Annotated in this window: 51 protein-coding genes, 4 tRNA genes and 1 riboswitch (2 of these 56 cut by a window edge); of the genes, 29 read left to right on the top strand and 26 right to left on the bottom strand. The window is 66.5% G+C overall.

Features of this window, described 5'->3' with window-relative positions:
* The 4 genes from ACIQC0_RS05480 to ACIQC0_RS05495 form a co-directional block, all read left to right on the top strand.
* Positions 1 to 507, top strand: partial view of a DUF222 domain-containing protein gene (locus ACIQC0_RS05480; protein ID WP_400533183.1) — the 3' portion only. The gene continues 1401 nt to the left of window position 1, outside the view; 507 of the gene's 1908 nt are visible here — the last part of the coding sequence; the start codon falls outside the window, past its left edge; it ends in the stop codon at positions 505 to 507.
* 95 nt (positions 508 to 602) lie between these two features.
* A complete protein-coding gene (locus ACIQC0_RS05485; protein WP_400533185.1) occupies positions 603 to 1631 on the top strand; it encodes a zinc-binding alcohol dehydrogenase in 1029 nt (342 codons plus the stop codon).
* Between the two features lie 8 nt (positions 1632 to 1639).
* Positions 1640 to 2035, top strand: a complete 396-nt coding sequence (locus ACIQC0_RS05490; protein WP_400533187.1) for a 6-pyruvoyl trahydropterin synthase family protein — start codon at positions 1640 to 1642, stop codon at positions 2033 to 2035.
* Between the two features lie 13 nt (positions 2036 to 2048).
* Positions 2049 to 3158 carry a glycosyltransferase family 4 protein gene (locus ACIQC0_RS05495; RefSeq protein WP_400533189.1) on the top strand — a complete coding sequence of 370 codons (1110 nt, stop codon included), beginning with the start codon at positions 2049 to 2051 and terminating at the stop codon, positions 3156 to 3158.
* Positions 3159 to 3200: 42 nt separating this feature from the next.
* On the opposite strand, the gene ACIQC0_RS05500 is transcribed toward ACIQC0_RS05495, so the two are convergent.
* On the bottom strand, positions 3201 to 3701 hold the full coding sequence (locus ACIQC0_RS05500; protein ID WP_377216695.1) for a nucleoside deaminase: 501 nt from the start codon (positions 3699 to 3701) through the stop codon (positions 3201 to 3203).
* Positions 3702 to 3783: 82 nt separating this feature from the next.
* Between ACIQC0_RS05500 and ACIQC0_RS05505 the strand changes: the two genes are divergently transcribed.
* Positions 3784 to 4602 carry a phosphatase PAP2 family protein gene (locus ACIQC0_RS05505; RefSeq protein ID WP_400533293.1) on the top strand — a complete coding sequence of 273 codons (819 nt, stop codon included), beginning with the start codon at positions 3784 to 3786 and terminating at the stop codon, positions 4600 to 4602.
* A 12-nt stretch (positions 4603 to 4614) separates the two neighbouring features.
* A complete protein-coding gene (gene upp, locus ACIQC0_RS05510; RefSeq protein ID WP_377216696.1) occupies positions 4615 to 5250 on the top strand; it encodes a uracil phosphoribosyltransferase in 636 nt (211 codons plus the stop codon).
* Between the two features lie 23 nt (positions 5251 to 5273).
* Here upp and ACIQC0_RS05515 read toward each other — a convergent pair whose 3' ends face one another.
* From ACIQC0_RS05515 to ACIQC0_RS05525, 3 genes are all read right to left on the bottom strand, one after another.
* Positions 5274 to 6047: a hypothetical protein gene (locus tag ACIQC0_RS05515; protein ID WP_400533192.1), complete on the bottom strand. Its 774-nt coding sequence runs from the start codon at positions 6045 to 6047 to the stop codon at positions 5274 to 5276.
* Between the two features lie 5 nt (positions 6048 to 6052).
* A riboswitch (cyclic di-AMP (ydaO/yuaA leader) is annotated at positions 6053 to 6231 on the bottom strand.
* 110 nt (positions 6232 to 6341) lie between these two features.
* Positions 6342 to 7841 carry an ATP-binding protein gene (locus ACIQC0_RS05520; RefSeq protein ID WP_400533194.1) on the bottom strand — a complete coding sequence of 500 codons (1500 nt, stop codon included), beginning with the start codon at positions 7839 to 7841 and terminating at the stop codon, positions 6342 to 6344.
* Positions 7842 to 8582 (bottom strand): response regulator transcription factor, encoded by a 741-nt coding sequence (locus ACIQC0_RS05525; protein WP_400533196.1) that lies wholly within the window; start codon positions 8580 to 8582, stop codon positions 7842 to 7844.
* Positions 8583 to 9196: 614 nt separating this feature from the next.
* On the opposite strand from ACIQC0_RS05525, the gene ACIQC0_RS05530 reads away from it, so the two are divergent.
* Together ACIQC0_RS05530 and ACIQC0_RS05535 are read left to right on the top strand one after the other, a co-directional pair.
* Complete coding sequence (locus ACIQC0_RS05530) at positions 9197 to 10060, top strand: winged helix-turn-helix domain-containing protein (RefSeq protein WP_400533198.1); 864 nt, start codon at positions 9197 to 9199, stop codon at positions 10058 to 10060.
* A gap of 49 nt (positions 10061 to 10109) precedes the next feature.
* On the top strand, positions 10110 to 10637 hold the full coding sequence (locus ACIQC0_RS05535; RefSeq protein ID WP_400533200.1) for a SixA phosphatase family protein: 528 nt from the start codon (positions 10110 to 10112) through the stop codon (positions 10635 to 10637).
* 66 nt (positions 10638 to 10703) lie between these two features.
* On the opposite strand, the gene ACIQC0_RS05540 is transcribed toward ACIQC0_RS05535, so the two are convergent.
* The 3 genes from ACIQC0_RS05540 to ACIQC0_RS05550 form a co-directional block, all read right to left on the bottom strand.
* Positions 10704 to 11390, bottom strand: coding sequence for a hypothetical protein (locus tag ACIQC0_RS05540; RefSeq protein ID WP_400533202.1), 687 nt, complete (start codon positions 11388 to 11390; stop codon positions 10704 to 10706).
* A 77-nt stretch (positions 11391 to 11467) separates the two neighbouring features.
* The gene (locus ACIQC0_RS05545) at positions 11468 to 12934 is read right to left on the bottom strand and encodes a dihydrolipoyl dehydrogenase family protein (protein ID WP_400533204.1); all 1467 of its coding nucleotides are present in this window, start codon (positions 12932 to 12934) and stop codon (positions 11468 to 11470) included.
* 115 nt (positions 12935 to 13049) lie between these two features.
* Positions 13050 to 13123: transfer RNA gene (locus ACIQC0_RS05550), tRNA-Arg, on the bottom strand.
* 277 nt (positions 13124 to 13400) lie between these two features.
* Between ACIQC0_RS05550 and ACIQC0_RS05555 the strand changes: the two genes are divergently transcribed.
* Entirely contained in the window at positions 13401 to 15227 is a 1827-nt protein-coding gene (locus ACIQC0_RS05555; RefSeq protein ID WP_400533295.1) for a phosphoenolpyruvate carboxykinase (GTP), read from the top strand.
* 146 nt (positions 15228 to 15373) lie between these two features.
* Here ACIQC0_RS05555 and ACIQC0_RS05560 read toward each other — a convergent pair whose 3' ends face one another.
* From ACIQC0_RS05560 to ACIQC0_RS05575, 4 genes are all read right to left on the bottom strand, one after another.
* Complete coding sequence (locus tag ACIQC0_RS05560) at positions 15374 to 16534, bottom strand: globin domain-containing protein (RefSeq protein ID WP_400533206.1); 1161 nt, start codon at positions 16532 to 16534, stop codon at positions 15374 to 15376.
* 134 nt (positions 16535 to 16668) lie between these two features.
* Complete coding sequence (locus ACIQC0_RS05565) at positions 16669 to 17124, bottom strand: RrF2 family transcriptional regulator (protein WP_377216705.1); 456 nt, start codon at positions 17122 to 17124, stop codon at positions 16669 to 16671.
* Positions 17125 to 17137: 13 nt separating this feature from the next.
* Positions 17138 to 17629: a hypothetical protein gene (locus ACIQC0_RS05570; protein WP_400533208.1), complete on the bottom strand. Its 492-nt coding sequence runs from the start codon at positions 17627 to 17629 to the stop codon at positions 17138 to 17140.
* Between the two features lie 2 nt (positions 17630 to 17631).
* Positions 17632 to 19050 (bottom strand): phosphomannomutase/phosphoglucomutase, encoded by a 1419-nt coding sequence (locus ACIQC0_RS05575; protein WP_400533210.1) that lies wholly within the window; start codon positions 19048 to 19050, stop codon positions 17632 to 17634.
* 131 nt (positions 19051 to 19181) lie between these two features.
* On the opposite strand from ACIQC0_RS05575, the gene ACIQC0_RS05580 reads away from it, so the two are divergent.
* On the top strand, positions 19182 to 21383 hold the full coding sequence (locus ACIQC0_RS05580) for a RecQ family ATP-dependent DNA helicase (protein ID WP_400533212.1): 2202 nt from the start codon (positions 19182 to 19184) through the stop codon (positions 21381 to 21383).
* On the opposite strand, the gene ACIQC0_RS05585 is transcribed toward ACIQC0_RS05580, so the two are convergent.
* The 3 genes from ACIQC0_RS05585 to ACIQC0_RS05595 all read right to left on the bottom strand — a co-directional run bounded on the left by ACIQC0_RS05585 (position 21307) and on the right by ACIQC0_RS05595 (position 25509).
* Positions 21307 to 22974 carry an MFS transporter gene (locus ACIQC0_RS05585; protein WP_400533214.1) on the bottom strand — a complete coding sequence of 556 codons (1668 nt, stop codon included), beginning with the start codon at positions 22972 to 22974 and terminating at the stop codon, positions 21307 to 21309. The two genes, ACIQC0_RS05580 and ACIQC0_RS05585, sit on opposite strands and share 77 nt — an antisense overlap.
* A 152-nt stretch (positions 22975 to 23126) precedes the next feature.
* Positions 23127 to 23215: transfer RNA gene (locus ACIQC0_RS05590), tRNA-Ser, on the bottom strand.
* 68 nt (positions 23216 to 23283) lie between these two features.
* Positions 23284 to 25509 (bottom strand): prolyl oligopeptidase family protein, encoded by a 2226-nt coding sequence (locus tag ACIQC0_RS05595; protein WP_400533216.1) that lies wholly within the window; start codon positions 25507 to 25509, stop codon positions 23284 to 23286.
* Between the two features lie 84 nt (positions 25510 to 25593).
* Between ACIQC0_RS05595 and ACIQC0_RS05600 the strand changes: the two genes are divergently transcribed.
* The gene (locus ACIQC0_RS05600) at positions 25594 to 27567 is read left to right on the top strand and encodes an FAD/NAD(P)-binding protein (RefSeq protein WP_400533218.1); all 1974 of its coding nucleotides are present in this window, start codon (positions 25594 to 25596) and stop codon (positions 27565 to 27567) included.
* 178 nt (positions 27568 to 27745) lie between these two features.
* Positions 27746 to 29581 carry an LVIVD repeat-containing protein gene (locus ACIQC0_RS05605; RefSeq protein ID WP_400533220.1) on the top strand — a complete coding sequence of 612 codons (1836 nt, stop codon included), beginning with the start codon at positions 27746 to 27748 and terminating at the stop codon, positions 29579 to 29581.
* Between the two features lie 61 nt (positions 29582 to 29642).
* Here ACIQC0_RS05605 and ACIQC0_RS05610 read toward each other — a convergent pair whose 3' ends face one another.
* The 3 genes from ACIQC0_RS05610 to ACIQC0_RS05620 form a co-directional block, all read right to left on the bottom strand.
* Positions 29643 to 32198, bottom strand: coding sequence for an ExeM/NucH family extracellular endonuclease (locus ACIQC0_RS05610; protein ID WP_400533222.1), 2556 nt, complete (start codon positions 32196 to 32198; stop codon positions 29643 to 29645).
* 84 nt (positions 32199 to 32282) lie between these two features.
* Positions 32283 to 33002, bottom strand: coding sequence for a VOC family protein (locus ACIQC0_RS05615; protein ID WP_377216714.1), 720 nt, complete (start codon positions 33000 to 33002; stop codon positions 32283 to 32285).
* An 81-nt stretch (positions 33003 to 33083) separates the two neighbouring features.
* Positions 33084 to 33171: transfer RNA gene (locus ACIQC0_RS05620), tRNA-Ser, on the bottom strand.
* A 110-nt stretch (positions 33172 to 33281) separates the two neighbouring features.
* Between ACIQC0_RS05620 and ACIQC0_RS05625 the strand changes: the two genes are divergently transcribed.
* From ACIQC0_RS05625 to ACIQC0_RS05655, 7 genes are all read left to right on the top strand, one after another.
* Positions 33282 to 34265, top strand: a complete 984-nt coding sequence (locus ACIQC0_RS05625; protein ID WP_377216715.1) for an NAD(P)H-quinone oxidoreductase — start codon at positions 33282 to 33284, stop codon at positions 34263 to 34265.
* Between the two features lie 25 nt (positions 34266 to 34290).
* On the top strand, positions 34291 to 34830 hold the full coding sequence (locus ACIQC0_RS05630; protein WP_377216716.1) for a PadR family transcriptional regulator: 540 nt from the start codon (positions 34291 to 34293) through the stop codon (positions 34828 to 34830).
* 144 nt (positions 34831 to 34974) lie between these two features.
* Positions 34975 to 37269 carry a carbon starvation CstA family protein gene (locus ACIQC0_RS05635; protein ID WP_377216717.1) on the top strand — a complete coding sequence of 765 codons (2295 nt, stop codon included), beginning with the start codon at positions 34975 to 34977 and terminating at the stop codon, positions 37267 to 37269.
* Positions 37269 to 37463, top strand: coding sequence for a YbdD/YjiX family protein (locus tag ACIQC0_RS05640; protein WP_377216718.1), 195 nt, complete (start codon positions 37269 to 37271; stop codon positions 37461 to 37463). Before ACIQC0_RS05635 ends, ACIQC0_RS05640 begins: the two co-directional genes overlap by 1 nt.
* 101 nt (positions 37464 to 37564) lie before the next feature.
* On the top strand, positions 37565 to 38248 hold the full coding sequence (locus ACIQC0_RS05645) for a bacterial proteasome activator family protein (RefSeq protein WP_400533225.1): 684 nt from the start codon (positions 37565 to 37567) through the stop codon (positions 38246 to 38248).
* 8 nt (positions 38249 to 38256) lie between these two features.
* Positions 38257 to 38736 carry a hypothetical protein gene (locus tag ACIQC0_RS05650; protein WP_377216720.1) on the top strand — a complete coding sequence of 160 codons (480 nt, stop codon included), beginning with the start codon at positions 38257 to 38259 and terminating at the stop codon, positions 38734 to 38736.
* 63 nt (positions 38737 to 38799) lie between these two features.
* Positions 38800 to 39645 (top strand): aldo/keto reductase, encoded by an 846-nt coding sequence (locus ACIQC0_RS05655; RefSeq protein WP_377216721.1) that lies wholly within the window; start codon positions 38800 to 38802, stop codon positions 39643 to 39645.
* A 42-nt stretch (positions 39646 to 39687) separates the two neighbouring features.
* On the opposite strand, the gene ACIQC0_RS05660 is transcribed toward ACIQC0_RS05655, so the two are convergent.
* From ACIQC0_RS05660 to tmk, 6 genes are all read right to left on the bottom strand, one after another.
* Complete coding sequence (locus ACIQC0_RS05660) at positions 39688 to 39873, bottom strand: hypothetical protein (protein WP_400533228.1); 186 nt, start codon at positions 39871 to 39873, stop codon at positions 39688 to 39690.
* A gap of 38 nt (positions 39874 to 39911) precedes the next feature.
* Positions 39912 to 40982, bottom strand: coding sequence for a hypothetical protein (locus ACIQC0_RS05665; RefSeq protein WP_400533230.1), 1071 nt, complete (start codon positions 40980 to 40982; stop codon positions 39912 to 39914).
* Between the two features lie 282 nt (positions 40983 to 41264).
* A tRNA-Thr gene (locus tag ACIQC0_RS05670) sits at positions 41265 to 41337 on the bottom strand.
* A gap of 103 nt (positions 41338 to 41440) precedes the next feature.
* The gene (locus tag ACIQC0_RS05675; protein ID WP_400533232.1) at positions 41441 to 43036 is read right to left on the bottom strand and encodes an alpha/beta hydrolase; all 1596 of its coding nucleotides are present in this window, start codon (positions 43034 to 43036) and stop codon (positions 41441 to 41443) included.
* Between the two features lie 17 nt (positions 43037 to 43053).
* Positions 43054 to 44196 carry a DNA polymerase III subunit delta' gene (locus ACIQC0_RS05680; RefSeq protein WP_400533234.1) on the bottom strand — a complete coding sequence of 381 codons (1143 nt, stop codon included), beginning with the start codon at positions 44194 to 44196 and terminating at the stop codon, positions 43054 to 43056.
* A complete protein-coding gene (tmk, locus tag ACIQC0_RS05685; RefSeq protein WP_400533236.1) occupies positions 44193 to 44849 on the bottom strand; it encodes a dTMP kinase in 657 nt (218 codons plus the stop codon). Before tmk ends, ACIQC0_RS05680 begins: the two co-directional genes overlap by 4 nt.
* Before the next feature lie 105 nt (positions 44850 to 44954).
* Between tmk and ACIQC0_RS05690 the strand changes: the two genes are divergently transcribed.
* Both ACIQC0_RS05690 and ACIQC0_RS05695 read left to right on the top strand, forming a co-directional pair.
* On the top strand, positions 44955 to 46145 hold the full coding sequence (locus ACIQC0_RS05690) for a trans-sulfuration enzyme family protein (RefSeq protein ID WP_400533238.1): 1191 nt from the start codon (positions 44955 to 44957) through the stop codon (positions 46143 to 46145).
* A gap of 24 nt (positions 46146 to 46169) precedes the next feature.
* Positions 46170 to 46508 (top strand): DUF2516 family protein, encoded by a 339-nt coding sequence (locus ACIQC0_RS05695; RefSeq protein WP_377216749.1) that lies wholly within the window; start codon positions 46170 to 46172, stop codon positions 46506 to 46508.
* Positions 46509 to 46629: 121 nt separating this feature from the next.
* On the opposite strand, the gene ACIQC0_RS05700 is transcribed toward ACIQC0_RS05695, so the two are convergent.
* On the bottom strand, positions 46630 to 47445 hold the full coding sequence (locus ACIQC0_RS05700) for a class I SAM-dependent methyltransferase (RefSeq protein WP_400533240.1): 816 nt from the start codon (positions 47443 to 47445) through the stop codon (positions 46630 to 46632).
* A gap of 82 nt (positions 47446 to 47527) precedes the next feature.
* Between ACIQC0_RS05700 and ACIQC0_RS05705 the strand changes: the two genes are divergently transcribed.
* Positions 47528 to 48274 (top strand): phosphoglyceromutase, encoded by a 747-nt coding sequence (locus ACIQC0_RS05705; RefSeq protein WP_400533242.1) that lies wholly within the window; start codon positions 47528 to 47530, stop codon positions 48272 to 48274.
* A 99-nt stretch (positions 48275 to 48373) separates the two neighbouring features.
* Here the strand turns inward: ACIQC0_RS05705 and phoU are convergent, their stop codons facing one another.
* On the bottom strand, positions 48374 to 49036 hold the full coding sequence (phoU, locus tag ACIQC0_RS05710; RefSeq protein ID WP_377216730.1) for a phosphate signaling complex protein PhoU: 663 nt from the start codon (positions 49034 to 49036) through the stop codon (positions 48374 to 48376).
* Positions 49037 to 49242: 206 nt separating this feature from the next.
* Between phoU and ACIQC0_RS05715 the strand changes: the two genes are divergently transcribed.
* Positions 49243 to 50490, top strand: a complete 1248-nt coding sequence (locus ACIQC0_RS05715) for a sensor histidine kinase (RefSeq protein WP_400533297.1) — start codon at positions 49243 to 49245, stop codon at positions 50488 to 50490.
* The gene (locus ACIQC0_RS05720; protein ID WP_377216731.1) at positions 50487 to 51167 is read left to right on the top strand and encodes a response regulator; all 681 of its coding nucleotides are present in this window, start codon (positions 50487 to 50489) and stop codon (positions 51165 to 51167) included. Before ACIQC0_RS05715 ends, ACIQC0_RS05720 begins: the two co-directional genes overlap by 4 nt.
* 73 nt (positions 51168 to 51240) lie before the next feature.
* Here ACIQC0_RS05720 and ACIQC0_RS05725 read toward each other — a convergent pair whose 3' ends face one another.
* Positions 51241 to 51795 carry a hypothetical protein gene (locus ACIQC0_RS05725; protein WP_400533244.1) on the bottom strand — a complete coding sequence of 185 codons (555 nt, stop codon included), beginning with the start codon at positions 51793 to 51795 and terminating at the stop codon, positions 51241 to 51243.
* A 257-nt stretch (positions 51796 to 52052) separates the two neighbouring features.
* Here ACIQC0_RS05725 and ACIQC0_RS05730 point away from each other — a divergent pair, with 257 nt between their 5' ends.
* The 5 genes from ACIQC0_RS05730 to rlmB all read left to right on the top strand — a co-directional run.
* Positions 52053 to 52535 (top strand): CarD family transcriptional regulator, encoded by a 483-nt coding sequence (locus ACIQC0_RS05730; protein ID WP_011690592.1) that lies wholly within the window; start codon positions 52053 to 52055, stop codon positions 52533 to 52535.
* A gap of 99 nt (positions 52536 to 52634) precedes the next feature.
* Entirely contained in the window at positions 52635 to 53417 is a 783-nt protein-coding gene (gene ispD, locus ACIQC0_RS05735; protein ID WP_400533246.1) for a 2-C-methyl-D-erythritol 4-phosphate cytidylyltransferase, read from the top strand.
* 2 nt (positions 53418 to 53419) lie between these two features.
* Entirely contained in the window at positions 53420 to 53926 is a 507-nt protein-coding gene (gene ispF / locus ACIQC0_RS05740) for a 2-C-methyl-D-erythritol 2,4-cyclodiphosphate synthase (RefSeq protein ID WP_377216734.1), read from the top strand.
* Positions 53927 to 53968: 42 nt separating this feature from the next.
* Positions 53969 to 55417, top strand: a complete 1449-nt coding sequence (gene cysS / locus ACIQC0_RS05745) for a cysteine--tRNA ligase (protein WP_400533248.1) — start codon at positions 53969 to 53971, stop codon at positions 55415 to 55417.
* A 99-nt stretch (positions 55418 to 55516) separates the two neighbouring features.
* Positions 55517 to 56065, top strand: the 5' portion of a protein-coding gene (gene rlmB / locus ACIQC0_RS05750; protein WP_400533250.1) for a 23S rRNA (guanosine(2251)-2'-O)-methyltransferase RlmB. The gene runs 441 nt beyond the window's last position; only the first 549 of its 990 coding nucleotides appear in the window; the start codon lies at positions 55517 to 55519; its stop codon lies beyond the right edge, outside the window.

Raw genomic sequence — 56065 nt, forward strand, 5'->3', positions numbered from 1 at the left:
TCCCTCGACAACGACGCCGACCACCTCACTGCCTGGCAGCACGGCGGCACCACGGGCATCGCCAACCTGGCCCAGCCCTGCCCGAAACACCACCGGCTGAAACACGCCAGCACCTGGACCCCCACCCCGGCGACCAGAACCACACCACCGGGCTGGACCTCACCGACCGGACGCCACTACAACAACGAACCCCACCCCTGGCACCGACCACACCTACCCACCAACCTGCCCACCACCGCGGTGCCCATCAACGCCGCACCAATCAACGTCGCACCCACCAGCACCGCGCCTGGCCCCACCATGCCCAGACACATCACTGAATACGCGCCGGAAGAAGCACCGCATGCCCCAACCGGCCTGCACTTCATTGACACCCGAGACCTCCATCCGGCACACCCCGCCTGGGACACCTACCCCTACCCCTACACACTCCCCGAAGACCCCATGCCCGACGTCTGGGAATCATTCCTTGAAACCATCAACACCACCGGACTGCTGCCCACCTAAAACGTGCCACCAAGCCAAGGCATGCTGCCAACCCGGGGCAGTCCCAGGTGTCGGGCTTTGCCGGATGCCGCGTGGCGGATAGATTCGTCAGCAAGATGACTAATTCGAATCCCGCCATCGACGCAACCGCCTACTGGACCACAGCCAAGGAGCACGGCGAACTGCGCTCCGAGAAAATCGCGCGGCCCGGCCAGGGCGAGGCCCTGATCCGTGCCCTGTACTCGGGCATCAGCAAGGGCACCGAAATGGTGGTTCACCACGGAGCCGTTCCACCGCGGGTCGCCACCAGAATGCGCGCACCGCACCAGGAAGGAGAGTTCCCGGGACCGGTGAAGTTCGGCTACCTCTCGGTCGGCATCGTTGAGGACGGCCCCGAGGAGTGGAAGGGCCAGCGCGTCTTCTGCCTCAACCCGCACCAGGACCTGTACGTCGTGCCGGTGGAATCGCTCACGAAGATCCCGGACAACGTTCCCGCACGACGCGCAGTCCTTACCGGCACTGTTGAAACAGCCATCAACGCCCTCTGGGAGGCGGGTCCCCGGCTCGGGGACAGGGTGGCTGTGGTCGGCGCGGGCCTGGTGGGCGGCATGGTTTCCACGCTCCTCCGTTCGTTCCCGCTGGAACGCCTGCAGCTTGTGGACCTCGACCCCTCGAAGCAGCAGCTCGCCAGCGCCCTGGACGTGGATTTCGTCGGCCCTGATGAAGCAGTTGCCGACTGCGACATCGTGTTCCACTGCTCGGCTTCCCAGAAGGGCCTCGAGCGCAGCCTGCAGCTGGCCGGTGACGAGGGCGATGTCATCGAAATGTCCTGGTACGCCAACCGCGAAGTCACGGTACCGCTGGGGGAGGACTTCCACGCCCGGCGCCTGTCCATCCGGGCCAGCCAGGTGGGCGTGGTCGCCCGCGCACGCCGCCACCGCCGCACCAACGCGGACCGACTGAACCTGGCCGTTTCGCTCCTTGCCGACCCAGTTTTTGACGCGTTCCTGACCGGGTCCTCACCCTTCGAGGACCTCCCCGCCGTCGTCAAGGAACTCGCGTGCGGCAGCCGCGACGCCCTCTGCCACGTGATCGAATACCCGGCCGCGACGCAACTTTCCACCGACTCCAGCAACAGAACCTGAGGTAACGAATGTTCAGCCTGACCGTCCGACGCCACTTCATGATCGCCCACAGCCTGCCCCGCGAGGTTTTTGGCCCTGCCCAGGGGCTGCATGGGGCGACCTTCGTAGCGGAGGTGACCTTCCGCCGTCGTGCGTTGAATTCGGATGCGATCGTCCTGGACATCGGCGCCGCCGGAACCATAATCGAGGAGGTCCTCGCGGACCTGAACTACCGCAACCTGGATGAACACCCGGACTTCGCGGGCAAGCTCAGCACCACCGAGGCCCTCGCCGAGTATGTCGCCCAGCGCGTCGCGCGGGAGGTCGGAAAGTCCGACGACGGCGCCCAGCTCGCCGGGATCGACGTCACCCTCCGCGAAAATCCGGATGCCTGGGCCACCTTTTCGCTGGACCTCGCCAGCTGACCCGTCGACAACTATGAACGCGCCGCCTATCCGGCTGCTGGTCCCGGGCAACATCCGGCACCATTCCGGCGGGAACGTCTATAACGCCCGGCTGACGGAGGGGTTCCGCACGCTCGGCAGCGAGGTCGAGATAGTTCCCGTCGAAGGGTCGTGGCCGGCCGCGTCCGCCCTCGAACGACGCCGGTTCGGCAGTCTCTTGGCCGCCCGGAGCCCCGAGTACGGTCCCGGCGAAGCCGTGGTCATCGTGGACGGGCTGGTTGCGGTGGGCGCACCGGACGAAGTGGAGTCCGCTGCCAAGACGGGCCAGCCGCCTTGGATATTGGTCCACATGCCGGTTCCCGACGCCGGTCCCGTGGGGCCGGAGACGCCCGGCAGCCCATCCCTGGACAGCGAAGCGCGGGCATTGAAAGCGGCAGCCGGGGTGATCTGCACCAGCACTACAGCGGCCCGGACCCTTCAGGAAAGGCACGGTATCCACAGCATCCACGTAGCCCTGCCCGGAACGGAGCCGGCGCCGCTGGCCCCTGGGTCGGATCCTCCCCACCTCGTCATGGTTGCGGCACTCCTGCCGAACAAGGACCAGTTGCTGATGGTGCAGGCGCTGGCCAAGCTGCAGGACCTGGACTGGACGGCAGCGTTAGTAGGCTCGGATCAGGCGGATGCTGGCTATGCCGGGCAGGTCAGGGACGCAGCGGAACGACTGGGACTGACTGACCGAATAAGGCTTACGGGAGAACTGACCGGCGCACCATTGGCGGAGGAGTGGTCACGCGCCAGCCTGAGCCTTCTGGTGTCACGGGAAGAAGCCTTTGGCATGTCGGTCACGGAGTCTTTGGCCCGAGGCATTCCGGTGGTGGTGCGGGCCGGAACCGGTGCCGTGGAAGCACTTGGCCACAGAATTCCACGGCCCGGCGGCTCCGAACATCCGGTCCTTCCGGGCGCCGCGGTTCCCCTCACCCCGGGCGGGCCGGAAAGTCCGGGCGAGCTGGCCGCCGTCGTACGCCGCTGGCTGGAAGACCCGAAGCGGCGGGCTGAGTGGCGCGGGGCAGCGCTCGACGCCCGCACGCGCTTGCCGGACTGGCAGCACACGGCGCGCACGGTCCTCGAAGCGGTGAGGGGCTGAAACCCAAGTTCCGGGGGCGGAAAACCAGCCCGGTCCGGGACCCTACACCCGGTGGGCCGCAAAGAACTCCCGCAGAATCGCGGCGCATTCGGCCTCGCGGACGCCCGGGTAGACCTCCACCCAATGATTGAGACGGCGCTCGCGGAGAACGTCGAACACCGAACCTGCCGCCCCGGCCTTCTCGTCCCACGCGCCGAACACCACCCGGGGGATCCGCGACAACACGATGGCGCCCGCACACATGGCACAAGGCTCCAGGGTGACCACGAGCGTGCAATCAGCCAGCCGCCAGCCGTCGTCGGCACCGCCGCTCAGCCTTGCCCGTTCCCGGAGGCGGGCCGCGGCCTCGCGGATCGCCACCACCTCTGCATGTGCGGTGGGGTCGCCCAGTTCTTCCCGCTGGTTGCGGCCGGAACCGAGCACGCCGCCGTCGGGACCTATGACCACGGCGCCGATCGGCACGTCGGCCGTGGCAAGGGCGCGGCGGGCCTCCGCCAGGGCGAGGCCCATCCATTCGTGGTGTGATTTTCCTGCGGAGACCATGGCTCAATGATAGTTTCGAAGGATACCCAGAGCCCGTGACGACCATCCGCCGGGAGGCACAGTGAGCACTGTCAAAGACCGCATGGACAAATGGATAAAACCTTATGCCGCCCTCTGGCTGACAATGCTCATCGGCGGCAGCCTGGTGGTGGCACTCGCGCTCCTGGGAGCAGAGGTCTATTCGAACGTGGTGGACGACGAAGGTCTCACCAACCTCGACATTCCGGCGCTGGAGTACTCACAGACCCTCCGGAACCCGGAGCTGGACGCCGTCGTCACCGGCTTCACCAATATCGGCGGTGGCGTCGGGATGCCCATCCTGGCCAGCATTCTCACCGCCTGGCTGACCTTCCTCAGCAGGACGTGGCGGCCAATCATCCTGGTGGGCGGTGCTGCCGCCGTCTCCATCTACGCCACCACCGTCGGCAAGCGGCTGGTTGGGCGGACCCGGCCGGACCACTCGGAAGCCGTCCCGCCGTTTGAGCACTCGCCGTCATTCCCAAGCGGCCACACGCTTAACACCACGGTGGTCATTGGCGTGCTGCTCTACGTCCTGTGCCTGCAGTTCCATCAACTCTGGGTGCGCGTCACGGCCATCACCGCGGGCGTGATTTTCATCATCGCCATGGGTCTGAGCAGGGTGTTCCTGGGCCATCACTGGCTCACTGACGTCACCGCCGGGTGGCTGCTCGGTGGTGCGTGGGTGGGCCTGGTGATCCTGGCCCACAGGCTGTTTCACCTGACCCGGCGCAAGGAACACGTCGGTCCCGCTCCCACGTTCGACCACCCCGTGGTGCGGGACGTCGTGGCAGAGAAAATCCACGACCACGGCCGGGACCGCCACGGGGACCACAGCGAGCCTGCTGCCGGCCGCAGCCCGGGAGACCATCACGCCGGGTGATAGTTTTGACCCATGCGCACTCTCGTTGTTGACCACCCTTTGGTCGCCCACAAGCTCACCGTCCTGAGGGACAAGAACACCCCCTCGCCGGTCTTCCGGCAGTTGACGGAAGAGCTGGTCACGCTGCTGGCATACGAGGCCACCCGCGAGGTCCGCACCGAAGAGGTCACCATCGAGACCCCCGTCAGCACCACCGTGGGCACCGCATTCACCAAGCCCACGCCCCTGGTGGTTCCGATCCTTCGCGCCGGCCTCGGCATGCTCGAGGGTATGACCAAACTGGTCCCCACGGCAGAGGTGGGCTTCCTGGGCATGGCCCGTGACGAGGAAACCCTGGACATCATTACCTACGCGGAACGCCTGCCGGAGGACCTGACGGACCGCCAGATCTTCGTGCTGGACCCGATGCTGGCCACCGGCGGAACCCTCCGCGAGGCGATCAAGTTCCTGTTCAAGCGAGGCGCCTCGGACGTCACCTGCATCTGCCTGCTGGCCGCCCCGGAGGGCCTGGCGAAGCTGGAGGAGGAGCTTTCCGGCGCCAACGTGACTATCGTGCTGGCCTCCATCGACGAGAAGCTCAACGAGAAGTCTTACATCGTTCCCGGCTTGGGCGACGCCGGCGACCGCCTGTACGGCATCGCAGGTTAGCTTGGTTCAGTAGCTGGCCGGGTTTAGTACCAGTTGTTGGCGTAGTGGAAGTTCAGCGCCCCGCACGGTGACTGGTAGCGCTCCTGGATGTAGTCCAGGCCCCAGTTGATCTGAGTGCGGTAGTTGGTGACGTAGTCGGCTCCGGCGCTTGCCATCTTCTCGGCAGGCAGCGACTGGACGATTCCGTACGCGCCGCTGCTGGGGTTGGTCGCCGTGGTCTTCCAATCGGATTCCTTGGTCCACAGCGTCTTCAGGCACTGCATCTGGTCCGGCGCCCAGCCGTAGCTCGCCAGCTGGCTTGCGGCGTAAGCCTGCGCGCCTGCGGGGTCATTCACCGCAGCCGGCTTCGCAGCCTTGGCCTTTGCCGCAGCGGCCTTCTCGGCCGCGGCTTTCTCAGCGGCAGCCTTCGCAGCAGCGGCCTTGGCGGCGGCGGCTTTCTCTGCAGCAGTCTTCGCGGCGGCGGCTTTCTCTGCTGCAGTCTTGGCAGCGGCAGCCTGTTCAGCAGCCGTTTCCGCCGCGGCGGCCTGCAGTTCGCTCTTCTCGAGCCCCAGCTGCGCTTGCTGCTCATTGGGGGAGAGCTGCGTGGCGGTGGCCTCGGTGGACGAAGTGCGCGTCATCGATTCGGTGGCCTGGCCTGCTGCACCAACGCCCACCAGCAGTGCGCAGGACGCGGCCAGCACGGCAGCCCTCTTACCCAGTGCAGGGAAGGTGCCGCGCCGGGAGCGCTTGGCGGCGCGCGCGTCCGCGCGGCTGGATGCGCCGGATTTTGGGCGCGGTTCTACCTGGAATTCAGACATGATGGATCGCCTCTCACACCTGCGGAGTTAGCTGTCGGGTTCGGATGAGGGCATCCGGCCGCACGGAACATTCACGTGCTGGCTTAACCCCAAGGGCCTGAAATCGCCCGGGACGGTGGGTCCCCCGCCTCTGCCATCGGTCTATCGGAGTCCGGGAAGCGGCAGAGCTCGGCGTCATCCGGACATGCGCCACGAACGGAAGCGCACTCACTCGACGGTACAGGAGATCTACGGCAAAGTCACATTTCGGTAACAGAGATCACGACGGCGGCGCGTCGCCATTGTCTAACCACCTCACCGGGGCGTAGTGGGCAGCTTTACCGCGAACCTCGTCCAGCCGGCCCGTGACTCAACGCTGACGGTCCCGCCATGAGCTTCCACAATGGACTGCACTATCGACAGGCCAAGACCGCTGGTCCCCTCGGTTCCGGCCGCACCGGGCTGGTCGCTGGCGCCCTTGCGCGCCGCGTCTGCGCGGGCGAACCTGGCGAAGGCCTGGTCCACGAACTCCGGTGGAATGCCGCCGCCGTCGTCCGTTACCGTGATCTCCGCCGTATCCGCGGATGCCAGCCGGGCGCCCGCCACCACTGTGGTGCCGGCCGGTGTGTGCTTGCGTGCATTGGAGAGCAGGTTCATCAGGACCTGTCGGAGCTGCGCGGCGTCGCCGTTTACCACCACCGGCTCCCCGGGCAGTTCCAGCCGCCAGTTGTGCCCCGGCGCCATCACCTTTTCGTCGCTGACGCCCTCGACCACCAGCTGGGTCAGGTCCACGTCCGCCAGCTTCAGCGGCTGCCCCTCATCCAGCCGGGCAAGCAGCAGCAGGTCCTCCACGAGGGCGGTCATGCGCTCGGACTGGCTTTGCACGCGGGCCAGCGACCGTTCTCCGTCCGGGGTGAAATGCTCGGTCAGGCGGAGCAGCTCGGTGTACCCGCGGACCGCGGTGAGGGGAGTGCGCAGTTCGTGCGAGGCGTCCGCCACGAACTGCCGTACTTTCGTTTCGCTCCGCTGCCGCGCCTGTAGCGCGTTGGCCACGTTGTCCAGCATGAGGTTCAGCGCGTGGCCTACGCTGCCCACTTCAGTTCCGGGATCGGCGTTCGACGGCGGCACCCGCACCGCCAGGGCGACCTCGCCGGCGTCCAGCGGAAGGCGCGAAACCTTGGTGGCCACCGCGGAGAGCTGCTCCAGCGGCTTCATGGTGCGGCGAATCAGAACGGTGCCGGCGAAGCCGACCAGCACCAGCCCCCCGAGCGATACCAGGAGGAAGGTCCACACCAGGGAGGCCAGTGTGCTTTCCTTGGCATTGAGCGGCAGGCCGGTCACCAGAACGTCGCCGAAGGAGGTCTGGGCCGCGACCAGACGATAGTTGCCGCTGGACAGCTTCCGGTCCACCGGTGCGGAGCCCGCCGTCAGCGCCAGGAGTGCCTCCTTGTCCGCCGCCGAGAGGGGTGATCGTGTGGTGTCCGGTGCCAGGAAGCCAGCGCTGTGGACCTGGCCGTCCACGATGCGCGCGTTCAACGTGCCCACGCTCTGTCCCCGGGCATCCAGCGGGTCCCGCCCGATGGCGCCGTCCATGTGCGGCCGGCCCGGATCGTTGGCCCGATCCGCCGCCTGGGTCAGCTGGCCGTCAAGCTGGTGGGTCAGGAAGGTATCCATCGAGGCGTAGCTGACCACGCCCACTGCCCCGCAAATCGCGATGAGCAGGCCCATGGCCAAGGCGGTCAGCCGCGTGCGGAGGTGCCAGTTGGCGGGCTTCCGCCAACTCCGTGGGTCGGGGGTGCGCGGCGAGGATGCCATCTAGTCCGCCGGCCTGATGACGTACCCGGCACCCCGGACGGTGTGGATCATGGGCGGGTGGGCGGCATCGATCCTCTTGCGCAGGTAGGAGATGTACAGTTCCACGATGTTGGCTTGGCCGCCGAAGTCGTAGTTCCACACCCGGTCCAGGATCTGGGCCTTGCTGATCACGCGTTTAGGGTTCTCCATGAGGTAACGGAGCAGCTCAAATTGGGTTGCGGTGAGCTGGACCTCGTCGCCGGCGCGGGTTACTTGGCGGGTGTCGATATTCAGGACGAGGTCTCCGACCACGAGCTCGGCGGTGTCCATGGCGGCCACGCCGGAGCGCTGCACCAGGCGGTGCAGGCGCAGCAGTACCTCTTCCATGCTGAACGGCTTGGTGACGTAGTCATCACCGCCGGCCGCAAGCCCCACGATGCGGTCCTGGACTGCGTCCTTGGCAGTAAGGAACAGCGCCGGCACTTCAGGAGCGAAGGCCCGGACCCTGCCCAGGAGCTCAACACCGTCGAACCCCGGGAGCATCACATCCAGCACCAGGACGTCGGGACGGAAGTCCTTGGCGAGCTTCACGGCCTGGGGGCCGTCGGCGGCAACGGCCACCGACCAGCCAGCCATGCGCAGGCCCATGCTCATCAGCTCGGCGAGGCTGGGTTCGTCATCAACCACCAGGGCTCGGATGGGGGAGCCGTCCGGATGGGAGAGCTGCGGCAGGTTGTTGGTCATGGAGTGCAGGGTGGCCATGCAACAACTCTCCGACCGCTCGTTATTGCCGGGCTTGACGCTTCCTGTGAGCCGGCTGTGAATCTCAGCGTAATGGTGCATTCGGAACGCCGGGGGCCGTCCGCATGGTGTCCGATGGGAGTCCAAATTCGGGTCCGGCTGGACAGCGAACCCTCATAGACGGGGCAATTTCATGCCCGCGCTGGATGATGAATTAAAGCGGCCCGGATGGTCAATTTTTCAAATAAAGCACTGCGTGGGTGTCGGTTACCGTCGGGTCATGGCATTTTGAGCGCGGCTACTGCCGAGTACCGGAATCGTGATCTGCGGCACACTAGCCCATTTCGTCTCATAATGCGGACGGTTTCGTCCATTGTTACTTGCAAGTTGGCATTGTTACGCGTCACACTTCCAATGTGAACAAGAACTCAACAGCACCTGCAGTCGCAGATATTTGGCCCAGCACACCTGCTGCCGCTGAGATGCGCTGTTGCCGAATGCACGCCTGACCTTCCCACCCTCCGAAGTTCTTAGGCATTCGCCCAACTAGCCCAGCGTCGGGCGCCCCTCCCCAGCATTGCGGGGACCCAGCATTCGAGCCGCGATGACGGCCATTCACATTGAGGTAAGCATTCATGTCAGTTGCATCCGGATACGTCCACATCTCCGTCCGTAACGCCGCCAAGGCTGCCCAATCCACCGGATTCCGTCCCGGTTTCGGGCAGCGTCCGGCGGCCGCTCCCGTCGGCTCCGGAAGCAGCTTCCCGGCCCCGGGCTACGTTCCCCAGGGTTACAACCCCAACTCGTACGGCCAGCTCCGCGCGGTCCCGCCGGCAGAATCCGCGCCCATGACGGCCCCCACTCCCGTGGTGGCCGGGCCCAACGCGGTCCGCCCCGTTGCCAACGACAACGTGGCCCGCGGCTTCGTTCTCTACATGGGCATCGATGAAGAAACCGCTGCAGCAGCCGGCACCTCCATCGCCAAGCTCGCCCAGGAAATCCGCGCCTACGCCCAGTCACTCGTGACCGGTGCCGAAAGCTACGCAGCAGTTGCCGTAGCCCCCGCCGGCACCCCCGGTTCCGCCCTCGACGTCGTACGCTCAACGTTCGGTGACCCCACCGTCAACGCCCGGCAGCGCACCGAAACCCCGCGTCCTGCGCAGCAGGAGCCCCGTCCCTCCGGCGTCCTGATCGACCTGGCCCGCCGCGAAGTGCACCTGGACGGCGAATCCCTGAACCTCACCTTCAAGGAATTCGAACTCCTGAACTACCTCGTGGAGAACGGCACCCGTACCGTCGGCCGCGACGAGCTCCTCGAGGGCCTGTGGCGCAACGCCGAGGAGGTGCCCAACGAGCGCACCATCGACGTCCACATCCGCCGCCTTCGCTCCAAGCTGGGCCGCCTCGCCAATACCGTCCGCACCGTGCGGGGCCAGGGCTACCGGTTCTACGAGCACCCCGAGGTTGTTGTCTGGGCCGCTCCGGAATACTCGATCTAGCTGGGGACCTCCCGGCATTGGCCGCCGCGGTTTGGTTTAAGCTGGGGCCATGAGTGAGCACCATCTGCGGCGTCTTGTGTTGATGCGGCATGCCAAGGCCGACTGGCCCGGCGGTGTCGCGGACCATGAACGCCCCCTTGAGGAGCGGGGCCACCGTGAAGCGCCGCTGGCTGGCCGATGGCTGCTCAAGCACAACATCGTGCCGGACTTCATCTTATGTTCCAGCGCGCTGCGCACCCGGCAGACCTGCACGTGGGTCTGCTCGGAACTCGGGGACAAGGCTCCCACGCCCAAGTTGGAGGACGGGCTGTACGAGGCGTCGGCCCTCGGGATGCTCGCCGTGGTCAACCATGTGCCGGACACCGTGACGACCCTGATGCTGATCACGCACCTCCCCGGCGTCCAGGATCTCGCCATGCACCTGGCCTCCCGCGACTCGGACCACGACGCCTACATGGATGCTGCCACCCGGTACCCGACCAATGCGCTGACTGTCCTGGAGACGGAGAAGCCGTGGGCCGAACTGGATGGCCAGGACGCCCGCATAACCCGGTTCAAGGTTCCGCGCGCGCACTGAGCCCGGACTGACCGGCCATGATGCTTCGCCGCGTGCAGCTGCCCGCGGTTGCCGCGGCTGGATGCCTCAGCGGCGCGGCGCCGGTTTCCGGGCCGGCTGCTTGGGCGGGGTTTGCTTCGCAGTGCCCCTTGCCGCTGCGCCTGGCTTAGCTGTCGCCTTGGCGGAGGACCCTTGCCGTTGGGCGGACCCTTGCCGTTGCGCGGACGACGGCGTCTGCCGCACTGGAGCGCGGCCGCCCGCCGTAGTGCGTGGTTGCGCAGGCCGTGGCTGGGTGGCGCGTGCCTGGGTGTTGCGCTGCCCCGCCGGCCGCTTTGTGCCCTGCCTTGCCGGTGCCCGGCGAGCCTGTGGCTTCCGCTGGGTCTTCCCCGCGGGTGCACGCCCGGGCCAAATGGCGCCCGTGAACAGGACGGCGATGGCAGCGACAAGCGAGCCTGCGGCCAGGACGAAGTACGTGTCGGGATCGTCCGTGGGCAGCGGTGTTCCGATGAGGGAGGACTGGCCTTCGAATGACAGCTCCCAGGTGCCCAGGAATGCCAGGGATCCGGCTATGGCGAGACTGGTGAACAGCCCGCCGAGCACCAGCATCACGTGGCGTCGGCGAAGGATAAGTTCCAGGATGCAGGCCAGGTAGGCGAGTCCAAGGACGCCGGCGAAGGCCACGAACACCGGCATCGCCAGTGTCATCCCCGTGAGCACCAGGAGTCCGGCCGCGACAATACCGGTGATGACCGCAAACTTTCCGCTGTTCCCCATGTGGCGCATGTGATCAATCATCCCCCGAAAACATTGGGGAGCGGGCTCCTTGCCGACGTGCCCGCCGTTGGGTTCTCCTATAGCCCGTATTTTTCGAGGAGTCGCAGCCACACCTCGCTGATGGTGGGGTAGGACGGGACTGCATGCCAGAGCCGATCCAATGGCACTTCGCCCACGACGGCGATGGTGGCCGCATGCAGGAGCTCGGCCACATCCGGACCGGTGAATGTTGCGCCCAAGAGAACCTTTCTGTCCTCATCGATCACCAGCTGCGCCCAGCCGTGGTAGTTTTCGGCGTGCAGGGACGAGCCGGCCACCTCGATGGGGAGCTCCACCGTAGAGGCTTTGAATCCATCGTCCTGCGCCTGCTTCAGGTTTCGGCCCACGGCCGCGATCTCCGGGTCGGTGAAAACCACGTTGGGGACGGCGTGGTCGTTGGCCGTTTGGGCGTAGCGGCTCCACGCCGCGGGGGTGCCGTCCAGTTCGCCCTTGGCCCGGGCGGCAATGGCGTCGCCGGTGGCGCGTGCTTCGTACTTTCCCTGGTGGGTGAAGAGGTGTTTGCCCGCGGCGTCGCCCACTGCATAGAGCCAGGAACCTTCGCCCGGTGCTCCCTCGACCAGGCCCGTCGTGTCGGTGGAGAGCGTCAGGTTCCCCTGGTGGTCAGGGGGGAAACCCAGTTTTTCCAGTCCCAGGCCCTGGAGTGCCGGGTGCCGGCCGGTGGAAACCAGCACTTTGTCCGCCACCACTGTGGTGCGGCCTCCGGAACCGTCGTCCACCTCCAGGCTCAGCGCGCCGTCGTCGTCCATGGTGATGCTGTGCGTCGCCGTGCCGGTGCGGATGTCCACCCCGTCGGCGCGGAGCCCGGCGGCCACCAGCTCAGCCGCTTCCTCCGGGAAGCTTCCCAGGAGCCGGCCGCGCGCAACGAGCGTAACCGCTGAGCCCATGCGGGCGAAAGCCTGGGCGAGTTCTGTCCCCGCCACGCCGCCGCCCAGGACTGCCAGCCGCTCGGGGATCTCCTTGGCGGACGTCGCCTCGCGGGTGCCCCAGACTTCAACGTCATCCAGTCCCTTGATGGGGGGAGTGTTGGGCATGGAGCCCGTAGCCAGGACCACCGCGTGCCGGGCCGTCAGCAGGTGCGAGGTGCCGTCGGTCCCGGCCACCTCGACTGACTTGGGCGCCGTCAGCCAGGCATGGCCGCGGATCAGGTCAATCCCCGCGTCCTCGACCCACTGCACCTGGCTGCCATCCTCCCAATTGGAGGTGAACCGGTCCCGGTTGTCGAAGACCGCGGCCGCGTGGAGCGTCCCTGTGACTGCTTCCTTGGCCCCCGGCATGGTCTGGGCGCTGTGCAGTGCGGTGCCGGGCCGCAGCAGCGCCTTTGACGGCATGCACGCCCAGTACGAGCACTCCCCGCCGACCAGTTCCGCCTCCACCAACACCGCGGTGAGGCCACCCCGGACCACCCGGTCTGCAACGTTTTCCCCTGCGGCTCCCGCGCCGATCACTACTACGTCATATTCGCGGTGCAGGGGCTCAGGCGTCATGGGGACAGCCTACGCCCGGCCGGCGGGGTACGGCCCGGTGGTCGGGGCTGGTCAGGATGAGCGGGACCGGACAACAAAAAACACCCCGGTCCGATGACCGGGGTGTTTCATTCTGTGCGCCCAAAGGGATTCGAACCCCTGACCTTCTGTTCCGTAGACAGACGCTCTATCCAGCTGAGCTATGGGCGCATCTTGTGTTCTTGGAGAAGAACCGCTCTCCCCGAACCTCGAATTACTTTACGCGAGGGTGAGCCTCACTGCCAAATCGAAGCCCGTGTAATCTCTGTAACTAGACCGGTATAGGTGACCTTAGTCACATAATCGTCCGATTTGGACCGAAAGTTTGTTGAATCGGCGCGGTTTTTGGATTTTTGATCCTTGAAGGCGCCGTTCCGGCCCCAAAAATGGCGGTGGTACGGACCATAGCATTTAGGACACACCGATGAACCCGAGGAAGGGAACCGAAATGGGCGATCTGGCGCAGAAGCCGTTGCTTGAGAAAGCACCCACCACACATGCCGGCCTGCTGGCATGGGTTGAAGAGGTTGCTGAACTGACGCAGCCGGACCGCATCTATTGGGTGGACGGTTCCGAGGCGGAGAACACGCGCCTGACGGACGAACTTGTTGACGCCGGAACCCTGACCCGCCTCAACCAGGACCTGTTCCCCAACTCCTTCGCCGCTTTCTCGGATCCCGCTGACGTTGCACGCGTCGAAGAGCAGACCTTCATCTGCTCGGAGAACAAGCGCGATGCCGGCTTCACCAATAACTGGATGGCCCCGGCCGAGATGAAGGAAAAGCTGCGCGGCCTGTTTGCGGGCTCCATGCGCGGCCGGACCATGTACGTCATTCCGTTCGTCATGGGCCACCTGGACGCCGAGGATCCGAAGTTCGGTGTCGAGATCACTGACAGCGCCTACGTGGTTGCCTCGATGCGCATCATGGCCCGCATAGGCACAGATGTCCTGAACCGCATCACCGAGACCGACGCGTTCTTCGTGCCCGCCCTGCACTCCGTGGGTGCCCCGCTGGAGCCCGGCCAGGACGACGTGGCCTGGCCCTGCAACCCGGACAAGTGGATTGTCCACTTCCCGGAAGAGCGCTCCATCTGGTCCTTCGGCTCCGGCTACGGCGGCAACGCGCTGCTGGGCAAGAAGTGCTACGCCCTGCGCATCGCCTCCGTCATGGCCCGCGATGAAGGCTGGCTGGCGGAGCACATGCTCATCCTGAAGCTCACCTCGCCCGAGCAGAAGACCTACTACGTCTCCGCCGCTTTCCCCTCTGCCTGCGGCAAGACCAACCTCGCCCTCCTCGACCCCACCATCGAGGGCTGGAAGGTGGAAACGCTGGGCGACGACATCACCTGGATGCGCTTCGGCAAGGAAGGCGAGCTGCGGGCGGTGAACCCCGAGGCGGGCCTCTTCGGCGTCGCGCCCGGCACCGGCTGGGGGACCAACCCCAACGCCATGCGCGCCATCGCCAAGGGCAACAGCATCTTCACCAACGTTGCGCTGACGGATGACGGCGGCGTCTGGTGGGAGGGCATGACGGACGACGTGCCGGCGCACCTCACCGACTGGCAGGGTAACTCCTGGACGCCGGAATCCGGCAAGCCGGCCGCGCACCCCAACTCCCGCTTCTGCACCCCGATCGACCAGATCGACATGCTGGCGAAGGAGTACTACAGCCCCGAGGGCGTGGAACTCTCCGCCATCCTGTTCGGCGGCCGCCGCAAGACCACCATCCCCTTGGTGACCGAGGCGCGCAGCTGGTCCAACGGCATCTTCATGGGCGCCACACTGTCCTCGGAAACCACGGCTGCGGCCGCCGGCGCGGTCGGCGTGGTCCGCCGCGACCCCATGGCAATGCTGCCGTTCATGGGCTACGACGCAGGCGACTACCTGAACCACTGGGTAAACCTGTCCGCCAAAGCCAACCCGGAGCGGCTGCCGAAGATCTTCCTGGTCAACTGGTTCCGCCGGAACTCCACGGGGGGCTTCGCGTGGCCCGGCTTCGGAGACAACGCCCGCGTGCTCAAGTGGGCCATTGAGCGCCTCGAAGGCAAGGCCGATGCCGTCGAGACCCCTATCGGTTTCGTCCCGACCGGCGACGCCATCGACCTGGACGGCCTCGACATGACCCCGGCACAGGTCGAGGAAGCGGTGAAGGTCGACTCCACCGAATGGGCTGCCGAACTCGCGTCCATCGAGGAGTGGTTCGCCAACTTCGGCGAGTCTCTCCCGCAGGCGCTGCGTTCCGAGCTCGAAGGGCTCAAGTCCCGGCTCGGCTGACCTTCCGCTAAAGTACGACGACGACGGCCCCGCACCTTTGGCGAAAAGGTGCGGGGCCGTCGTCGTGCACCCACCCAGCGATTGCTCCGCTTTGGTCGTTTGAGGCGTGAAAACGGCCGGTGCGGAGCAATCGATGTGGAAGGGAGTCAGCTGGCCAGCCAGATGTCCGGGCCGAAGACCTCGTAGTGGATGCGCGTGGCGGGGATGCCGGCGTTGATGGCCTCATTGCGGATGTTCTTCATGAACGGAAGCGGGCCGCAGAGGTACAGCGACGCGTCGGCGGGAAGATCCACTTCGCGCAGGGACATGAACCCCTCCTTGGCGCCTTCCACCGGCTTCTCGAGCCAGAGCTGCAGTTCGGCACCGTCCAGGCGTTCGACGTCGTCTGTCATCTGGCCGCGCAGCGCCCAGCTTTCGAGGGTGCTTTCCGCGTGCAGGACCAGGACCTGGCGGTCCGAGCCCGCCTCGGCGAGGGAGCGGAGGATCGACGCGGTGGGCGTGCAGCCGATGCCGGCGGAGGCCAGGACCACAGGGCCTTCGCCGTCCTTAAGCGTGATCTCGCCATAGGGATTGGAGATCTCGAGAATGTCGCCCACCTGAACATCACGGTGCAACACGGGGGAGACCTCGCCGCCGTCGTCCAGCTTGGTGGTGAAGGTGCGGCTGGTGCCGGCGTCGTCGGACAGGGAGTATTGGCGGACCTGGCGGATGCCGTCCGGCAGCGTGACCTTGACGCTGACGTACTGGCCGGGAAGCGCCTCGGTGATGGGGGTGTCGTCCGCCGGTTCCAGGGTGAAGGTCATGGCGCCGGTGCCCGCGGGGGTCTTGGCGGCGACGCGCCACGGAGCCCACATCTTGCCGTTGGCCTGGCGGGCGTAGAGGCCCTTTTCGATCTTGATGAGCGCATCCGCCATGAGCCAGTAGACCTCTGTCCAGGCTTCGGCGATCTCCGGGGTGATCACCTCTGCGAGGTCATCGGCAATGGCTGCAAACAGGTGCTCGTAGACCACATGGTACTGCGGTTCGGTGATGCCCAGTGATGCGTGCTTGTGGGCGATCCGGGAGAGTACCGTTTCGGGGAGGGTGCCAGGGTTGTTGACCAGGTGGCTCGCGAAAGCGGCGATGCTTCCGGCGAGGGCCTGCTGCTGGTTGCCCGAACGCTGGTTGGAGCGGCTGAACAGGCCGTCCAGCAGTTCCGGATGGGCGGCAAAAAGGCGGGAGTAGAACTTAGGGGTGATTTCCCCGATGCGGGAGCCCACCAGGGGCAGGGTTGCTTCGATGACGGGGCGGGATTTGTCCGAGAGCATGGGAACTCCTGAGGTAGTGACCGGGGCCTTCGTCCGGCCTTCGCAAATACCGGCATTCCAAATGCGAGTATTTATAGCTCAATTTCTACAGGTTGTAGAATGAGGATGCAAACCGTGCCGGACCAGCCGTAACGTTAGCGTTCCAGGCCGGGGCGCAGGCCGATCATTTCGAAGACGGGGGCCATCTGCCGCGACACGGGAAGGTCGGCGATCCGGACGGAATCGAGCTCGCTGTAGAAGGCTTCCCGGGCGCGCGAGAGGGCGGCGCGGAGGCGGCATTCGTTGATGAGCGGGCAGTTGCCGTTGGGTGCCATGCACTCAGCGGGGTCGCTGCGGGTGTCGAGTTCCCGCAGGATTGCGCCGACGGTGGCGGTCCGGCCCGCAAGGCTGAGCATGGCCCCGCCGGCCCTGCCGCGCACCACTTCGATCAAGCCCATGCTGCGCAGCTTGGCCATCGCCTTGCTCACATGGTTGTAGGGCGTAGCCACCGAATCCGCCACATTTTGCGTGGTCAGCAGCGTGCCTTCGGGGGCGGCGGCCAACACCATGAGGGCCCGAAGGCTCACATCTGCGAAGGCGTTGATTTTCATGGCAGCTGCCGGTCTAGTCCACCCAGATGGCGGGCTGGTTGGAGTCCGCGCCGAGTTCGCCAAACTCCAGGGTCCGCGTCGCGGTGTTGGCAACGTACGGCAGTATTGCAGCGAACACCGAACCGTCACTGTGCTCAGTCGCAACGTGGATGGCATCCGAATCGTCCTCAACAAGCTGGACATCGCAGACCACCGCCGCCGCACGGAAATCGCCCCGGTTCTGTCGAAGCACGGCTTGCAGGTCGCTGATCATCGCATCGGCGTCGAAGTCGGCGTCCGTGCCCTCCGCGGCGTCTGCCGGGGACACGGCAACCAGCCGCACCTCGCCGTCGTTCTGGACCGTCAGGGCAAAGGGCAGGAAGCCGCCGTTGCGCTGGAGCTGCTCCTGGGCGGCACTGATACCCGTTCCGAGCAGGTTTTCCAGGTCAGTGGCCGAGTCTTCCGGGACTGAGTCGCGCCACGAAGATTCGGACCCGGTGGGATTGTGTCCGGCGGTATCAGGCATGATCAGGCCCGGACCAGTGCCAGCACCCGGTCACGGATCCGCTCCATGGTGGCGCGGTCCGTGGCCTCGGCGTTGAGCCGAAGGAAGGGCTCGGTGTTGGACGGGCGCAGGTTGAACCAGTAGCTTCCGTCGTTCGCGGTGAACGTGCTGCCGTCCATGGAATCGATGGTCACGTCCTCGCCTGCGAAGTCCACCCGGACACGCTCCACCGCTGCGGGCTTGTCTTCGACCTCGGAGTTGATTTCGCCGGAGCTGATGTATGGCTCGTATTCCCGACCCAGCTCGGACAGCGGGCCGTCCTGTTCGCCGAGCGCCGCGAGCACGTGCATGGCCGCCAGCATTCCGGTGTCCGCGTTCCAGAAATCACGGAAGTAGAAGTGCGCGGAATGCTCCCCGCCGAACACGGCGCCTTCCTCAGCCATGACTGCCTTGATGAAGGAGTGGCCCACGCGTGTACGGACGGCGCGGCCGCCGTCGTGCGCTACCAGCTCGGGGACGGCGCGCGAGGTGAGGAGGTTGTGGATGATCGTGGGGACCGCTTCGCCCTGTGCCTTGGCGCGGGCAATTTCGCGGCGCGCCACCATGCCGGTGATGGCCGACGGCGACACCGGATCGCCCTTTTCATCGACCACGAAGCAGCGGTCGGCATCGCCGTCGAACGCCAGGCCGATATCCGCGCCATGCTCGATGACAGCGGCCTGCAGGTCGCGGAGGTTTTCCGGCTCGAGCGGATTGGCCGGGTGGTTCGGGAAGGACCCGTCCAGTTCAAAGTAGAGGGGAACGATGTCGAACGGGAGCTTTGGCAGCAGGGCATCACCGAGCACCGCAGGGGTGGTCAGGCCAGCCATGCCGTTACCCGCGTCCACCACGACCTTTAGGGGTCGCGAACCGGAAAGGTCCACGAGCTTGCGGAGGTATTCGGCATAGTCCTTCAGGATGTCCCGGACACTGATCCGGCCCCGGGTTCCAGCGGCAGGAATGGTGCCCTCGTTGAGGTACTGCTCGGCCAGCGTCTGGATGTCCCTGAGGCCCGTTTCGGAGGAGATGGGCACGGCGCCCGCTTTAGCCATCTTTATGCCGTTGTAGGCGGCAGGGTTGTGACTGGCGGTGAAGGTGGCACCGGCCCTGTTGAGGAAGCCGCAGGCGAAATACAGTTCGTCCGTCGAGATCAGGTCGAGAAGTTCCACGCTGGCGCCGCGGGTTGCTGCACCGTTGGCGAAGGCCTTGCTGAAGTCGGGGGAGGACGGCCGCATGTCGCCGCCCACCAGGATGGTCTGACCTTCGAGCTGCAGGACGTCCACGAACGCTGCCCCCACGGCTTCGACGATTTCGGCGGTGATGGTCTCGCCCACGATGCCCCGGACGTCGTAGGCCTTGAAGGATGCCGAGAGGTCAAAAGTCGTTGTCTGTTCGCTAGTCACCCGCCTTATCTTACGTGGACGCGCCGGAAACCGGGCCTCTGTGGAGGAACAGTGAAGCGGCAGGCCCGCCGTTTTTCCACAGAGCTGCCATCGGTGTGCCCCCTGTCGGGGGTGGCTGGGATACTGAATCAATGGTCGATAACCAGCACGCCACGGTACTTTCGGATTCCACCCCACCCTCCTCTCCGGCAATCTGCTCCTCGTCGCCCACGCACGCGCAGGCGCTTGAGATCCTGCGGGGACTCGTAGGGCATCCGCATGCTGATTTCCACGACGGCCAGTTTGAGGCCATCGAGGCGCTGGTCGACGGCGGTCGGCGGGCTTTGGTGGTCCAGCGTACTGGCTGGGGCAAGTCGGCGGTTTATTTCGTTGCCTCCCTGCTGCTGCGACGCAGGGGTGCCGGGCCGACACTGATCGTCTCGCCCCTGCTGGCCCTGATGCGGGACCAGGTGGCCGCTGCCGCCCGGGCAGGTGTGCGGGCCGTCGCGATCAACTCGGCCAACCAGCTCGAGTGGGACACCGTCCGGGAACAGCTGGCCGCTGATGAGGTGGACGTCCTGCTGGTCTCACCGGAGCGGCTGACCAACCCGGCCTTCCGCGAGAACCAGCTGCCCGAACTTATCCGTCGCACGGGACTGCTGGTGATTGACGAGGCCCACTGCATCTCGGACTGGGGGCACGACTTTCGCCCGGATTACCGGCGTATCGCGGACCTCATCAAGCAACTCCCGGACACGATTCCAGTGCTGGCCACCACCGCCACCGCCAACTCCCGCGTCGTACATGACATCGAGGAGCAGCTGGGCGCCGGTGTACTCACCATCCGCGGCTCGCTCGGCAGGGAATCCCTGCGACTGGGAGTCCTTGCGTTGCCGGATTCGCGGCAGCGCCTGGGTTGGCTCCTGACGCATCTGGCGGACCTGCCCGGGAGCGGAATCATTTACACACTGACGGTCTCTGCTGCTGAGGACACTGCACGGCTCCTGGCCGAGGCCGGCCACAAGGTGCTGCCCTATACGGGAAGGACAGATCCGGCCGACCGGGAAAACGCCGAGCAACTGCTGAAAGGCAATCAGGTCAAGGCACTTGTGGCTACGTCCGCGCTGGGCATGGGCTTCGACAAGCCGGACCTGGGGTTCGTGGTCCACCTGGGCGCGCCGTCTTCGCCGGTGGCCTACTACCAGCAGGTAGGCAGGGCAGGCCGTGGAGCAGCCAATGCGGACGTCCTGCTGCTGCCCGGCTCGGAGGACCCGGACATCTGGCAGTACTTTGCCACGGCTTCCATGCCATCGGAGGAAAAGGCAGCGGCCGTCCTTGAAGTCCTCGGTGAGGCCGGAACTGCCCTGTCCACTGTGGCGCTCGAGGCCCGGGTGGACCTTCGCCGCACCCCGCTTGAGCTCCTGCTGAAGGTACTCTCCGTGGACGGCGCCGTGGAACGGGTGGGCGGCGGCTGGAGATCCACCGGGCAGCCTTGGGTTTACGACGCGGACCGGTACCGGCGAATAGCCCGGGCCCGAATCGACGAACAGGACTCCATGGTCATTTACCAGGACACTGCTGGCTGCCGGATGGAGTACATTACCTCGGTCCTGGATGATGAAGCGGCCCGGGCATGCGGACGGTGCGATAACTGTGCAGGCCGCTGGTTCCCCAGCGAGATTGCCACCGATGCAACCGAAGCGGCCGGCCAGACCCTCAGCAGGGCAGGCGGTGTGCTGGAACCGCGCCTGCAGTGGCCGAGCGGAATGGACCGGCTGGGAGTCCCCGTCAAAGGAAAACTGAAAGCGGGGGAGGGTTTGTCCGAGGGGCGAATCCTTGCCCGGCTCACAGACCTTGGCTGGGGTGGGGCACTCCGGGCACTGTTTGCGGCTGGTGCCGAGGACCGTCCAGTGGATCCGGCCATGCTGCAGGCCTGCGTGCAGGTGCTGCGGGAATGGGGCGCCGGAGACAGCCGCACGCCTGGCTGGAGCGGCGCAGGCAGGCCGGCCGCGATCGTGAGCGTGCCGTCGCGGAGCAAACCTGAACTAGTGGGGTCGCTGGCCCGGGGAATTTCGGAGATCGGCCGGATCCCCTATCTGGGTGAGCTGCAGCTTGCCCACGGCGGGCCGACCGGAGGGCGGGGCGGAAACAGCGCCTACCGGCTGGCGGGAGTTTGGGACCGGATCGTGGTGGGTCCCGAGCTGGAGCAGGCGCTCGCGTCCCTTCGGGGCCAGCCGGTAATGCTCATCGACGACCTCGTTGACAGCCGGTGGACGGTTACGGTTGCCGGCCGTGCCCTGCAGCAGGCAGGTGCGGGGCCGGTCCTGCCGCTGGTTCTGGCCCAGGCTGGCTAACGCCGGGGCTAAGGCCGGGAACGACCGCGGCGACACCCGCGGGGGTGTTGCCCGGCTGGTCCGGGGGCGTGTCCCGGGGCTGGTCAGCCCCGGAAGTCCCGCGCCGCCTGCCGTTCGGTGTACCGCCCCGGCTGACTTCCGCGCCAGCATCGTTGGGTAAGAGAAGGCTGTCCACGGTGCTGGCGAGCATCAGGACCGCCATGGCCACGAACGCAAGGCGGAAGGGGGCAGCCGAGTCGTCCAGCAGCGCGGCGAAGGGTAGTCCCGCGAGGGGGTGGCCGGTGTCTGGCGGGCCGACCGCGCGGATCGGGGTAACGCCGTCGAACGCCCGGATCATCAGGGCAGCCAGGGCGATGCCCGCTCCGGCGGCCAGCTGCACCAGTGTCGCCGACACAACATTGGCGGAGGTCAGGTGATCCGGGATGACATCGGCGTACTGGACGGACGCGTAGGCGGAAAAACCGATGGACCGGAAGGCGCCGCTGCACACCAGCAAGGCGAAAACCAGAGCCTGTGGCGTCTCCGGTGTCAGCAGCGCGCAGAGTAAGAACGTTGCTGCTGAGGCGAGTGATGCTCCCACCAATACCGGTTTGAAACCGAACCTGCGGATCAGCGGCGTGGTGGCGGGCTTGATGCCGATATTGCCGATGAAGACCGCGGCCACCATAATTCCCGCGTGCAGGGGGCTCCAGCCGAAACCGGTCTGGAACATCAGTGGCAGAAGGAACGGGATAGAGCTGATGGTGAGCCGGTAGACGAAGCCCCCGGTGGCCGTGGCGCGGAACGTCCGGGTACGGAAAACGTCGAGATTGAACAAAGGGTGCCGGGCCCGCCGCATCCAGAGCACGGCGGCGGCAAGTGCGGCCACGCCGGATGCGGCACTGATTCCGGCCCAGGGCAGGTCCGGGTGGGAACTCGCCAGCTCGAGCCCTGCCACCAGTGCACCCACTCCGATAGTGGTGAAGCAAAGGCCCGGCCAGTCGAGGCGGCGGCCCTTGTCTCCGGCGATGCCAGGCACCAGCCGAAGTGCCGCGATGAACGCGGCCAGGCCCAGGGGCAGGTTGATGAGGAAGATCCAGTGCCACGAAAGGTAGGTCGTCAGCGCTCCGCCGACCAGGGGTGCGATCACCGGAGCCAGCAGTCCAGGCCAGACCAGGAATGCAGTGGCGCGGAGCAGTTCGGACTTTGGTGTGCCGCGCAGCACTACCAGCGTTCCGACCGGGACCATCATGGCGCCGCCGGCGCCTTGGGCGATCCGTGCCAGCGTCAGGCCGGCCAGGTCCTGGCTCACCGCGCACGCCAGTGAGGCCAGCGTGAACACGGCGATCGCCAGGCAGAAAATGCGCCGGGCGCCGAAGCGTTCCGCCAGCCAGCCGCTCAGCGGAATGCCGACGGCCACCGTCAGCAGGTAGGCCGTCATGGTGATGTTGACGTCGGCGGCCGTGACGGAGAAGTCCGACGCAATGTTGGGGATGGCAGTGGTGAGGATGGTGCCGTCCAGGAACTCCATGAAGAACGTGGCAGCTACCAGCAATGCCAGCGGGGGACTCCATGTCGGGGTGGTGCCCGCTGCAGCGCTACCTGATGCCATTCGACCATGGTGCCACGCGGCACGCTCCTGTCAGAAGCTCGTTCGCCTATCCGGATGCAGAGGGCTCTGATCTGCGAACAAGGTTAGGAATCAGGGGAATGGCACACCCCGGGAACGCAAAAGACCCCGGTCCAGTGGACCGGGGTCAAACGCGGAGACGGGGGGATTTGAACCCCCGGTCGAGTTTAACCCCGACCCTTCATTAGCAGTGAAGTCCATTCGGCCGCTCTGGCACGTCTCCAGTTGCTATTCCTAGCCCACCAAGGATACGCAGATCCGGCCATGCAGTGCAAAACGGCCAACGCGGGTTCAGGATCCCCCGCCGGCCAGTGCCTTCCACAGGAAATGCTGGCTGCGGGCCTGCAGCGCTGCGGCCTGCCGGTTGTCCGATGCCCCGGCATGGCCGCCTTCGAGGGCCTCGTGGAACCAGACGTTGGGGATGCCCATGGCCTGCATACGGGCCGCCATCTTGCGTGCCTGCACGGGCCCGACGCGGTCGTCGGAGGTTGCCGTCCAGATGAACGTCTCCGGGTATTCCACGCCGTCACGCAGCAGGTGGTACGGCGAGAAGGTGCGAATGAACTCCCACTGCTCGGGGACGTCCGGGTCCCCGTATTCCGCGATCCATGAGTGGCCGGCGGAGAGCCGCGTGTAGCGTCGCATGTCCAGTAGCGGCACGCCGCAGGAGACTGCCCCGAACAGTTCCGGATACCGGGTGAGCATGTTGCCCACCAGCAGCCCGCCGTTGGAGCCGCCCACGCAGCCCAGCCGCTCCCGCGATGTCACCCCGCGGGAGATCAGGTCGCGGGCCACGGCCGCGAAGTCCTGGTACGCCTTGTGCCGGTTCTCCTGCAGCGCGGCGCGGTGCCATGCGGGTCCGTACTCGCCCCCGCCGCGGATGTTCGCCACCACGTAGACGCCGCCGCGGGAGTGCGGCGTCCCGCCGTCGGCGCCGGGCAGGCCGGTAGTGCGCCGTTCCAGCCACGCCCGGCCCACGGTCCCGCTGTATGCCGGGGTGCGCGAGATTTCGAACCCGCCGTAGCCGGAAAGCTGGGTCGGGTTCTGTCCGTCCAGTGCCAGCCCGCGCGCGGCGATCTGGAAGTACGGCACCCGCGTGCCGTCGTCGGACACGGCGAAGTGCTGCTCCACCTCGTAGTCACCGTCGGCAAAGTACGACGGCGACGCCTTCACCACCGCGTGCCGGCTCACCACGCCGGGGACCCCGCCGTCGCCGTGCTTGCGTTCCAGCGTGCCGCGCATGAGGGTGCTGGGGGTGGTGAAACCGGTGGCGACCAGCCAGAAGTCGTCGCCCGCACCGCCGTCGGCCGCTGCCTTGTCCTCGTCGTCCACGGCGTAGGCGTTGACATCGTGCAGCGGCGGGCAGGCGTCCAGGGGAGAAACGGCCCACGCGGAACCGGAAGAACCGGCCTGTGACGGATCCAGCACCCGGATCTCCGAGGAGACGTCCTTCAGGAGGTTCAGCAGCAGGAAGCTTCTGGTCCAGCTCCAGGACTGCAGTGAGGTGTGCGCGTCCGGGGCGAACAGGACAACGAGGTTCCGGCTCCCGGCCAGGTAGTCCTCGAAAGGCGCCGCCAGCAGCGACCCGGCCGGGTAGGTGGTCCCGTTGAGCGGCCAGTCCTGCTGCGGGCGGAACAGCAGCCACTCCCGGTGCGCACTGATGTTGACGTCGGTGGGAACGTCGATGGCCACCCACCCGGCGTCCCGCCACACCAGGTTGGTTCGGTTGAAGAAGTCGATGCAGTCAACGGCGAAGGTCCGCTCGAAGCCCGGCGTGGAATCGTGCGCCACCACGGCCATCATGTGGTCCTGGGGCACCTCGAACAGCCGTGGCGCGGACTCAAGGCTGGTGCCGCGGTCAAGGGTTACGGCGGTCCGGGCGTAAGAGGATGCCGTGGCCGGAAGCCCGGCAGCGGTGGAGGCGACAAGCAGCGTGTCCGCATCGAGCCATGAGACGTTGCCCTTCGCCGTCGGAAGGTCGAAGCCGCCGGACGCCGGGTCAACGAACGCCCGCGCCTCGACATCGAACTCGCGGTACCGGTTCGCGTCCCCTCCGTCGGGGGAGAGTGCCAGGAGCGCCAGTCGATAGGGTTCACCGGCGGGAGGCCGCAGGAACGTGGCGCCGTGGAAAACCCACTCCTGGCCTTCCGCGGCCGACAGGGCGTCCACATCGAGCAGGACCTCCCACTCGGGCGAGTCCGAGCAGTAGCTTTCCCACGTGGTGCGCCGCCACAGGCCCTTGGGGTTCTCCCGGTCCTTCCAGAAGTTGTAGTACCAGTCGCCGCGCTTGCCCACCATGGGGATGCGGTCGGTGGAATCGAGGACCTCGAGGATGCTGCTTTCCAGCCCGGCGTATTCCGCGTCCTCCAGCAGGTCCTCCGTGCGGGAGTTCTGCTCACGGACCCAGGCCAGCTGTTCCTCGCCGTAGATCTCCTCCAGCCAGACGTTCTCGTCGGTGGGTTCGGGCGAGGTGGCGGGGCCGGACACGGGCGCAGGATCAGCAGCAGTGGTGGTCATGCGCCCCATCCAAACAACATCCCCCGGGGCTGGCAAGTCAAGCGATGGGCCCACACCGTGCTTTCAGCCCGTACTCTGGATGCCGTGGAAATAACGCAGAGCACCCGGGTCGTCATCATTGGCGCCGGCCCGCGGGGCACCAGCGTTCTGGAGCGCCTGCTCGCGCACGCCGCGGCTGCCGGGCCACGGGTGCGCCTCCACATCGACGTCGTGGATCCGTTCCCGGCCGGCCCCGGCCATGTGTGGCAGCCGGAGCAATCGCGCCTGTATCTCATGAACACGCAGTCCTTCTACCCCACAGTGATTCCACAGGATCCCGCGCTGCCCGCCCCGCTTGCCGGCACCACGTTCGACCAGTGGCGGATCCACCGGCAGCGCAACCCGGTGCCCGGGCTCACAGCCGATGAACGAGCAGAACTGGCCGTCCTGGGCGCCAGCGACTTCCCCAGCCGCGCCCTCTACGGCCGCTACCTGCGCAGCACCCTCGAGGAACTGGTGGCCAGCGCGCCCGCCGGTGTCACTGTCGCCTTCCACGAGACAGAAGCGGTGTCGGTGCGTCCGTCGGGCCAGGGAGGCCCGGCAAACGGGGGAACGTACGACGTCGGCCTGGCCGCCGGGGGACCGCTGCGCACCAACGCGGTGGTGCTTGCGCTGGGGCACGTGCCGTCCCGGCTGAACCACGAACAGCGCGGGCTGCAGGCCGCCGCGGAGCAGCTGGGCCTGCACTATCTGCCCCCGGCGGTGCCTGCGGACGTGGACTGGGACCGGATCCCGGCGGGCGAAACCGTCCTGGTGCGCGGCATGGGGCTGAACTTCTTCGACACGATGGGCCAGCTCACCGAGGGCCGTGGTGGCAAGTTCGTGGGCAACGGTGGCCGCCTCCGGTACGAGCCCTCCGGCCAGGAACCCGTCATCATTGCCGCTTCCCGTCGAGGTACCCCGTACCGGGCCAAGGCCGCGCTGGAAGGCTACTATCCGGCGTCGGTATCGTTGCGCTACCTCACTGAGGCGGCGCTGGAACGCTTCCGGACGGCCGGCATCACCCCCGGCTTCGATCACGACCTCTGGCCGCTGCTCCACCGCGACGCCCTCTGGACCTACTACTCCACGCTGGTGCGCTCGCAGCCCTCCGCCGTCTCCGACTCCGCTGCCTTCCTCTCCGCGCTTGAGGAGGCACTGCACCCGCACGCGCACAGCGCAGGCAACTGGGAGGATGCGGTGGACAGCGTGCTGGCGGTCCACGTCGGGCCCCGCCACCGGCTGGACCTGCCCGGCCTGGCCGCCCCGCTGGCGGGCCGTTCTTTCCCTTCCCGCGCTGCGCAGGACGCCGCCGTGGTGGAATACCTGCTGGACGATGCCCGCCGCTCCGCCCTCGGCGAGGACGATCCCGTCAAGATGGCCATCGGCGCACTCCACCATGGGCGTGCCGTGCTTAAGACGGCAGTGGCCGACGGCGGCATCACCGACGCTTCCTGGGTCGCCGGGCTGCGTGGCTGGTTCGAGTCATTCGTGGAGGGGCTGGCCAGCGGCCCGCCGGCCCTGCGCTCCGAGCAGCTGGCGGCGCTTGCGGGGGCCGGGGTGGTGAGCTTTGTGGGCCCGGATCCCAAGTTCGATGTGGACCGCAAGGAGCGGATGTTCACTGCAACGTCCCCCTGGGTGGAGGGCGGCCCGGTGCGGGCCCGGACCATGGTGGAAGCCCTGGCGCCGGGCAACCGGGTCTCGGCGAACAGCTCACCGGTCCTGGAACAGCTGCTGGCCGACGGGCTGGTCCGGCCCCGGCTGATGATGACCGCCGAGGGGGCCCCGGTGCAGTCCACCGGCCTCGATGTGGTCCCGCACCCGTACCGCCCGCTGGCGGCCAACGGGTCGGTGACGGAGGGGCTGTACGTGCTCGGGCTGCAGCTGTCGTCCTCACAGTGGGGCACAGCTATTGCCGCGGAGGCCCTGCAGGAGGGCGGCCCGGTTTACCAAAGTGGCCAGCGCACCCTGCGCGACGCAGACGAAATCGCTGCCGCGATACTGCACCGCGGCGCTCCAACGTTGGCAAATTTTACCTAGACAGTGGAATAACCCGGGTTTAGGCTAAGCGGCATTGGGGGAATCCACAGGTAACTAACAGCCGGAGTCAAGCATGCCACAAAGCAGTAGATTGGTTGTTTTTGCAGCACTAAGTACCCTCGCCCTGTCAGCATTGGGGTTGACAGCCGCCGTCGCACACCCGGACGGACAACACGGTATGGACGAGGGCCATCTGAAAGGAACGGGGGCCACCGGGAACATCGAACTGGTGGACAAGGTCAAGCTCACAGATACGCCGGACCTGATCGCCGATGTCACTGTCTCACCCGATGGAAACACTGCATTCCTGGCCAACTGGGGGGAGCCGGACTGTGCCGGTCCGGAGACCGGCGGGCAGACCAGCCCGGATGCCGGTGTCTATATCGTGGATATCTCCACGGTGGACCAGGCCAATCCCGCGCCGGGCAGCGAGCCCAAGCGCATCGGGTTCATCCCCGCGCACCAGGACAGCCGGCCGGGCGAAGGCCTGCAGGTTCTGAACATCACTACCCCCAGCTTCACCGGGGATGTGCTGGTGGTCAACAATGAACAGTGCGGAAAGAACGGCAAGGGCGGCGTATCGCTCTATGACGTGACGAACCCGAGCAACCCCAAGAAGCTGTCCGAGAACTTTGGCGACCGGGAACCCGGCAGCCGGGACAGCAACCAGATCCACAGCGTGTTCGCCTGGGATGCAGGAGACAAGGCTTACGTCGTGGTCTCGGACAACGAAGAGAACACCGACGTGGACATCTTCGACATCAGCAAGCCGCAGCGCCCGACTGTCGTCGCTGAGTACGACCTCAACGACTTCAAAGTGGACCAGCCGAAGATCGGACTGACCGACTCTTTCATCCATGACATGGTGGTCAAGGAGATCGACGGAGACTTCATCATGCTGGCGTCCTACTGGGACGGCGGCTACGTCCTGATGAATGTGAACAACCCGGCTGATGCCAAGTTCCTCGGGGACACCGACTTCGCCGACATCGATCCGGAACTCCTCGAATCCCTCGGCACGTCACTGACTCCCGAGGGGAATGCCCACCAGGCGGAGTTCACCAAGGACAACCGGTTCTTCATCGCCACGGACGAGGACTTCGCCCCGTACCGCACCGATGAATTCAAGATCACCAGCGGCGACCACGCGGGCACGTACCCGTCCGTGATGGTGGGCGGCGGGCAGGCTCCGGCCATCCTCGATGACCTGACGCTCAACGGCCCTGTGGTTTACGGCGGCTACGGCTGCCCGGATTCCGCGGTGCTTCCCACGCCGGAGAGCGTTCCCGGATACTTGGAGTCACTGGAGCCGGGCGAGGAATCAATCATCGTGCTCCAACGGGGCCCGGTCGGGGACTCGAGCGCTCCTGAAGGCGCCTGCTTCCCGGGCGAGAAGGCCCACCAGGCTGTGCTTGCCGGCTGGGATTCCGTCCTGTTCGTGAACCACCACAACGGTGACGCTGCCGGCGGGGAACCGTTCTGCGGGTCGGGCGCGTTCGTCGATGAGGTCGTGGCAGTCTGCACCACCCATGCAGCCTTCCACCGCCTCTTCAACATCGACCCGCTCGAGGCACCGTGGAGCTACCCGGAGAACATCGCCCTCGGCACTATCGGCGCCGAGATCGAGGTCGGCTCTGTATTCGATGGCTGGGGCTACGTGCATCTGTTCGACGCCGCAACCCTGCAGGATCTGGACACGTTCGCCATCCCGGAGGCCCACGATCCTGCCTACGCGTTGAAGTACGGTGACCTGAGCGTCCACGAAGTAGCGGTGGACCCGCAGGATCCGTCCATGGCGTATCTGTCCTACTACTCCGGCGGCCTCCGCGCCGTGCAGATCCAGTGTGGCGACCCCGCCGACAACACCACATGCGAGCTCGTGGAGGTTGGCAGCTACCTGGACAAGGCCGGAAACGACTTCTGGGGAGTGGAGACCTTCATTGGCGAGGATGGCAAGACCTATATCCTCGGCAGTGACCGGGACAACGGGCTCTGGATCTTCACCAACCCGTAGGAATCATTAACGACAGCAGGGGCAGGGTCGGCCACGCCGACCCTGCCCCTGCTGTGTTGATTCAGCGTCCGGGTTTCGTCCCGCTCCTGGCCAGCTGTGCGGCGACCGGCAGGTCGAGACCCACCAGCACAGGGTCGTGATCGCTGGACCTGAAGGGGCCCGCCGTATAGAAGTCCACAATGTTGTAGTTGTGCCTGCTGTACTCGAGGGCGACGGACTCCACGGAATTGATGTTCCAGATCTCCGCGCCGGTGACGGCGGCATCAGCGGCAGGGGAAGCAAGCACATAGTCCAGGGAGCCCACCCGGCCGCCAAAGAGATACGAGTGCTTGGCCGTACCGTCTGCGTTGCGTGCCTTCGTGTTCTGGTTGATGTAGCCTGCGGCGGCCAGGACGTTCATGGGGTCTTCCTTGGCGTACGAGTTGAAATCTCCGACCAGGAAGACTTTGTCCGTTTTCTTCTCCTTTTGGACTGACGATGCGAATGTGAGCAGCGATTTCGCTTGTGCCGTCCTGGCCAGGTTGGAAGCGCCTTGGCCCTGGTCCGTGTCATCCGGTGTCGCGGCTGATCCCTTGGACTTGAAGTGGTTGGCGATCGCGATGAACTTCGTGCTGCCCGCGCCACCTACGGGTTTGAATGCCTGCGCCAGCGGCTTCCGGGCGTTGGAGAAGGCCTCGGTGTCGTTGTGGATGATGGAATCGCCGAGGGGCTCTACCGCTGCCTTGCGGTAGATAAAGGCAGTCCGGATCACGTCTTCGTCGCTCAGTTCAGGCCTTTCCGCCGGTGACCGGACGTAATCCCACACTCCGGGCTGGACGGCATCCAACGCCGCAACGAGCCGGGCGAGTGCGTCATCGCGGTCTTTGCCAAATTTGGCGGAGTTCTCGATCTCCATGAGTGCGGCGACGTCCACGCCGGCAGAGCTGATGGCGCTGACAATCTTGTCCTGCTGGCGTTTCAGGTTCTCCGCATTGGCGGCTCCACGCGCATCGCATCCGCCGCGGACGGTCACCGGGTTTCCTTCGCGGTCGTGGTAGTAGGAACATCCGCTGAGCGTGTCGCCGGTGGTGGTGAAGTAATTCAGTACGTTGAAGGTTGCCAATGTGATGTTGCCGCCCACGGCCTCCGGTGTCTGGGTGCGGGTGGTCCCAAACCTTGCCGGTTGAACCGAATCTTGGTTGGCCGTTGTCAGATGGGCCAGCGGCTGGAACTTCCAGGAGTTGTTGGCGTATCCAAGCACCACGTTGGTGGCGAAGGTTACCGGTGAGCCCACCCTGACGGGGTCAGCGGTGGTCAGGTACGGCAAGGCTTCAGCCTTGGTGGTGGCGTCCTTGAGGAAGTTGGTGCTGGACCCGTCGTCCAGCTTGATGCCGCGGGCGGCGTTGTCCGCCACCACGGCGTTATATTCGGCCGAGCCGTACGGTGCCACCGCGGTGGGCTGCACCATCGGCGTGGTCCCTCCGGCCAGGCCGATCTCGCCGTACTGGTTCAGCGAGTAGTTGTCGCTGACCGTCATGGGGCCTTGGGGCGCCAGCAGCATGCCCTCCAGCGATTCACGGAAGGCTTCCGCGGCGGGGAGGCTGAAGGTGGTGGCCTTGACCTCCGGTGCGGGGTCGGTGAGCTTGGTGAGGCCGGCGGCGTCCGCCACGCTGACCTGGGTCATGCCGTAGTACTCGGATACGGTGCCGGCTACTTCGACGAAGTCGCCGATCTGCACCGAACCCACGGTGGCGGGGGAGTAGACGAAGATGCCGTCCGACGCCGCGTGGTTGGCCGGGGTGAGGTCTCCGCCTGTGCCCGGGGTCTGGATGTAGTAGCCGGCGAAGCCGCCGGTGGGGAAGGCGGCGGTGACCCTGCCGCGCGTCGTAACGCCGGCGCCAGCGAGCGGGCTCGTGGTGCCGGTACCCTGGATCTCCGCGATGGTGGTGGCAGCACCCGGGTCCGCGGGAGGGTCCGTCGGTGTGGTGGCGGGACCGGACTGCGGGGTGATCTCGGCCTTCAGCGCGAAGTCAGCTGAGTTGTCGTTGGTGTCGGCAAAGTTGCTGCGATTCAGGCTCTTCACGTCGGTGTTGCTGGCCGGAGCGGTGGCGGCCCTCGTTTCGAAGGTGTTGGACGTGCCGTAGCCCAGCAGGTCCGCCACTCCGGCCGGTTCGATCACGGAGCCGGTGGCCAGGCCGCCCAGCGCGGTGGACTGCTTGGCGAGGATGAGGGTGCCGGTGGTGCCGGAGGGGTTGAAGCCCGTGGCGGTGACGTCGGCCGCGGGGAGCTCAGGAGCGGTGGATGTGGAGCTGTTGGAACTGGCCTTGATGAGGAAGTAGCCCCGGGCGGGGATGGTCCCGGCAAGGGCTGCCACTCCGGTAGGCGTGGACGTGCCGGTGGCTGAGCGGTACTGGATGGACCAGCCGTCCAGCGAAACGGGTGCGTCAGAGGAGTTGTACAGTTCAACGAACTTGTTTTTATAGGCCGCTCCCGCGCTGCCGCCGCTGAGATAAGCCTCGTTGATCACGACCGGGGAGGTGCCGGCCGCCGTGGCTCCCGGGACGGCTGCCAGCGGAGCTGCAGTGAGCCCCGCTGACAGAACCGCGCCCAGTGCCAGGGTCCAGAATTTGGTCTTCATCCGCTCTTACTTTCCTAGGCCAAGTGGTGTCCGGCACAGCAAAGCAGTCGTGGGTGAACACAGGGTGGATGGCGGACGACGCCCTTAGCCGATGATCTTGAACGTTGCCCCCGTAGGGTCAGCCAGGGACGCCACGCGCCCGAACGGAGAGTCTTCGGGCCCGTCAAGGACGGTGGCGCCAAGGGCCACGGCCCTTTCGATCGAGTCATCGGTGTTCTCCACGTTGAAGTACACCTGCCAGTGCGACGGAACATCGTCGGAAAGGTAGCCGGAGGCATCCATGATGCCTGCCTTGGCTTCGTTCCCGGCTCCAAGGGTGGTGTAGCGGAACTCTTCGGTGTCGCTCATAACGGTGGTGTCCCAGTTGAAAACGTCCTGGTAGAACTTCACCGCAGCGTCGTAGTCCTTGGTGTGCAGTTCGTGCCATGCGGCGGTGCCCGGTTCTGCCACGAGCTCGTAGCCGCCCATTTCCCGGGGCTGCCACACACCGATTGCCGCGCCCCCGGCGTCGCCGAAGAAGGCCATGTGGCCCTGCTCCGGCACGTCCATCGGTGCAACATACACCTGGCCGCCGTGGGCGGTCACGGCTTCCGCGGTGGCCTCGGCGTCGTCAGTACGGAGATAGGTGGACCACGCATCCGGCATGCCGGCCTGCTCCGCGTCCTTCTGCATGAGGCCGGCAACGGCCTTTCCCTGCTTGTAGGCGGTGGTGTATCCGCCGTATTTCTCCTGGTCGCCGGTCTGGTATTCCCAGCCAAGGGTGGCAACAGCAACGACCCTATGCCCCGGCCATGGCAGTTTCAATGGTCTGTTCCGGCCAGGAAGACGGCTCCGGAAACGACGGAACCCCGGCGGCCAACTGCTGGCGCACCGGGGTTCCTTTCGCGGAAGGTAAGAGATTCGAACTCTTGGTACGGGGTTACCGCACACTAGTTTTCAAGACTAGCTCCTTCGGCCGCTCGGACAACCTTCCTCACCCAGTAGTGTTTCATAGGGCATTGCCTGCCACAAAACACGGCCGCGAACATCTCCGGGACGTGCCGGCAGGCGGGCGTCGAGTAAGCCAAGGAACGGGAGTGGTGCATGAAAGCGGTCTACATTTCGGAACCGGGCGGACCCGAGGTGCTGCAACTGCGCGATGTGCCGGCTCCGGTGCCGGGTCCCGGGGAGGTGCTGATCGACGTCGTTGCCGCCGGCCTGAACCGTGCGGATGTCCAGCAGCGCCGGGGCTTCTACCCCCCTCCGCCCGGCGCTTCGGAGGTCCCGGGCCTGGAGGTTTCCGGGCGTATCGCGGGTTTCGGCCCGGACGTCGCAAAGCCCTTCTCCGTCGGGGACAGGGTGGTGGCCCTCCTTGCAGGCGGCGGGTACGCCCAGCAGGTGGCCGTCCCGGCGGAGCAGGTCCTGCGGGTGCCGGACGGCGTGGACCTGGTCACCGCCGCTTCCCTCCCGGAAACCGCCGCCACCGTCTATTCGAACCTGGTGATGACAGCCCAGCTGCAGCCCGGCGAGACGGTCCTCATCCACGGTGCCACCGGCGGCATCGGCACCATGGCCATCCAGCTCGCCAAGGCATTGGGCGCCCGGGTAGCCGCAACCGCCGGCACGGCCGAGAAGGTCAGCACAGCCACCGCGTTCCTCGGCGCCCACATCGGCATCAACTACTCCGAAGAGGACTTTCCGGAGAGCCTGCGCCGGCAGAACGGCGGCAAGGGCGCCGACGTGATCCTGGACGTCGTAGGTGCCAAGTACCTGCCGCAGAATGTCGACGCGCTCGCGGACTACGGCCGGCTCGTGGTCATTGGCCTGCAGGGCGGCACCAAGGGGGAACTGGACCTGGGTATGCTGCTGCGCAAGCGGGCCGCCGTCGTCGCGACCGCGCTGCGCCCCCGCCCGGTGGCCGAAAAGGGTGCCATTATGGACGCTGTACGGGAAGCCGTCTGGCCGCTGGTCGCTGACGGCAGCATCCGCCCACTGGTGGCAAGGACATTCCCGCTGGACCAGGTGCAGGAAGCACACCGCTACTTCGATTCCGGTGAGCACGTGGGCAAGGTCCTGCTGGCGATGTAGCCCGGCCGAATACCCGAGGAGCCGCATGTCCGTCCGCTACAGCCTTCTTGCCCTGTTGCACCAGCCGCGCTACGGGTACCAGTTGCGCGCCGAGTTCCAGAACCGCACGGGCGGCACCTGGCCGCTCAATATCGGACAGGTGTACACCACCCTGGAGCGGCTGGAGCGCGACGGTCTGGTGACCAAGGCAGCGGACGACGACGGCGCGCACTTGGTTTACAGCCTCACTGAAGCGGGGGAGGCAGAGGTCCGGACCTGGTTCGCTGCCCCGGTGGACCGGAGCGCTCCGCCGCGGAACGAACTCGCGATCAAGCTGGCGCTCGCCGTCACCCTCCCGGGGGTGGACGTGCCCGCGGTGATCCAGGCGCAGCGGGCCGCGTCCATGACCGCGCTGCAGGATTACACGAAAGCACGCCGCGACCTGGTCCCGGTCCAGCGCGCTGGGGATACCGCCGGTCTGCTGGTCCTGGATTCGCTGATCTTCCAGACTGAAGCCGAAATCCGCTGGCTGGACCTGTGCGAGGCGCGGCTGGTGCAGCAGACGCAGCTGAACGGCCAGGCCTAGGCCGGGGGACGCCGCCGTCGTTCGCCGCCGCGTCCGCACCGCTTGCCGCACCACGCCGCCGGGCAGCCAAAAAACCTGCCCAACCTGCTTGCGCCGTTGGTAGGGTTCGTCCAGAACACGTGTATTGACTCTCAAGGAGGAGACATGGCCGAAACCCCAGATCCACGGAAGAACCCGCCGCCGGCGGGCGGCTCCGTGGCCACGGAACTGCCGCCTGCGGGCGTGGACCCGGCGGTCCGCGAAGCGGAGGACCGCAGATGGACGCCGGGCAAGATCGCACTCTGGGCAGGCATCGCCCTCCTGGGTGGTGTCGCCTGGTTCATGCTGGCGATCATCCGCGGCGAAACCGTCAACGCGATCTGGTTCGTGTTCGCATCCGTCTGCACCTACCTGATCGCCTACCGGTTCTACTCCAAGGTGATTGAACGCTTCATCACCAGGCCGGACGACCTCCGCGCCACCCCCGCCGAATACAAGGCTGACGGCAAGGACTACGTCCGGACGGACCGCAACGTCCTGTTCGGCCACCATTTCGCAGCCATCGCCGGCGCCGGCCCGCTGGTGGGCCCGGTCATCGCTGCGCAGATGGGCTACCTGCCCGGCACCATCTGGATCATCGTCGGCGTGGTGCTGGCTGGTGCGGTGCAGGACTACCTGGTGATGTTCTTCTCCATGCGCCGCGGCGGCCGCTCCCTGGGCCAGATGGCCCGCGAAGAACTGGGCGTCATCGGTGGTACTGCCGCGCTCATCGCCACCCTGCTCATCATGGTGATTATCGTCGCGATCCTGGCGCTCGTCGTCGTCAACGCCCTGGGTGAAAGCCCGTGGGGCGTCTTCTCGGTGGGCCTGACAATCCCCATCGCCCTGTTCATGGGCGTCTACCTGCGCTACCTGCGGCCGGGCAAGATCATGGAGGTTTCCGTGATCGGGTTCGTGCTGCTGATGGCCGCCATCATCGGCGGCGGCATCGTGGCCGAGACTCCGTGGGGCGCCGAGATCTTCAGCCTGGACAAGGTGACCATCGCTTGGGGCCTGATCATCTACGGCTTCATCGCCGCGGTCCTGCCCGTCTGGCTGCTGCTGGCTCCCCGTGACTACCTCTCCACGTTCATGAAGATCGGCGTGATCGTGATGCTGGCTCTGGCCATCATCGTGGTCCGCCCGGAAATCAACGTGCCGGCGTTCAGCGAATTCGCCAGCCGCGACAACGGGCCCGTGTTCCCGGGTGCGCTCTTCCCGTTCCTGTTCGTCACCATCGCCTGCGGCGCCCTGTCCGGGTTCCACGCGCTGATCTCCTCCGGGACCACGCCCAAGCTCGTGGAGAAGGAACGCCAGACCCGGTACATCGGGTACGGCGGAATGCTGATGGAGTCCTTCGTGGCCATCATGGCCCTGGTGGCCGCCATCTCCATCGACCGTGGCCTGTACTTCGCCATGAACTCGCCGGTGGCTTTGACCGGCGGCACCGTGGAAACCGCGGCAACGTGGGTGAACAGCCTGGGCCTCTCAGGGGTCAACCTCACGCCGGACATGCTCGCTGAAACGGCCCGGAACGTGGGCGAGGAAAGCATCGTTTCCCGCACGGGCGGTGCCCCGACGCTCGCCGTTGGCCTGGCGCACATCATGCAGCAGTTCATCGGCGGCACCGCCATGATGGCGTTCTGGTACCACTTCGCCATCATGTTTGAGGCACTGTTCATCCTCACCGCAGTGGACGCCGGCACCCGCGTGGCCCGCTTCATGCTGCAGGACTCGATCGGTAACTTCGTGCCGAAGTTCAAGGAACACTCATGGCGGCCCGGGGCCTGGCTCTGCACCGCCATCATGGTGGGGGCTTGGGGCGCCGTGCTCCTGATGGGCGTCACCGACCCGCTGGGCGGCATCAACACGCTGTTCCCGCTGTTCGGCATCGCCAACCAGCTGCTCGCAGCCATCGCACTGTCTGTGTGCCTGGCCATCGTGGCCAAGCAGGGGACATTCAAGTACCTGTGGATCGTGGCACTTCCGCTGGCATTCGCCGCGGTGGTCACCATCACCGCGAGCTACCAGAAGATCTTCTCCTCCACCCCGGCCGTGGGCTACTTCGCCAACAATGCAGCGTTCAGCAAGGCGCTGGCGGACGGCAAGACCGAGTTCGGTACCGCCAAGACCGTGGCCGCCATGGAAGCCGTGGTGCGCAACACAGCCATCCAGGGCTGGCTGTCGGTGATCTTCGTGGTGCTGAGCATCATCGTGATTACGACGGCGGTGCTCGCCACCATCAAGGCGTTCCGGTCCCATTCGACGGGCCAGCCCGTGCCCACCAATGAGGATCCCGCGCTTCCGTCGCGGGTCTTCGCCCCGGCCGGCCTGGTGCCGACGCCCGCTGAACGGCAGTTGCTGGCCGAATGGGAGAAGGTCCCGGCCGAGCTGCGCTTCGAAAGGGCAGGACACCACTAATGATCGACGGACTGGTCCGCGGGCTCCGGGGGATCGCCGGGTACCTGCGCGGGGTGCTGGGAGCAGACGCCTACGCCAAGTACCTGGAGCACCACCGTGCCTGCGGCCACCCCTCGGCACCGCTCAGCGAACGGGAATTCTGGCGGGACAAAACGGACCGGCAGGACACCAACCCGCAGGGCCGGTGCTGCTGATTGTGCCCGCAGCGGCTATGGCTAGGGACAAGCCCGGACCAAGGCCCGGGGCCGCTTCATGGAGTGGGCCCCGGGCCGATCGCTCGTGAGAGTATGAACGCATGAGCGATCCGAACGACACTCAGGCAACGGGCGGGCTTCCCGTTGACGGCGATTCCGAGGACACCCCCATGGAGGGGACGCCCGTGGACAACGGAGGGCCCGCCGTCGACGGTTTACTTGGTGGCGCGCGTGCGCCCGGCAACCAGCCTGGGCAGGGCGGCAAGCCCCGCGGCAGCAACCTGCATGACCTTGTGGACGAACCGGCCAAGGTGATGCGGATTGGCACCATGATCCGGCAGCTCCTTGAAGAGGTGAAGTCCGCCCCGCTGGATGACGCTGCCCGCGGGCGGCTCGCCGAAATCCATGAGCGTTCCATCAAGGAGCTCGAGGACGGCCTGGCGCCGGAGCTGGTGGCGGAGCTGGAGCGCATCAGCCTGCCCTTCACCGAGGACGGAGCGCCCTCCGATGCCGAGCTCCGGATCGCCCAGGCGCAGTTGGTGGGCTGGCTAGAGGGCCTCTTCCACGGCATCCAGACGGCCCTCGCCGCCCAGCACGCAGCCCGCGAACATGCGGCCGCCCAACTGCAGATGCGCCAGCTTCCCCCGGGTACGGTCATCGCCCCCGGCGTCATCATCGGCGAGAACGGAGAACCACAGCGTGCCCCTGCCGGGCAGCACCAGCAGCCCCAGGGCAAACCCGGCCAGCGCGAAGACCCGGACCATGGTCCGGGCCAGTACCTCTAAGGCCGCGGTTGGGCTTTTTCAGCGCCGCCCGGCAGGGGCGGAAGGATGACGCGGAACTCGGCCGGGGCCTGTGGCGCCGCGCCCACGACCGCTTCCAGCGCGGCCTGGACCGGTTCCACCAGGTCCTGGAGGGGGTTGAGGACGACCAGCTCTACGACGAACTGGTGGAAATAGCCAACAGCTTGGCGGCCCTGCTGGTCCGGGTCCGGGCCATCTGCATGGAGGCTCAGCGGCGTTCACCCAGTGACGGGCTGGACATTCCGGACTCGCTTTCCGCCGTCCACCGTGCCCTGTCCAAAGCCGGAAATTCGTTGGCCACCACGGCGGAAGCCGCCGCGATGCTCCGCCTCGCCGTCGGTCCGGTTCCGGTCGGAGCTGCTTCCGTACGGAGGCGCGCCGAGGCGGTCTTCCAGCAGATTGGCGAAGCCGAGGCGGCCCTCGGTGCGTCCGGCACCCCGCCGGGGGAGGCCTCGGAAATTCCGGGTTAAGCGCCTGGCTTAGTTGCCCTTGTTCGACTGCTTCCTGCGGACCAGGTTTGGCAGGATGAGTCCATGACACTTTCACCGACTCTGACTTTCAACGACGGAAACACCATCCCCCAGCTCGGCTATGGCGTGTGGCAGGTTGAGGACGACGTAGCGGAGAAGGTGGTCCGCCTGGCGTTCGAAGCCGGCTACCGCCACATCGACACCGCAAAAATCTACGGCAACGAGGCAGGCGTGGGCCGTGCGATCGCTTCCTCCGGGCTGTCCCCGGAGGAACTGTTCATCACCACCAAGCTGTGGAACTCGGATCAGGGCTATGAATCCACGCTGGCTGCCTTCGAGGATTCGATGGACCGGCTGGGCCTGGAAACCCTGGACCTGTACCTCATCCACTGGATGCAGCCGAAGCAGGACAAATACGTGGACACGTGGAAGGCCCTGATCGAGCTGCAGAAGCGCGGCCGGGTCCGCTCCATCGGCGTCTCCAACTTCACGGCAGAGGGCTTGCAGCGGCTGATCGACGAGACCGGCGTTGTCCCGGCCATCCACCAGATCGAGCTGCACCCGTATTTCGGCCAGCGTGAGTTGCGCGAGTTCGGTGCGGCCAAGGGTATCCTGACCCAGGCCTGGTCGCCGCTGGGACAGGGTGGGGAACTGCTGGAGGACCCCACCGTGGCGGACATCGCCGCCAAGCACCAGGCCACTCCAGCGCAGGTAGTCATCGCGTGGCACCTGGCCATCGGCAACGTGGTGATCCCCAAGTCCGTGACGGAATCACGGATCCGGGAAAACTTCGCCGCCCTGGACGTCACCCTGGACGCCGGCGACATTGAAGCGATCAACAAGCTCGACCGCACGCCTGCGGGTGAGGGCAGGATCGGGCCCGACCCGGCAGTCTCCGACTTCGCCTAGGTGCTGTGACCCATTAGGTGCTGTGATCCAGGCGGCGGCGACCTAAGCGGCGACGCGGGCCTGTTCCGCCGGAACGGCGTCGATCACGGCCCAGCCGTCCTGGTCGCGGCAGTTCCGGCTGGCGAAGCACTCGGCCTCGGCCAGGGTGTCAAAAACCTCGGAGCGGGCACGGCCGCAGTCAGCGTCGAAGTACGTGACGTGAAATTCCTGTACGGGTTGGTTCTCCATAAATCCAGTGTGCAACCGGGGTCTGACATTCTGAGGAATCAGCTCCGCGTGTTGCCGAACCGGAGCACCCGCTCCTGCGCCAGCATGGCGGTACGCGCGGCTTTATCAGCCGCGCGTACCGCCTGTTTTGCTTCTGCGGAGGTATTGCCCAGAGCACGGCGCAACCGCTCCAACTCCTCGTCGGCAGCCTTGAGCCGGTTCCGGAGGGCCGAGGTCTCTTCCTGAAGCGCCGCCACGCGGTTCCGGGTTTCCTCGGCGTTGGCTTGAAGTTCGGCCGCACGGGCAGCGGCCTCCTCCTCCGCAGCCTGGGCTTCTGCCAGCGCGATCCGGGCTTTCTCGAGGGCGCTGGGGGACGGTGGCCGCGGGGCCTGCCGGACCGCCTCCAGCCGCGGCTTAGTGGGCAAGGGCGGCTTTGCGGGATCGCCGCGGGTTGCGGCCCCGCGCCCTGCGGCCCCATGCTTTCTGGCTGGCCCCCCGGAGGCGGGTGCCGGCGTCGGGCGTTCCTTCATCCGTGTCCTGGCAGGCACACCTTTGGCAGGCACTCCTTTGGCAGGAACACCTTTGACAGGCACAGGGGGCAGGTCCGGCTCCGGCAGGACCGACGGAACCGCGACGGACCCAGCGATGTCTACGGCATTGACGCCGTCGGCGGTCAGTGTCTTGAGCAGCCTGCCGCTCCGGACCGCGACGGCAGCGCCCGGGTCGGCGGTCAACGCGCGGAGGGTCTCTTCGACGTCGCCGGCCATGGTCCCGCTAATGCTCCGGCCGTGTTCTTCGGCCACTTTTCGTGCCGTATCCGCGGCGGCGGAAAGCATCGTCCTGCGCTCACGGGCCAATTCACGGAGGCTGGCCGCATCCAGGGCCGACTGGGCTGCTTGCATCCGGTGTCCCACGTCCGCCAGTTCCTCCACCACGCCCGGCTCGTGACGCGCCAGCATGTTCACTGCCCAGGCGGCCACCGACGGCTTGGGCAGCGCGCGGACGGCCGCGGCAAGGTCTTTATCCCATCCGGCTGCCTCCTTTGCGGCAGCGGCGCGGGCGGCAATGAAATCGTCCAGCGGGAGGGCATAGAGCCCCTCCGCGATCTCCGCCAGCGCCTGGTCATCCATGGACGCCATCATAGGCACAGGGGTCTGGCGGACTCCGTGGCCGCCATGCGCGACGGGAAGCTGACGCCTGCGGTCCCGGCCAGGGTTTAGCGGTTCGGTTTCGACGCGGATCCCTGTTTTCGACGCGCATGTGCGCCTGCGCGGCTTTAATATGAGGTGCGCCGGCGCACATCCGCAGCGGGAACAACTTTGCGCGTCGAAAACGCCAGTGCCGGCCCCAGCCAAACGGCCCTTAACCAGCGAAAGACCCCCTGGAACCAAAGTTCGAGGGGGTCTTGCCCGAGCTTCCTATCAGAATCGAACTGATGACCTTTTCATTACGAGTGAAACGCTCTACCGACTGAGCTAAGGAAGCACCGCGTGAATTTCCCGGTGGAACCGGGCCGTTCATGCAAGAGTCAACTGTAATAGAGTCCCCGCACCGGGGTCAAAACGGACCCGGTCCTGCCAGGCAAGGCTCAGCAGACCGTGTTGTCAGCCGGCGCCTTCCCGCTCACCAGGTAGGCGTCCACCGGGTCCTCGATGCAGGTGTTGGACCGGCCATAGGCGGTGTGGCCCTCACCTTCCCAGGTCATGAGCACCGCGTTCCCCAGCTGCTTGCGCAGGGAGGCCGCCCACTCCACCGGGGTGGCGGGGTCGCCGGTGGTGCCAATCACGACGATTGGGGTGTCGCCCGTGTACTCCACCGGCGCCGGCGTCCGGACGTTCTCATACGGCCAGTCGGCGCAGTTGGTGCCCCCGTAGGCGAAGAAGTAGCCCAGTGTGGGGGATTCCTGCATGAGGCGCCGCTGCTCGGCGCGCATTGCCCCGGTGTCGGCTTCCATTCGGTGGTCGAGACAATTGATGGCGTTGAAGGCGAAGGTGGAGTTGGAGGTGTAGGAGCCGTTGGAGGACCGGTCGGCACCGATGTCGGCCAGACGGAGCATCAGGCTGACGTCGCCGTTCAACGCCGCCTCAATGGCCTGGGTCAGTGCAGGCCAGCTCTCGTCGTTGTAGAGCGGCGTTATCAATCCGCTGACGAACATCGTGGCGTTGACCAGCCGGCCGTCCTTGGCCTTTTGCGGGTTCTGCTGGATGCCGTTGATCAAGTCGCGGATCAGCTGGACGCCCGCATTCACGTCCCCATCCAGCGGGCAACCATCCTGCTGCTGGCAGTCGGCCACATAGGATCTGATGGCCTTTTCGAATGCCTTGGCCTGGCTGAGGGTGATTTCTTCGTAGCTGATGGAGGGGTCCAGGGCGCCGTCCAGCACCATACGGCCCACCTGGTCCGGGAAGAGCGAGGCATACGTGGAGCCCAGGAACGTCCCATAGGAGTAGCCCAGGTAGTTGAGTTTGGCGTCGTTCACCACGGCACGCAGGATGTCCAGGTCCCGGGCCGAGCTCTCGGTGTCGATGTGCGCCAGCGACGGGCCCGTCTGCTCCTTGCACTGCGACGCGATGGCCTTGTTGTCCGCCAGTGCAGCGGCGAGTCCTGCGTCCGTGTCGAGGTCGTAGATCTTCGCCCGGGCGGCGTCACGTTCGGCGTCCGTCATGCACGTAACCGGCGCTGACCGCTTGACGCCGCGAGGGTCGAAGCCCACCAGGTCGTACGCGTCCCGGACCGGCTGGGAAAAGTGCGTGAGCGCGGCGTCCTTGACGAAGTCGTATCCCGAGGCGCCCGGCCCGCCCGGGTTGATCAGGAGGCTCCCCTTTTTCTTGCCCGTGCTGGGAGCCCGGAGGGCGGCAATCTCGATGGTCTCGCCGTCGGGGTTGCCGTAATCCATGGGAACGGTCACTGTGGTGCACTGGAAGTCTTCCTCACAGGGCTCCCACACCACCTCCTGGGAGTAGAACTCCTCCAGGCCTTCGGGGGCGCCCGCCACGATCGACGGGTCGGCCTTGGCAGTGGCCGGTTCCCCCCGCTCCTCTCCGCCGCCCAGCAAGCTGCACGATGCCAGAACCATGGTCAGGGCCAAGGCCCCAGCAGCGCGCAGGCCGCGACCCATGGAGGCATGGCCGGTGGCGCCGCCGGCCGGGAATCGGTGCCGGGCGGCGGATGGACGGGCAGTCATCGGGTCTCCTTGGAAGGTCAGATCAGGCTGGCTGCCATGGACTCTATGGTCAACAGCGGTGCAACGTTGGTGGTGGTGATGCGTTCGCGGGCTTTGTTGATGGCGTCCATCCGGGCGAGCGTGGTTTCCGGTGTGGAGCGGCCGGCGAACTCTTCCAGTTCACTCCTGAGTTCAACGTTCACCAGTTCCACGGCGTTCCCCAGCTGGATGATCAGCACGTCGCGGTAAAAGGACAACAAATCAGTCAGGGTCCGGTCCAGGGAGTCTGTGATGGACCGCTTGGCCCGCCGCTTCTGGTCCTCTTCCAGCTGTTTCACCTGGCTGCGCATGGCAGGGGGCAGGGTGCCCGTTTCCGGTGCTCCCAGGGTGGCCAGGAGCGCTGCCTTCTCCGCTGCGTCCCGTTCTTCGTTGGAGCTGGTAGCCTCCGCAGTGGCGATCTTGACCAGTTTCTCGGCCATCATCACCGCGGCGGTGACCCCGCGCAGTCCCAGCGGAAACCGGACGGTCTCCAGGCGCCGCGCCCGGGCATCGGGATCGCGCGCCAGGCGCCGGGCAATTCCCACATGGCTCTGTGCCGCACGCGCCGCGCGTTCAGCCAGGGCCGGTTCCACGCCGTCGCGCTTTACCAGCAGGGCGGCAACGTCCGACGCCGGCGGCAGGCGGAGTGCCACACTGCGGCACCGCGAGCGGATGGTTACCAGAACGTCTGCGGGCGACGGCGCACACAGCATCCATACGGTCCGCGGCGTAGGTTCCTCGATCGCCTTGAGCAGCACGTTGGTGGTCCGCTCCGCCATCCGGTCGGCGTCCTCCACCACGATGATCCGCCAGCGGCCGGAGGAGGGCCGGTTGCCGGCGGTGGCCACGAGTTCACGGGCCTCGTCGATGGTGATGGTGACCTTTTCGGTGCGGACGAAGGTCACGTCAGAGTGCGTCTCGCCAAGGATCGTCAGGCAGGCGGCGCAGGTGCCGCAACCGCGCCGGGTGACGTCCTCCCGGTCGCAGTTCAGCGCCGCTGCAAACGCCTTCGCGGCGTTCGAGCGCCCTGAACCGGGCGGCCCGGTAAACAGCCAGGCGTGCGTCAGCCCGTCACCGCTGGAGGCCTGTCGCAGTTGCTCGACGACGGCCGGCTGGCCCTGAAGGTCATCCCAGACGGTCATGTGCCACCTCTGGAGTCCGGGCCGAGGAGGGAGTCCACCCTCGCCAGGATGCGCCCGGCGAGCTCGTCGACGGGAAGGTGGGCAGGAAGCACCAGATAGGCCTCCGGGCGCTCCTTGGCAAGCTTCAGGAACGCCGCGCGGATCTCTGCGTGGAAGCCGTCGGCCTCGGACTCCATCCGGTCCTCGGCCGCGTCTCCGGCGGTCCGGCGGCTGCGGCCTACGCCGGGTTCCACGTCCAGCAGTACTGTCAGCTGCGGTGCCAGGCCGGAGGTTGCCCACTCGTTCAGGGTACGGACGGCCTCGGACCCGAGCCCGCGGCCGGCCCCTTGGTAGGCAACGGAGGAGTCGATGTAACGGTCCGTGAGCACGATCCTGCCGCGCTCCAGGGCGGGCCGGATAACCTGTTCGGCGTGCGCTGCCCGTGAGGCCGCGAAGATCAGGGCCTCGGTCCGGGCGTCGATGTGGCCGTGTCCGTGGTCCAGCACCAGGGAGCGGAGCTTCTCGCCGATGGGGGTGCCGCCCGGCTCACGGGTCCGGAGCACGGAAAGGCCACGGGATTCCAGGGTTTCAGCCAGCCGGGCCGCCTGCGTGGACTTGCCTGCGCCGTCGCCGCCTTCAAATGCGATGAAGAGTCCGGCCCTTGATGTGCTCACTTCTTAAGCCTACCGATCCGCACCGACTTTCCGGGACGGGCTGTGGGTAAGGCGGGAGCTGTCATCGCTTTCCGGCCTGTCGGGCATGGACAGTACCCTGTCAGCATGAGTCTTTCCGAACAGCATGCCGCCGGCCTCTCCGCCGAGACGGTGGTGGTTGCCGCGGGCCGCCCCGCCCGGGAACGGGACCAGCCGGTAAACCCGCCGATCGTCCTGTCCTCCACATACTTCGGCACAGGGCCCCTGGGCGACGGCGACCGCGGCTACGGGCGCTACTCGAACCCCACCTGGGACCCGTTCGAGGAGGCGCTCGGACAGCTCGAGGGTTCCGAACTGCCCGCGCTCCTTTACGCGTCCGGGCTGGCGGCTGTCAGTTCTGCCCTCTCCCTGGTCCCGGCCGGGGGAGTGCTGGTCATGCCCACGCACAGCTACGCCGGGTCCCTGGTCATGGCCACGGAGCTGGCGCAGAAGGGTGCCCTGGAACTGCGTACCGTGGACATCACGGACACCACGGCTGTTAGGGAGGCGCTGGCGCCTGCGGGTCCGGACGCGCAGGCAGCGTCCATGCTCTGGCTCGAAAGCCCCACCAACCCGATGTTGGGGATCGCCGACATCCCGGCACTCACCGAAGCTGCCCACGCCGCCGGCGCCATCGTGGTCACGGACAACACCTTTTCCACCCCTTTGGTGCAGCAGCCGCTCAAGCTGGGATCCGACGTCGTCCTCCACTCGGTGACGAAATACCTTGCCGGCCATTCCGACGTCGTCCTTGGCGCCCTGGTGACGTCCAACCCGGACATCCGCTCGGCATTGCTGCACCACCGCACCATCCACGGCGCCATCGCTGGCCCCTTCGAAGCGTGGCTGGCACTCCGCGGCCTGCGGACCTTGGCCCTGCGGGTGGAGCGTTCCCAGGCGTCCGCCATGATCCTCGCTGAGCGGCTGAGCGGCGAGGCGCGGGTCGGGTCCGTGCGTTTCCCGGGGCTTCCCGGAGACCCGGGCCACGAACGCGCCAAGGCACAGATGACCGGCTTCGGGTCCATCGTGTGCATCGAACTCGCTTCGAGCTCCGGGCAAAACGGCGCCGAAGCCGCGGACCAGCTGGTCCGGGCGACTGAACTCTGGCTGCCGGCCACATCGCTGGGCGGAGTGGAATCGCTCATCGAACGCCGGCGCCGGCACACCGCGGAGCCGGAGAGCGTCCCGGAGAACCTGGTCCGGCTGAGTGTCGGCGTCGAGAACGTCGAGGACCTGTGGGCGGACTTGAAGCAGGCGCTGGACCGGCTGGACGGCTAGGCTTGTTCCGTGGACGTTGATCTGATGATTGGGTTTGTTGAACGGACGATTTTCCTGATCCTGGCCGTAGTCGCGGTCGGGCTGGAGCTGTGGGCGCTGGTGGACTGTGCCCGGCACCGGGCCAACGCATTCGAGGCCACCGGCAAGCGCACCAAGGGTTTCTGGCTGGCACTGACCGGTGGCTCCGCCCTGATCGGCGTCATCTCCCTTCTCAGCAGCGGAGGGGGCATCTTCGGCACGCTGGGCCTGTTTGGCCTCGCCGCCGTCGTCGCTGCGTCCGTATACCTCGCAGATGTCCGTCCTGCAGTCAAGGACGCAGGCCGCGGCGGCAGCCGGAACATGGGCCCGTACGGGCCCTGGTGATCCCCACCGGCACCCTAGGCTCGCAAGCTCGCCCAGGGAACCCTGCCGGCGTGGGCCCAACCGGCCCTTAGGCTAGCAAGCTCGCCCAAGGAACCCTGCCGGCGTGGGCCCAACCGGCACCCTAGGCCGGCGGCGCTACGGCTTCCCAGCCGACGGTCAGTTCGCCAAGCCGCCAGCGCGCTGGCCCGTCCTGCACAGGCCAGCCGGCGGCGCGCAACGCGAGGCACATTCCCTGCCATCGCTGCCGGTTTCCGAAGGCGCCCAGCGGCGCGCACTCCAGCCACGCCCGGTCCATGGCCTGGAGGAACGCGTGGACCGGTTCGCCCGGAACGTTCCGATGGATGAGTGCTTTGGGCAGCCGCTCCGCGACCTCCGAGGGTAAGGCGAAACTTCCGAACCGGACGGACAAGCTGAGCGAGAGCGGGCGCTCGGAATCCAGCGCCACCCATGCCACGCGGCGGCCGATCTCATCGCACGTTCCATCGATGAACAGCCCCTCCGGAGCGAGGCGTCCCTGCACCAGCCGCCAGATTCCGGCGACATCCGCCTCCTCGTACTGCCGCAGCACGTTGAAGGCGCGCACCAGGACCGGCCGGCCGGCAACGGGAAGTTCGAAACCGCCCACCCGGAAGCTCAGGCCGGGGCGTTCCAGCGGCAGGGCGGCGCGGACCCGCTCGGGCTCGATTTCGATGCCGAAGACACGCACATCCGGACGCACGGCGGCCAGGCGGGTATGAAGTTCGACGGCAGTGGCCGGCGTCGCGCCGTAGCCCAGGTCCACCACCAGCGGGTCAGCCGCGGCGCGGAGGCGCCAGGCCTGCGGTCCGGTAACCCAACGGTCCACCCGCCGCATCCGGTTGGGGTTGGTGGTGCCGCGGGTAATGTTCCCCACCGGCCGGCCATGGCCGCCCTGCACCCGCTCAGCCTTTTGCACCACCGTGCCACCTTATCGCGGCGGCGCCAGCTGAGGCCGCGTAACGCCCGGCAGCGCCCGCAACTGCTCGGCTAGGATGAAAATCATGACTTACAAGCTGATTTTGCTGCGCCACGGCCACAGCGAATGGAACGCCAAGAACCTGTTCACCGGCTGGGTGGATGTCGACCTGAACGACCAGGGCCGCGAGGAAGCAGCACGCGGCGGTGAGCTGCTGGTGGAGAACAACGTTCTGCCGGATGTCCTGTACACCTCCCTGCTCAAGCGCGCCATCAACACGGCCAACATCGCCCTGGACAAGGCCGACCGCGGCTGGATTCCGGTCAAGCGCGACTGGCGCCTCAACGAACGCCACTACGGCGCCCTGCAGGGCAAGGACAAGGCCCAGACGCTCGCCGAATACGGGGAAGAGCAGTTCATGGAGTGGCGCCGCTCCTACGACACTCCGCCGCCGCCCCTGGATGACAGCTCCGAGTTCTCCCAGGCCAACGACCCCCGGTACGCCGGCCTGGGCGACGACCTGCCCCGCACTGAATGCCTCAAGGATGTACTGGTCCGGCTGCTGCCGTACTGGGAGTCGGACATCAAGGAAGACCTGAAGGCCGGCAAGACCGTCCTGGTCACCGCCCACGGCAACTCCCTCCGCGCCCTGGTCAAGCACCTGGACGGCATCAGCGACGAAGCCATCGCCGGCCTGAACATCCCCACCGGCATCCCGCTGGTGTACGACCTGGACGAGAACTTCAAGCCGGTCAACCCCGGTGGAACCTACCTCGACCCCGAGGCGGCAGCAGCCTCCATCCAGGCCGTGGCAAACCAGGGCAAGAAGTAACCCAGGCCCGGCAGGAACTGGATTTAACGGCGTACGACGACGGGCTGGTCACCCAGGTGACCAGCCCGTCGTCGTACGTTGCTCAGGGGGAGCCGTGGCTTAGCTGTGTTCGGTACCGGTCGGCTGCCATGCTCCGGTAACCAGGTATGTCACCTTTTGCGCGACGGAGACGCCGTGGTCCGCGAAGCGTTCGAAGTACCGGCTGGCAAGGGCCACGTCCACGGTGGTCGCGGGCGATTCGTTCCACTCCGGGGCTGCGATGGCCTTGAAGACGCTCAGGTGCAGGTCGTTGATGGCGGTGTTGGCCTTGAGGATATCCCGCGCCACCTCGAGGTCGCGGGTCTCCAGCAGCACGGTCAGCTTGTCGGCGATCTCCTGGTCCAGTTCAGCCATGCGGTTGAACGTCTCCGTCATGGATGCGGGGATCACCGTGGAGGGGTAGCGAAGGCGGGCCAGCTGGGCGATGTGCCGGGCAAGGTCACCCATGCGCTCAAGGGAGGCGCTCATGCGCAGCGACCCAACGATCATCCGCAGGTCGCTGGCCACAGGCCCCTGCAGCGCAAGGATGTCGATGGCTCGCTCGTCCAGGCTGTTCTGCAGGAAGTCGATCCGCGCGTCGGCAGCGATGACGTCCTGGGCCAGATCCACATCCGCTACCTGGAACGAGGTGGTTGCCTTCTCCATCGCTTCGCTGACCAGGCGGGAGATTTCCACCAGCTGGTCACCGACCTGGGTGAGCTCTTCCTGAAAAACCTTACGCACGTGGGCGTCCTTTCTTCGGAACTCCCACCGGCCGCGTCCACGGCGGCAGGAATCGTATCGCCGTTAGGCACTCCAACTCGTTACCCTGCCAGTATGGGGTAAACGGTTAAGTCCTTGCAGATGAACGTTAGTTGAACCGTCGGTCCGGGCGGGCCTGACTCGCCGGTAAGGCAAATTTCAGCGCATAAGGTGGACCTGTGGATCCTATGCTAATCGGCCTGCTGGCCGGCCTCGTTGGCCTGGCGCTTGGCACCTTCGGCGTGCTGGCCTACCGGGTCAGCGAAAAACAGCGCCAAATCCTCGACGTCGGCTCCGACGAGGTCTCGCTGCCTGCCGGCGCCGCCGAGGTGCTGGCCGTCGTCGGCCGCGCTTTCGTAGTCGTTGATGCCGTGGACGGCGTGGTCCGCGCCAGCCCGGCAGCGTACGCGTACGGCCTGGTCCGCGGGCACACCGTCGTGCACAAGGAACTGCTGGACATGACGGCGGGAGTCCGCCGGGACGGCGTGATCCTGGAAAAGCAGCTCGAACTGCCCCGCGGTCCGCTGGGGCAGGGAACCATCATCGTCCAGGTCCGGGCCGCGGTGCTGGGGGAGGAATACATCCTGCTCCTGGCCGACGACCGGACCGAAATCACCCGCACCGAAGAAATCCGCAACGACTTCGTGGCCAACGTGTCCCACGAACTCAAGACCCCGGTTGGTGCCATTTCCCTCCTGGCCGAAGCCCTGGAATCGTCCGCCGATGATGAACTGGCCGTTCGGCGCTTCGCCAAGCGCATGCACAAGGAATCCGGCCGGCTGGCCGCGCTGGTCCAGGACATCATCGAACTGTCCCGGCTACAGGGCGCCAGCGTCACCCAGCAGGGCGGCCCGGTGGATGTGAACGCCGTGATTGCGGAGGCCGTGGACCGTTCCCAGCTGCCGGCGGAGAGCAAGAACATCAGCATCGTGGTGGGCGGCCGGGCCGAAGGAACGGTGTTCGGAGACCAGGACCTGTTGGTCACCGCCCTGCGCAACCTCATCGACAACGCAATCCGCTACTCGCCGCCCAACACCCGGGTCGGAATCGGCGTCCGGACCAAGGACGGGCTGGTGTCCATTTCAGTCACCGACCAGGGGGAGGGCCTCAGCGCCGAGGACCAGGAACGCGTCTTTGAGCGCTTCTACCGGGTGGATTCGGCCCGGTCGCGGCATACGGGCGGCACCGGACTGGGCTTGAGCATCGTCAAGCACGTGGCCTCCAACCACGGCGGCGAAGTGACCCTCTGGTCCCAGCCGGGTCACGGCTCCACGTTCACCCTGCGCCTGCCGGAAATGGAAGGGCAGGAAACGGCCGAGCTCCTGCCGCCGGCACCGGAAGCCGTCTACGGCCCGCCCGAGCTGGCCAATGCCGAGTCCCCCGAGAAACGAGTACCCAGCGCCCCCGGCGCGAAAAAACGAGGAGCTAGCGCTTGAGCAGGATCTTGATTGTCGAGGACGAGGAGTCGTTCAGCGATCCCTTGTCCTATTTGCTGGGCAAAGAGGGGTTCGAAGTGGAGGTGGTGGACAACGGCCTGGAAGCCATCACCGAGTTTGACCGGAACGGCGCCGACCTGGTGCTCCTCGACCTGCAGCTGCCCGGCCTGTCCGGAACCGAGGTGTGCCGCCAGCTCCGGCAGCGTTCATCCGTTCCGGTGATCATGCTGACCGCCAAAGACTCGGAAATCGACAAGGTGGTGGGCCTGGAGCTTGGAGCCGACGACTACGTCACCAAGCCGTATTCCTCCCGGGAACTCGTCGCGAGGGTACGGGCGGTCCTGCGCCGGCAGGGCGAACCCGAAGAACTGGTCTCCGCCACGGTCCAGGCTGGGCCGGTGCGGATGGACGTCGAGCGGCACGTTGTCAGCGTGGACGGCGAACAGGTGCTTCTGCCGTTGAAGGAGTTCGAGCTGCTGGAAATGCTGCTGCGCAATTCCGGCCGGGTCCTGACGCGCGGGCAGCTGATCGACCGGGTGTGGGGCTCGGACTACGTAGGGGACACCAAGACCCTTGATGTCCACGTGAAGCGCCTCCGCGGCAAGATCGAACCGGACCCGTCAGCGCCACGGTACCTGGTGACCGTGCGCGGGCTGGGCTATAAATTCGAGCCGTAGGAACAGCAGGGCATAAGGAAAGGGAGGGGCCGGCGGCCCCTCCCTTTCCTTGTCTGCGCCTCAGCAATTGTGTTTAGTGGCCCGTGGAAGCGCTCTCGGACGGCGAAGCGGTGGGTTCAGCTGACTCGGCCGGTTCGCTGCCGGCAGGCAGGTACTCCTTGTACTCGTTCAGGGTGGCGTCCAGCACCGGCACCTTGACGGTGTTGCTCACGTTGGTGCCGTCTTCGCTGACTTCCATGTCCACCAGGGACCCCGGCTTCCCGCCGGTGGTGTCCAGGACGACTTCGTCGGTGGTGTCGTTCAGCAGCGTGTAGGAGTTGGCCTTGACGGGAACTTCGGCCTCGGAACCCTCGGCGCCGCTGATCTTCAGCGTGACATCCTTGGACGAATTGTTGTACACGGCGCCGATCAGCCGGCCCGGCTGGTCCTCGCCCGCGGAGACGACCAGGATGTTCCGCAGTTTCAGCGGGCCCAGGTCAGTGCGGATACCGTCCGAGGAGGAGTACTGGTGGGTGGTCTGCTGGGGCGTGATGTAGCTGCAGCCTGCAGTCAGCAGGCCCATGCCGATGGCGGCAGCCGTCAATGCCAGTTTGCCGCGCTGGGCCCGGTTCGTCGCAGTGAAACGCACGTCACGTACTCCTTGTGAGGGGTTGGAACATTAATCACGCATAGCCTATCGGCAAACCCGTAGAATCAAGGATTCGGGACCGTCACATCCTCCTTGGCAGCACCCGCCGCATGCACTATTATCCGCGTTCGTCAAGGGGGTTGAGGGTGCGGATTGTGCCCAATTTCCGCGTATTTTCGCGGTTCCAGGGCCCTCGCCAGGCCGGGCATATGCCTTAATCGTGATAAACTGGTCTGCGGGAAAGGGGAAATGTCCACATGGTATTTGAGGTCGGCGAGACAGTAGTTTACCCTCACCACGGTGCTGCGAAGATTGAGGAAATCAAGATGCGCACCATCAAGGGCGAAGAGAAAATGTATCTCAAGCTCAAGGTGGCTCAGGGTGATCTGACCATTGAAGTTCCAGCAGAAAACGTTGACCTTGTTGGGGTTCGGGACGTAGTGGGCAAGGAAGGTTTGGAGCACGTATTCGACGTCCTCCGCGCCGAGTTCACCGAAGAGCCCACCAACTGGTCGCGCCGGTACAAGGCAAATCTGGAGAAGCTTGCTTCCGGTGACGTCATCAAGGTGGCTGAGGTTGTCCGCGACCTGTGGCGCCGTGATCACGACCGGGGCCTTTCCGCAGGCGAGAAGCGAATGCTGGCCAAGGCACGGCAGATTCTGATTTCAGAACTGGCGCTGGCCGAGAAGACCGACGAGGAGAAGGCTGCAAGCGTTCTCGACGAGGTCCTGGCTTCCTAAGAATCGAACCCCGGCGGCACGCGGTGCCGCCGGGGCTTCTTTTTGCCCAATTCCGTCCGGTCCGGCCTGCGCGCCTACCGGCGACGTAGGCTTGTGCCCATGACTGAAACACCCAGCCGCTTGGTCACAGCGGTGATTCTCGTGGCCGCAGGTTCCGGACAACGGCTCGGCTACGGCATGCCCAAGGCCTCTGTGCCCCTGGGCGGGGAGCCCATCCTGATGCATGCCCTGCGCGGCATTGTTTCGTCCGGTACGGCCAGCCAGGTCTGCGTTGTGCTTCCAGCCGGGGATGACGCGCTGCGGAAGCTTTGCGCGGATTTCCAGGAGGAACTGGCCGACGGCGGCCCGCTACTGAGCGTTGTCGACGGCGGCGCCACCAGGGCTGATTCCGTCCGGGCCGGCTTCGAGGCCCTGATGGACGGAATCGAAGCTGTCCTGGTCCACGACGCGGCGCGGGCGTTGACCCCGGAGGCCGTCTTCCACCGTGTGGCCGACGCTCTGGCTGCCGGCGCCGAAGCCGTGATTCCGGCCGTCGCAGTAGTGGATACGGTCAAGACCGTGGCGCCCACACAGGGGCCGGACGCTGCGGTAGCACCCGAATTGGTCACCGGCACCGCCCCCCGCGAAGAGCTGCGCGCCGTCCAGACCCCACAGGGCTTCCGGGTGGAAACCCTCCGTCACGCACACCGTGCGGCCCGGGACCTGGAACCGGAGCAGGCGGCGGCGGTCACGGACGACGCGATGCTCGTGGAGATGACCGGTACTCCGGTACACGCAGTCCGGGGCTCCATCCAGTCCCTCAAGATCACCACTCCTCTGGACCTGATCTTCGCCGAAGGCCTGCTGGAAGGTCCCCTCGGCGCGCGTTGGGTGGAGGGATAGCCGTGGTGTTGCCGCGCACCGGAATCGGCGTCGACGTCCATGCCTTCGCCCCGGACGAAGCCCCCCGCCCGTTGTGGCTTGCGGGGCTGCAGTGGGAAGGGGAACGGGGTCTGGCCGGGCACTCGGACGGGGATGCCGTCGCGCACGCGGCGGCCGACGCCCTCTTTTCCGCCGCCGGGATAGGAGACCTGGGCACGCACTTCGGCACGGACCGGCCCGAGTTCGCGGGCGCGTCCGGTACCACCCTCCTGGCAGAGGCGGCGCGGATTGTCCGGGCCGCCGGATTCGAGATCGGCAACGTCTCCGTGCAGCTGGTGGCCAACCGGCCCAAGTTCGGTCCCCGCCGGGAAGAAGCCCGCCGGGTGCTCAGCGAAGCCGCGGGAGCGGACGTCAGCGTGACAGCGACCACCAGCGACGGCCTGGGCTTCACCGGCAGGGGAGAGGGCATTTCCGCCGTCGCCACGGCTCTCGTCTATCCGGCAGCCGCCGCAGGTCCCACGGAGCCGTAGGCCACCGGGGGTTCCCATGGCCCCATCGGCTAATCTGGAGCGGTGACCCTGCGCTTCTATGACACTGCCTCCGCCGAAGTCCGGAACTTCGTCCCCCTCGTTCCCGGCAAGGCCAGCCTCTACTACTGCGGGGCCACGGTGCAGGGAATGCCGCACGTGGGCCATATCCGCTCCGCCATTGCCTTCGACCAGCTCACCCGCTGGCTGCAGTACCACGGCCTGCGCGTCACCGTGGTACGGAACGTCACCGACATTGACGACAAGATCCTGGCAAAGTCGGCCGAATCCTTCAGCCCGGCTTTCGAGGCGGGCCCGGACACTGTCCGGGAGGAGGAATGGTGGGCGCTGGCGTACCGCTACGAGCAGGAATTCCTCAAGGCCTACGACACGCTGGGTGTCTCCCGGCCCACCTACGAGCCGCGCGCCACCGGCCACATCCCGGAAATGCACGCCCTGATCGGGCAGCTGATCGACCGGGGCCACGCCTACCCGGCGACGGACGGGTCCGGGGACGTTTACTTCGACGTCCGCTCCTGGGCCAAGTACGGGTCGCTGACGCGCCAGAACATCGACGACATGCAGGCGGCCCCGGACGCCGATCCCCGGGGCAAGAAGGACCCGCGGGACTTCGCGCTCTGGAAGGGCCACAAGGAGGGGGAACCGACGACGGCGGGCTGGGATTCCCCGTGGGGCACCGGGCGGCCGGGCTGGCACCTGGAGTGCTCCGCCATGGTCACCAAATATCTCGGCACCGAATTCGACATCCATGGGGGCGGGCTGGACTTGCGGTTCCCGCACCACGAGAACGAGATGGCCCAGTCCCAGGCAGCCGGACACCCGTTCGCCAGCTTCTGGATGCACAACGGCATGGTGACCTACCAGGGCGAGAAGATGTCAAAGTCCATCGGCAACACCATCAGCCCCGCAGAAATGCTGGAACTGGCGCCGCCCCGGGTGGTCCGTTACTACCTCGGCCAGGCGCATTACCGCTCCGTGCTGGACTACCGGCCCACATCGCTGCAGGAGGCCGCGGCCGCCGTCGAACGCATCGACGGTTTCATCAACCGCGCCGTCCGAGCCCTGCCGCCCGGCGCGGAGCCCGGCGCCGCCCAGGTTCCCTTACCGTTTGAACGCGCCATGGACGACGACCTTAACGTCCCCCAGGCCCTTGCCGTACTCCATGACACTGTGCGGTCCGGCAATACTGCCCTGACCGAGGGCCGGTTGGAGGACGCCGGCGCGGCGCTCCACCAGGTGCGGGCCATGACCCGCGTGCTCGGCCTGGACGCTGCCGCAACAGGCCCCTCGGGCGGCGGCCCCGAAGCTGCCGCACTGGATGTCCTGGTGGAAGCCCAGCTGACCGCCCGCGCCCAGGCGCGCGCCGCCAAGGACTGGTCTGCCTCGGATGCCATCCGCGACACACTGAACCAGGCCGGCGTCGTGGTTGAGGACGGTCCGGACGGCGCCACGTGGAGCCTGAAGCGGGACTGAGGCGCGTTTTCCTGCCCGCAAGTCCACGCGATCCGGCGATTTCACATGGTTGCGTAGACTTGTAGGCAGACTCAGTCATCACAATCAAGGGTGGAACACATGGCCAACAATGGTCGCCGATCGGTTAAAGCGAAGAAGGGCCCAACCATCGGAACCGGTGGTCATGGCCGCAAGGCCCTGGAGGGCAAAGGCCCCACGCCCAAGGCGGAGGACCGCCCCTACCACAAGGCGCACAAGGCCAAGCAGCTGGCCGAGCGCTCGGCAGCCAAGCGCGGCACCGGTGCACGCAGCGCCGGCGCCTCGAAGTCCGGCCCCAAGGGCCGCGCCACGGAGGAAATGGTCACGGGCCGCAACTCGGTCGTGGAGGCGCTGCGCGCCGGCATCCCGGCGAAAGCCCTCCACGTGGCCATCCGGATCGAAATGGATGACCGGGTCAAGGAATCCCTGAAGCTCGCGGCCGAACGCGGCATCCCGCTCTTGGAAACGGGCAAGCCGGAGCTGGACCGGATGACCGAAGACGCCGTCCACCAGGGACTGGTCCTGCAGATTCCGCCGTACGACTATCAGGACGCCTACGAGCTCGCCGAGGACACGGTGGAGAAATGGAAGAAGGGGCACATCGCCAACGCCCCGCTCTTCGTGGCCCTC

It is taken from the genome of Pseudarthrobacter sp. NPDC092419 (assembly GCF_044755045.1).
Taxonomy (GTDB): domain Bacteria; phylum Actinomycetota; class Actinomycetes; order Actinomycetales; family Micrococcaceae; genus Arthrobacter.

What these genes read in the sequence shown, in the direction of transcription:
- ACIQC0_RS05485 (WP_400533185.1), top strand. Translation starts at nt 603, where the DNA reads ATGACTAATTCGAATCCCGCCATCGACGCAACCGCCTACTGGACCACA.
- ACIQC0_RS05490 (WP_400533187.1), top strand. Translation starts at nt 1,640, where the DNA reads ATGTTCAGCCTGACCGTCCGACGCCACTTCATGATCGCCCACAGCCTG.
- ACIQC0_RS05495 (WP_400533189.1), top strand. Translation starts at nt 2,049, where the DNA reads ATGAACGCGCCGCCTATCCGGCTGCTGGTCCCGGGCAACATCCGGCAC.
- ACIQC0_RS05500 (WP_377216695.1), bottom strand. Translation starts at nt 3,701, where the DNA reads ATGGTCTCCGCAGGAAAATCACACCACGAATGGATGGGCCTCGCCCTG.
- ACIQC0_RS05505 (WP_400533293.1), top strand. Translation starts at nt 3,784, where the DNA reads ATGGACAAATGGATAAAACCTTATGCCGCCCTCTGGCTGACAATGCTC.
- upp (WP_377216696.1), top strand. Translation starts at nt 4,615, where the DNA reads ATGCGCACTCTCGTTGTTGACCACCCTTTGGTCGCCCACAAGCTCACC.
- ACIQC0_RS05515 (WP_400533192.1), bottom strand. Translation starts at nt 6,047, where the DNA reads ATGTCTGAATTCCAGGTAGAACCGCGCCCAAAATCCGGCGCATCCAGC.
- ACIQC0_RS05520 (WP_400533194.1), bottom strand. Translation starts at nt 7,841, where the DNA reads ATGGCATCCTCGCCGCGCACCCCCGACCCACGGAGTTGGCGGAAGCCC.
- ACIQC0_RS05525 (WP_400533196.1), bottom strand. Translation starts at nt 8,582, where the DNA reads ATGGCCACCCTGCACTCCATGACCAACAACCTGCCGCAGCTCTCCCAT.
- ACIQC0_RS05530 (WP_400533198.1), top strand. Translation starts at nt 9,197, where the DNA reads ATGTCAGTTGCATCCGGATACGTCCACATCTCCGTCCGTAACGCCGCC.
- ACIQC0_RS05535 (WP_400533200.1), top strand. Translation starts at nt 10,110, where the DNA reads ATGAGTGAGCACCATCTGCGGCGTCTTGTGTTGATGCGGCATGCCAAG.
- ACIQC0_RS05540 (WP_400533202.1), bottom strand. Translation starts at nt 11,390, where the DNA reads ATGGGGAACAGCGGAAAGTTTGCGGTCATCACCGGTATTGTCGCGGCC.
- ACIQC0_RS05545 (WP_400533204.1), bottom strand. Translation starts at nt 12,934, where the DNA reads ATGACGCCTGAGCCCCTGCACCGCGAATATGACGTAGTAGTGATCGGC.
- ACIQC0_RS05555 (WP_400533295.1), top strand. Translation starts at nt 13,401, where the DNA reads ATGGGCGATCTGGCGCAGAAGCCGTTGCTTGAGAAAGCACCCACCACA.
- ACIQC0_RS05560 (WP_400533206.1), bottom strand. Translation starts at nt 16,534, where the DNA reads ATGCTCTCGGACAAATCCCGCCCCGTCATCGAAGCAACCCTGCCCCTG.
- ACIQC0_RS05565 (WP_377216705.1), bottom strand. Translation starts at nt 17,124, where the DNA reads ATGAAAATCAACGCCTTCGCAGATGTGAGCCTTCGGGCCCTCATGGTG.
- ACIQC0_RS05570 (WP_400533208.1), bottom strand. Translation starts at nt 17,629, where the DNA reads ATGCCTGATACCGCCGGACACAATCCCACCGGGTCCGAATCTTCGTGG.
- ACIQC0_RS05580 (WP_400533212.1), top strand. Translation starts at nt 19,182, where the DNA reads ATGGTCGATAACCAGCACGCCACGGTACTTTCGGATTCCACCCCACCC.
- ACIQC0_RS05585 (WP_400533214.1), bottom strand. Translation starts at nt 22,974, where the DNA reads ATGGCATCAGGTAGCGCTGCAGCGGGCACCACCCCGACATGGAGTCCC.
- ACIQC0_RS05595 (WP_400533216.1), bottom strand. Translation starts at nt 25,509, where the DNA reads ATGACCACCACTGCTGCTGATCCTGCGCCCGTGTCCGGCCCCGCCACC.
- ACIQC0_RS05605 (WP_400533220.1), top strand. Translation starts at nt 27,746, where the DNA reads ATGGACGAGGGCCATCTGAAAGGAACGGGGGCCACCGGGAACATCGAA.
- ACIQC0_RS05610 (WP_400533222.1), bottom strand. Translation starts at nt 32,198, where the DNA reads ATGAAGACCAAATTCTGGACCCTGGCACTGGGCGCGGTTCTGTCAGCG.
- ACIQC0_RS05625 (WP_377216715.1), top strand. Translation starts at nt 33,282, where the DNA reads ATGAAAGCGGTCTACATTTCGGAACCGGGCGGACCCGAGGTGCTGCAA.
- ACIQC0_RS05630 (WP_377216716.1), top strand. Translation starts at nt 34,291, where the DNA reads ATGTCCGTCCGCTACAGCCTTCTTGCCCTGTTGCACCAGCCGCGCTAC.
- ACIQC0_RS05635 (WP_377216717.1), top strand. Translation starts at nt 34,975, where the DNA reads ATGGCCGAAACCCCAGATCCACGGAAGAACCCGCCGCCGGCGGGCGGC.
- ACIQC0_RS05640 (WP_377216718.1), top strand. Translation starts at nt 37,269, where the DNA reads ATGATCGACGGACTGGTCCGCGGGCTCCGGGGGATCGCCGGGTACCTG.
- ACIQC0_RS05645 (WP_400533225.1), top strand. Translation starts at nt 37,565, where the DNA reads ATGAGCGATCCGAACGACACTCAGGCAACGGGCGGGCTTCCCGTTGAC.
- ACIQC0_RS05655 (WP_377216721.1), top strand. Translation starts at nt 38,800, where the DNA reads ATGACACTTTCACCGACTCTGACTTTCAACGACGGAAACACCATCCCC.
- ACIQC0_RS05660 (WP_400533228.1), bottom strand. Translation starts at nt 39,873, where the DNA reads ATGGAGAACCAACCCGTACAGGAATTTCACGTCACGTACTTCGACGCT.
- ACIQC0_RS05665 (WP_400533230.1), bottom strand. Translation starts at nt 40,982, where the DNA reads ATGGATGACCAGGCGCTGGCGGAGATCGCGGAGGGGCTCTATGCCCTC.
- ACIQC0_RS05675 (WP_400533232.1), bottom strand. Translation starts at nt 43,036, where the DNA reads ATGACTGCCCGTCCATCCGCCGCCCGGCACCGATTCCCGGCCGGCGGC.
- ACIQC0_RS05680 (WP_400533234.1), bottom strand. Translation starts at nt 44,196, where the DNA reads ATGACCGTCTGGGATGACCTTCAGGGCCAGCCGGCCGTCGTCGAGCAA.
- ACIQC0_RS05690 (WP_400533238.1), top strand. Translation starts at nt 44,955, where the DNA reads ATGAGTCTTTCCGAACAGCATGCCGCCGGCCTCTCCGCCGAGACGGTG.
- ACIQC0_RS05695 (WP_377216749.1), top strand. Translation starts at nt 46,170, where the DNA reads ATGATTGGGTTTGTTGAACGGACGATTTTCCTGATCCTGGCCGTAGTC.
- ACIQC0_RS05705 (WP_400533242.1), top strand. Translation starts at nt 47,528, where the DNA reads ATGACTTACAAGCTGATTTTGCTGCGCCACGGCCACAGCGAATGGAAC.
- ACIQC0_RS05715 (WP_400533297.1), top strand. Translation starts at nt 49,243, where the DNA reads ATGCTAATCGGCCTGCTGGCCGGCCTCGTTGGCCTGGCGCTTGGCACC.
- ACIQC0_RS05730 (WP_011690592.1), top strand. Translation starts at nt 52,053, where the DNA reads ATGGTATTTGAGGTCGGCGAGACAGTAGTTTACCCTCACCACGGTGCT.
- ispD (WP_400533246.1), top strand. Translation starts at nt 52,635, where the DNA reads ATGACTGAAACACCCAGCCGCTTGGTCACAGCGGTGATTCTCGTGGCC.